General features: G+C 63.2%; 52 protein-coding genes and 1 pseudogene (1 of these 53 cut by a window edge). 24 read left to right on the top strand and 29 right to left on the bottom strand.

What is annotated here, in order from left to right:
* From rpoN to lptC, 4 genes are all read right to left on the bottom strand, one after another.
* Positions 1-1,233: the 5' portion of an RNA polymerase factor sigma-54 gene (gene rpoN, locus NKK47_RS14925; RefSeq protein ID WP_352568225.1), read on the bottom strand. 294 nt of this gene lie to the left of the window's left edge; the window shows 1,233 of its 1,527 coding nt (coding positions 1-1,233); its start codon is at positions 1,231-1,233; its stop codon lies beyond the left edge, outside the window.
* Positions 1,234-1,430: 197 nt separating this feature from the next.
* Positions 1,431-2,249 carry an LPS export ABC transporter ATP-binding protein gene (gene lptB / locus NKK47_RS14920; protein ID WP_023675265.1) on the bottom strand — a complete coding sequence of 273 codons (819 nt, stop codon included), beginning with the start codon at positions 2,247-2,249 and terminating at the stop codon, positions 1,431-1,433.
* Positions 2,249-2,848 carry an LptA/OstA family protein gene (locus tag NKK47_RS14915; protein ID WP_023675264.1) on the bottom strand — a complete coding sequence of 200 codons (600 nt, stop codon included), beginning with the start codon at positions 2,846-2,848 and terminating at the stop codon, positions 2,249-2,251. The genes lptB and NKK47_RS14915 overlap by 1 nt, the downstream gene beginning before the upstream one ends.
* Complete coding sequence (gene lptC / locus NKK47_RS14910) at positions 2,835-3,548, bottom strand: LPS export ABC transporter periplasmic protein LptC (protein ID WP_352568226.1); 714 nt, start codon at positions 3,546-3,548, stop codon at positions 2,835-2,837. The genes NKK47_RS14915 and lptC overlap by 14 nt, the downstream gene beginning before the upstream one ends.
* Before the next feature lie 308 nt (positions 3,549-3,856).
* Between lptC and sppA the strand changes: the two genes are divergently transcribed.
* The 4 genes from sppA (at position 3,857) to lhpI (ending at position 6,580) form a co-directional block, all read left to right on the top strand.
* Entirely contained in the window at positions 3,857-4,813 is a 957-nt protein-coding gene (gene sppA / locus NKK47_RS14905) for a signal peptide peptidase SppA (RefSeq protein WP_352568227.1), read from the top strand.
* A gap of 81 nt (positions 4,814-4,894) precedes the next feature.
* A complete protein-coding gene (locus NKK47_RS14900; RefSeq protein ID WP_023675261.1) occupies positions 4,895-5,179 on the top strand; it encodes an integration host factor subunit beta in 285 nt (94 codons plus the stop codon).
* A 47-nt stretch (positions 5,180-5,226) separates the two neighbouring features.
* Positions 5,227-5,559, top strand: a complete 333-nt coding sequence (locus NKK47_RS14895) for a LapA family protein (RefSeq protein ID WP_023675260.1) — start codon at positions 5,227-5,229, stop codon at positions 5,557-5,559.
* 52 nt (positions 5,560-5,611) lie between these two features.
* Positions 5,612-6,580, top strand: a complete 969-nt coding sequence (gene lhpI / locus NKK47_RS14890) for a bifunctional Delta(1)-pyrroline-2-carboxylate/Delta(1)-piperideine-2-carboxylate reductase (protein ID WP_352568228.1) — start codon at positions 5,612-5,614, stop codon at positions 6,578-6,580.
* Between the two features lie 82 nt (positions 6,581-6,662).
* Here the strand turns inward: lhpI and NKK47_RS14885 are convergent, their stop codons facing one another.
* Together NKK47_RS14885 and NKK47_RS14880 are read right to left on the bottom strand one after the other, a co-directional pair.
* Complete coding sequence (locus NKK47_RS14885; protein ID WP_352568229.1) at positions 6,663-7,031, bottom strand: VOC family protein; 369 nt, start codon at positions 7,029-7,031, stop codon at positions 6,663-6,665.
* An 86-nt stretch (positions 7,032-7,117) separates the two neighbouring features.
* Positions 7,118-7,800: pseudogene (locus NKK47_RS14880) on the bottom strand (helix-turn-helix transcriptional regulator).
* Between the two features lie 106 nt (positions 7,801-7,906).
* Here NKK47_RS14880 and NKK47_RS14875 point away from each other — a divergent pair.
* From NKK47_RS14875 to olsB, 7 genes are all read left to right on the top strand, one after another.
* Positions 7,907-8,392 (top strand): DUF1772 domain-containing protein, encoded by a 486-nt coding sequence (locus NKK47_RS14875; protein ID WP_352577451.1) that lies wholly within the window; start codon positions 7,907-7,909, stop codon positions 8,390-8,392.
* 88 nt (positions 8,393-8,480) lie between these two features.
* Entirely contained in the window at positions 8,481-9,542 is a 1,062-nt protein-coding gene (locus NKK47_RS14870) for an RsmD family RNA methyltransferase (RefSeq protein WP_352453977.1), read from the top strand.
* Positions 9,543-10,406, top strand: a complete 864-nt coding sequence (locus tag NKK47_RS14865) for a TrmH family RNA methyltransferase (protein ID WP_023675255.1) — start codon at positions 9,543-9,545, stop codon at positions 10,404-10,406.
* Positions 10,407-10,432: 26 nt separating this feature from the next.
* The gene (gene lspA, locus NKK47_RS14860; RefSeq protein WP_352577458.1) at positions 10,433-10,909 is read left to right on the top strand and encodes a signal peptidase II; all 477 of its coding nucleotides are present in this window, start codon (positions 10,433-10,435) and stop codon (positions 10,907-10,909) included.
* 51 nt (positions 10,910-10,960) lie between these two features.
* Positions 10,961-11,950, top strand: coding sequence for an acrylyl-CoA reductase (NADPH) (acuI, locus tag NKK47_RS14855; protein WP_352577450.1), 990 nt, complete (start codon positions 10,961-10,963; stop codon positions 11,948-11,950).
* Between the two features lie 88 nt (positions 11,951-12,038).
* Positions 12,039-14,327, top strand: a complete 2,289-nt coding sequence (locus tag NKK47_RS14850; protein WP_352577449.1) for a PAS domain-containing hybrid sensor histidine kinase/response regulator — start codon at positions 12,039-12,041, stop codon at positions 14,325-14,327.
* Positions 14,328-14,477: 150 nt separating this feature from the next.
* Positions 14,478-15,353: a l-ornithine N(alpha)-acyltransferase gene (gene olsB / locus NKK47_RS14845; protein WP_352568317.1), complete on the top strand. Its 876-nt coding sequence runs from the start codon at positions 14,478-14,480 to the stop codon at positions 15,351-15,353.
* A gap of 96 nt (positions 15,354-15,449) precedes the next feature.
* Here the strand turns inward: olsB and grpE are convergent, their stop codons facing one another.
* Positions 15,450-16,085, bottom strand: a complete 636-nt coding sequence (gene grpE, locus NKK47_RS14840) for a nucleotide exchange factor GrpE (RefSeq protein ID WP_023675250.1) — start codon at positions 16,083-16,085, stop codon at positions 15,450-15,452.
* 236 nt (positions 16,086-16,321) lie between these two features.
* Between grpE and NKK47_RS14835 the strand changes: the two genes are divergently transcribed.
* Together NKK47_RS14835 and NKK47_RS14830 are read left to right on the top strand one after the other, a co-directional pair.
* Positions 16,322-16,525 carry a hypothetical protein gene (locus tag NKK47_RS14835; protein ID WP_023675249.1) on the top strand — a complete coding sequence of 68 codons (204 nt, stop codon included), beginning with the start codon at positions 16,322-16,324 and terminating at the stop codon, positions 16,523-16,525.
* 115 nt (positions 16,526-16,640) lie between these two features.
* Entirely contained in the window at positions 16,641-17,663 is a 1,023-nt protein-coding gene (locus NKK47_RS14830; protein ID WP_352577457.1) for a fatty acid desaturase, read from the top strand.
* Between the two features lie 147 nt (positions 17,664-17,810).
* Here NKK47_RS14830 and NKK47_RS14825 read toward each other — a convergent pair whose 3' ends face one another.
* The 6 genes from NKK47_RS14825 to cysG form a co-directional block, all read right to left on the bottom strand.
* A complete protein-coding gene (locus tag NKK47_RS14825) occupies positions 17,811-18,431 on the bottom strand; it encodes a DJ-1/PfpI family protein (RefSeq protein ID WP_352577448.1) in 621 nt (206 codons plus the stop codon).
* A 137-nt stretch (positions 18,432-18,568) separates the two neighbouring features.
* Positions 18,569-19,105: a DUF934 domain-containing protein gene (locus NKK47_RS14820; protein ID WP_352577447.1), complete on the bottom strand. Its 537-nt coding sequence runs from the start codon at positions 19,103-19,105 to the stop codon at positions 18,569-18,571.
* A 208-nt stretch (positions 19,106-19,313) separates the two neighbouring features.
* Positions 19,314-20,078 carry a phosphoadenylyl-sulfate reductase gene (locus tag NKK47_RS14815; protein ID WP_352448339.1) on the bottom strand — a complete coding sequence of 255 codons (765 nt, stop codon included), beginning with the start codon at positions 20,076-20,078 and terminating at the stop codon, positions 19,314-19,316.
* The gene (locus tag NKK47_RS14810) at positions 20,053-21,723 is read right to left on the bottom strand and encodes a nitrite/sulfite reductase (RefSeq protein ID WP_352577446.1); all 1,671 of its coding nucleotides are present in this window, start codon (positions 21,721-21,723) and stop codon (positions 20,053-20,055) included. The genes NKK47_RS14815 and NKK47_RS14810 overlap by 26 nt, the downstream gene beginning before the upstream one ends.
* A 73-nt stretch (positions 21,724-21,796) precedes the next feature.
* Positions 21,797-22,102, bottom strand: a complete 306-nt coding sequence (locus NKK47_RS14805) for a DUF2849 domain-containing protein (RefSeq protein ID WP_352453967.1) — start codon at positions 22,100-22,102, stop codon at positions 21,797-21,799.
* A complete protein-coding gene (gene cysG, locus NKK47_RS14800) occupies positions 22,099-23,550 on the bottom strand; it encodes a siroheme synthase CysG (protein ID WP_352577445.1) in 1,452 nt (483 codons plus the stop codon). The genes NKK47_RS14805 and cysG overlap by 4 nt, the downstream gene beginning before the upstream one ends.
* Before the next feature lie 439 nt (positions 23,551-23,989).
* Here cysG and NKK47_RS14795 point away from each other — a divergent pair, with 439 nt between their 5' ends.
* Positions 23,990-24,439 carry a baeRF12 domain-containing protein gene (locus NKK47_RS14795; RefSeq protein ID WP_352448343.1) on the top strand — a complete coding sequence of 150 codons (450 nt, stop codon included), beginning with the start codon at positions 23,990-23,992 and terminating at the stop codon, positions 24,437-24,439.
* A 91-nt stretch (positions 24,440-24,530) separates the two neighbouring features.
* On the opposite strand, the gene NKK47_RS14790 is transcribed toward NKK47_RS14795, so the two are convergent.
* The 5 genes from NKK47_RS14790 to NKK47_RS14770 all read right to left on the bottom strand — a co-directional run bounded on the left by NKK47_RS14790 (position 24,531) and on the right by NKK47_RS14770 (position 30,293).
* Positions 24,531-25,283, bottom strand: coding sequence for an SDR family NAD(P)-dependent oxidoreductase (locus NKK47_RS14790; RefSeq protein WP_023675240.1), 753 nt, complete (start codon positions 25,281-25,283; stop codon positions 24,531-24,533).
* A 61-nt stretch (positions 25,284-25,344) separates the two neighbouring features.
* Positions 25,345-27,597 carry a transglycosylase domain-containing protein gene (locus NKK47_RS14785; RefSeq protein WP_352577444.1) on the bottom strand — a complete coding sequence of 751 codons (2,253 nt, stop codon included), beginning with the start codon at positions 27,595-27,597 and terminating at the stop codon, positions 25,345-25,347.
* 291 nt (positions 27,598-27,888) lie between these two features.
* The gene (locus tag NKK47_RS14780) at positions 27,889-28,140 is read right to left on the bottom strand and encodes a hypothetical protein (RefSeq protein WP_352577443.1); all 252 of its coding nucleotides are present in this window, start codon (positions 28,138-28,140) and stop codon (positions 27,889-27,891) included.
* Between the two features lie 43 nt (positions 28,141-28,183).
* Positions 28,184-28,804, bottom strand: coding sequence for a ribonuclease D (locus NKK47_RS14775; protein WP_254816792.1), 621 nt, complete (start codon positions 28,802-28,804; stop codon positions 28,184-28,186).
* A 103-nt stretch (positions 28,805-28,907) separates the two neighbouring features.
* Positions 28,908-30,293 carry a M20/M25/M40 family metallo-hydrolase gene (locus tag NKK47_RS14770; protein WP_352577442.1) on the bottom strand — a complete coding sequence of 462 codons (1,386 nt, stop codon included), beginning with the start codon at positions 30,291-30,293 and terminating at the stop codon, positions 28,908-28,910.
* 448 nt (positions 30,294-30,741) lie between these two features.
* On the opposite strand from NKK47_RS14770, the gene polA reads away from it, so the two are divergent.
* The 3 genes from polA to NKK47_RS14755 all read left to right on the top strand — a co-directional run bounded on the left by polA (position 30,742) and on the right by NKK47_RS14755 (position 34,876).
* Positions 30,742-33,690: a DNA polymerase I gene (polA, locus tag NKK47_RS14765; RefSeq protein ID WP_352577456.1), complete on the top strand. Its 2,949-nt coding sequence runs from the start codon at positions 30,742-30,744 to the stop codon at positions 33,688-33,690.
* Between the two features lie 360 nt (positions 33,691-34,050).
* Positions 34,051-34,329, top strand: coding sequence for a type II toxin-antitoxin system RelE/ParE family toxin (locus NKK47_RS14760; RefSeq protein ID WP_352577441.1), 279 nt, complete (start codon positions 34,051-34,053; stop codon positions 34,327-34,329).
* 94 nt (positions 34,330-34,423) lie between these two features.
* Complete coding sequence (locus tag NKK47_RS14755) at positions 34,424-34,876, top strand: hypothetical protein (protein WP_352568251.1); 453 nt, start codon at positions 34,424-34,426, stop codon at positions 34,874-34,876.
* Between the two features lie 141 nt (positions 34,877-35,017).
* On the opposite strand, the gene NKK47_RS14750 is transcribed toward NKK47_RS14755, so the two are convergent.
* The gene (locus tag NKK47_RS14750) at positions 35,018-35,422 is read right to left on the bottom strand and encodes a Fur family transcriptional regulator (protein ID WP_023675234.1); all 405 of its coding nucleotides are present in this window, start codon (positions 35,420-35,422) and stop codon (positions 35,018-35,020) included.
* Positions 35,423-35,633: 211 nt separating this feature from the next.
* On the opposite strand from NKK47_RS14750, the gene NKK47_RS14745 reads away from it, so the two are divergent.
* The 3 genes from NKK47_RS14745 (at position 35,634) to NKK47_RS14735 (ending at position 39,019) form a co-directional block, all read left to right on the top strand.
* Positions 35,634-37,835 carry a caspase family protein gene (locus tag NKK47_RS14745; RefSeq protein WP_352577440.1) on the top strand — a complete coding sequence of 734 codons (2,202 nt, stop codon included), beginning with the start codon at positions 35,634-35,636 and terminating at the stop codon, positions 37,833-37,835.
* A 102-nt stretch (positions 37,836-37,937) separates the two neighbouring features.
* The gene (locus NKK47_RS14740; protein WP_352577439.1) at positions 37,938-38,318 is read left to right on the top strand and encodes a hypothetical protein; all 381 of its coding nucleotides are present in this window, start codon (positions 37,938-37,940) and stop codon (positions 38,316-38,318) included.
* Positions 38,315-39,019, top strand: coding sequence for a DUF4760 domain-containing protein (locus NKK47_RS14735; protein WP_352577438.1), 705 nt, complete (start codon positions 38,315-38,317; stop codon positions 39,017-39,019). Before NKK47_RS14740 ends, NKK47_RS14735 begins: the two co-directional genes overlap by 4 nt.
* Before the next feature lie 84 nt (positions 39,020-39,103).
* Here NKK47_RS14735 and NKK47_RS14730 read toward each other — a convergent pair whose 3' ends face one another.
* The gene (locus tag NKK47_RS14730) at positions 39,104-40,186 is read right to left on the bottom strand and encodes a trypsin-like serine peptidase (protein ID WP_352577437.1); all 1,083 of its coding nucleotides are present in this window, start codon (positions 40,184-40,186) and stop codon (positions 39,104-39,106) included.
* Positions 40,187-40,577: 391 nt separating this feature from the next.
* Between NKK47_RS14730 and NKK47_RS14725 the strand changes: the two genes are divergently transcribed.
* Positions 40,578-41,666 (top strand): S1 family serine peptidase, encoded by a 1,089-nt coding sequence (locus NKK47_RS14725; protein WP_352568255.1) that lies wholly within the window; start codon positions 40,578-40,580, stop codon positions 41,664-41,666.
* Between the two features lie 67 nt (positions 41,667-41,733).
* On the opposite strand, the gene NKK47_RS14720 is transcribed toward NKK47_RS14725, so the two are convergent.
* On the bottom strand, positions 41,734-42,084 hold the full coding sequence (locus NKK47_RS14720) for a hypothetical protein (protein ID WP_023675228.1): 351 nt from the start codon (positions 42,082-42,084) through the stop codon (positions 41,734-41,736).
* A 190-nt stretch (positions 42,085-42,274) separates the two neighbouring features.
* Here NKK47_RS14720 and NKK47_RS14715 point away from each other — a divergent pair, with 190 nt between their 5' ends.
* Positions 42,275-42,604: a DUF2934 domain-containing protein gene (locus NKK47_RS14715; RefSeq protein WP_352577436.1), complete on the top strand. Its 330-nt coding sequence runs from the start codon at positions 42,275-42,277 to the stop codon at positions 42,602-42,604.
* 47 nt (positions 42,605-42,651) lie between these two features.
* Here the strand turns inward: NKK47_RS14715 and NKK47_RS14710 are convergent, their stop codons facing one another.
* The 8 genes from NKK47_RS14710 to NKK47_RS14675 all read right to left on the bottom strand — a co-directional run bounded on the left by NKK47_RS14710 (position 42,652) and on the right by NKK47_RS14675 (position 50,920).
* The gene (locus tag NKK47_RS14710; protein ID WP_352577435.1) at positions 42,652-43,344 is read right to left on the bottom strand and encodes a molybdate ABC transporter substrate-binding protein; all 693 of its coding nucleotides are present in this window, start codon (positions 43,342-43,344) and stop codon (positions 42,652-42,654) included.
* A gap of 117 nt (positions 43,345-43,461) precedes the next feature.
* A complete protein-coding gene (mgrA, locus tag NKK47_RS14705) occupies positions 43,462-44,508 on the bottom strand; it encodes an L-glyceraldehyde 3-phosphate reductase (protein ID WP_352577434.1) in 1,047 nt (348 codons plus the stop codon).
* Between the two features lie 138 nt (positions 44,509-44,646).
* Positions 44,647-45,795 carry a Gfo/Idh/MocA family protein gene (locus tag NKK47_RS14700; protein ID WP_352577433.1) on the bottom strand — a complete coding sequence of 383 codons (1,149 nt, stop codon included), beginning with the start codon at positions 45,793-45,795 and terminating at the stop codon, positions 44,647-44,649.
* A 12-nt stretch (positions 45,796-45,807) separates the two neighbouring features.
* Positions 45,808-46,554 carry a sugar phosphate isomerase/epimerase family protein gene (locus NKK47_RS14695; RefSeq protein WP_352577432.1) on the bottom strand — a complete coding sequence of 249 codons (747 nt, stop codon included), beginning with the start codon at positions 46,552-46,554 and terminating at the stop codon, positions 45,808-45,810.
* Positions 46,555-46,640: 86 nt separating this feature from the next.
* On the bottom strand, positions 46,641-47,753 hold the full coding sequence (locus tag NKK47_RS14690) for an ABC transporter ATP-binding protein (RefSeq protein WP_352448362.1): 1,113 nt from the start codon (positions 47,751-47,753) through the stop codon (positions 46,641-46,643).
* A 5-nt stretch (positions 47,754-47,758) separates the two neighbouring features.
* The gene (locus NKK47_RS14685) at positions 47,759-48,688 is read right to left on the bottom strand and encodes a carbohydrate ABC transporter permease (protein ID WP_023675222.1); all 930 of its coding nucleotides are present in this window, start codon (positions 48,686-48,688) and stop codon (positions 47,759-47,761) included.
* Positions 48,681-49,574, bottom strand: a complete 894-nt coding sequence (locus NKK47_RS14680; protein WP_352577431.1) for a carbohydrate ABC transporter permease — start codon at positions 49,572-49,574, stop codon at positions 48,681-48,683. The genes NKK47_RS14685 and NKK47_RS14680 overlap by 8 nt, the downstream gene beginning before the upstream one ends.
* A gap of 107 nt (positions 49,575-49,681) precedes the next feature.
* Entirely contained in the window at positions 49,682-50,920 is a 1,239-nt protein-coding gene (locus tag NKK47_RS14675; RefSeq protein WP_352577430.1) for an ABC transporter substrate-binding protein, read from the bottom strand.
* Between the two features lie 393 nt (positions 50,921-51,313).
* Between NKK47_RS14675 and NKK47_RS14670 the strand changes: the two genes are divergently transcribed.
* The gene (locus NKK47_RS14670; RefSeq protein WP_254816774.1) at positions 51,314-52,363 is read left to right on the top strand and encodes a LacI family transcriptional regulator; all 1,050 of its coding nucleotides are present in this window, start codon (positions 51,314-51,316) and stop codon (positions 52,361-52,363) included.
* A gap of 399 nt (positions 52,364-52,762) precedes the next feature.
* Positions 52,763-56,098 carry an AAA family ATPase gene (locus NKK47_RS14665; protein ID WP_352577429.1) on the top strand — a complete coding sequence of 1,112 codons (3,336 nt, stop codon included), beginning with the start codon at positions 52,763-52,765 and terminating at the stop codon, positions 56,096-56,098.
* Positions 56,099-56,268: the final 170 nt, after the last annotated feature.

Raw genomic sequence — 56,268 nt, 5'->3', positions numbered from 1 at the left:
GTATTTGTTTGCCGTGACCCGGCTGACCGTTGATTCGTGCATGCCGATGGCGTCCGCCACCGTGCGCAGGTTGAGCGGCTTCAGGTGCCGCACGCCGTGGACGAGAAAAGCGTCCTGCTGGCGCACGATCTCAGAGGCCACCTTGAGAATGGTCTTCGCCCGCTGGTCGAGGCTGCGCGTGAGCCAGTTGGCGTTCTGCAGGCATTCGGCAAGGAAATCCTTTTCCGCCTGGTTTTTCGCATGTGGCGTGACCTGGGCGAAATAGATGTGATCGACCAGCACGCGCGGCAGCGTCTCGGCATTGAGCTCGACCGTCCAGCTGCCGTCATTGGCTGCACGCACCTCGACGTCGGCCACGATCGCATCGCTGGCACCGCGCGAAAACGCCATTCCAGGCCGCGGGTCGAGCGCCCGGATCTCGGCCAGCATGTCGAGCAGATCCTCCTCGTCGACGCCGCAAATCCGCTTCAGCGTCTGGAAATCGCGCCGTGCCAGGAGTTCGAGATTGGCGATCAGCACCTTCATCGCCGGATCGAGCCGGTCGCGCACGGCCAGCTGCAGCAACAGGCATTCGGCGAGGTCGCGGGCGAATATGCCGGCTGGCTCAAATGTCTGGCAGACCGCCAGGACCGGTGCCATCGCCGTGGCGTCCGTGCCGAGGCGGGCGGCGATCTCGGCCATGTCGGCACGCATGTAGCCGGCCTCGTCGAGGCCGTCGGCAAGCTCGCCGGCGATCAGGCACGCCGCCGGATCAGCAAAGGCGAGCGCCACCTGCTCGCCGACATGGTCGCGCAGCGTGATGGCCGCCGCCGCCATATCCGCGACGTCGAAGCCGTCGGAGGAAGAGGTGGAACCGTTGCCGGACGCCGATTTCCATTGTGCCGTCAGGTCGGGCCCGAGCCGCTCGCTCGTACCAGGATCGTCAGGAAACAGGTTTTCCAGCGACGTATCGAGCTTTTCCGAGATCGCCTCGGCGCTCCACGCCGTTTCCGCCTCGAACCAGTCGCCGTCGGCAGCCGGTTCCGATGCGGCGTCGCCCTTCTGCGCCTGGTCGCTGGCGGCGTCCTCCTGCGGTTCGGCGCGTTCCAGCAGGGGATTGCGTTCGATCTCGTCGTCGATGAAGCGTTCCAGCTCGAGATGGGTGAACTGCAGCAGGCGGATCGACTGCATCAGCTGCGGCGTCATCACCAGCGACTGCGACTGTCGTAGCTGTAGTTTTGCCGCCAACGCCATGGTTCGGTTTCAAACGCTCCGTCTACGCACCCGCACTGCTGGAAGGAATTTTCCAGGCCAGCATAGAAACTGGCCCGGCTTTTGCTTGTCAAGGCGAGGAGCGGTAAAACTCGCCTGTCGGAGCGTTTTCAGGCAGAAAATTGAAGAAAAAGCTGCTGGACTACGCCGGAAATCCCGCTCGAGCCGGAATTTCGCACTTAGAGCGTAAATCCCTCGCCGAGATAAAGCCGCCGCACATCGGCATTTGCGACCACTTCGTCGGCTCGACCATGGGTCAGCACCTGGCCGGCATGGATGATGTAGGCGCGGTCGATCAGGCCAAGTGTCTCGCGGACATTGTGGTCGGTGATCAGAACGCCGATGCCACGTGCCGTCAAGTGGCGCACGAGCTGCTGGATGTCGGCGACGGCGATCGGATCGATGCCGGCGAAAGGTTCGTCGAGCAACATGTAGGCGGGGCGGGTTGCCAAGGCGCGGGCAATTTCGAGGCGTCGCCGCTCACCGCCGGAGAGCGACAGCGACGGAGCCTTGCGCAGATGGCTGATGTGAAATTCCTCGAGCAATTCGTCGAGCAGGCGCTCACGCTCCTTGCGGCTCTTTTCGACCACTTCGAGCACGGCCCGGATGTTTTGCTCGACATTCAGGCCGCGAAAAATCGAGGCTTCCTGCGGCAGATAGCCGATGCCGAGACGGGCGCGGCGATACATCGGCATCGACGTGACGTCGAAACCGTCGATTTCGATCGTGCCTTCATCGACCGGCACCAGGCCGGTTACCATGTAGAAACAGGTCGTCTTGCCGGCGCCGTTGGGGCCGAGCAGCCCAACCGCCTCGCCGGCGCGCACGCCCAGCGTCACGCCGCTGACGACTTTGCGGCCCTTGTAGCTTTTGGTCAGCCCCTTGGCGATCAAGGTTCCCTTGAACTTTGCCGCTTCGACGGTGACCCTGGCCGGTGCCGCAAGTTGGCTGGCGGCGCGCCCTGGAAGACGCGCCAGCAGCGACGATATGCCGGTCATCAGGGTTTCGCTGCTCCAGACTTCGCCGGCGGCGTGATCGACATCATGACGCGGCCGCCGCAGGCGTCGACCTGGGCAAGGCCGCTCTTCATCTGCACAGTGAGCTTGCAGCCGACAAGCACGTTGTCGCCTTGCGAGAGCACGACCTTGCTGCCCGAAAGCACCAGCACTTCGGTCTTCATGTCGAAAGTGCCGCGGTCGCCGGTGGCAACCTGATTGTCCGATTTGATGTAGACCTTATCGTCGACCTCGAGATGGTCGATGTTGGCGGATCCGGTCATTGCCGCGGCACCCGCCGGCTGGGCGCTTTTGGCGGCGCCTGCATCCCTGACGTAATAGACCGTCATTTTGCCGGCCTTGAGCACAGTTGGACCCTGGACGACGTTGACGTTGCCGGTGAAGACGGCAACGCTTTCCGCTTGGCGCACCTCGAGCTTGTCGCTTTCGATCTGGATCGGCTTGTCGCCCGACAGCCTGAGGCCGGACATTTGGCTGGTGGCCTTGGACTGCGCCAGCGACGGCGCCGTCCCCAAGGTCAGCCCCAAGGTTAGCAACGCCGAAATCGCGGCGAGGCGCCGTGCCGAACTACTGAACCGCATTGGTCTCTCCGCTCTTTGCCTCTGCCGCCTTCAAACTGGCGGGATCGATGTCGACGCGCACCTTGTTCTCGAAAACCAGGACCTTGCCATTGTCCTGGACCGACATCGAATCCGCCCTGATCCGCGACCCGCCGCGGCTGACATCGACGGGCTCGCTTGTCTTCATAGTGCCTTCGCCCATGTCGAGATAGACTGATTTGAATTTTGCCACCACACCATCCGTCGTCGACACGGTCACATCGCTGGTCAGGCTGAGCGTGTTGCCGTCGCGATCGTAGGTGCCGTGCGTGGCGTTGATGGCGGCCGTGTTGTCGGCCGCAATCGGCAGCTTGGCCTTGATGCCTTCCAGATCGATGATGCCCTGTTTGCTGACGTCCTGTATGGCGCGCAGGGCCGTCATCGAATAGGGCAGGTCCTGCTTGGTGAAGCCGTTGAGCTTGGGATTGGCCATCACCAGCTTGCCATCGGCAAAGGCGCCGCCGTCGGCCTGCACCTCGATTGCAGCGGGAGCCATGAGATAGGAATAGACCGGAAACGCGACCGCAATCACGGCAGCGACCAGCGGCACGGCCAGCTTGAGGATACGGACCCGGCGCGAATGACGCTGCGCAACGTCAAACGCGTCGACCCGCGCCCGGCCTGCGGCCTTGGGAGCCAACTCCGTCTCGGTGTTGGTCGGTTCGATTGGTCCCGCTAACATGACTGCTTCTTCTAAACCCCTGCCCGCCAGGCCGCCCTATAGGTGGGGTGCCGGCGCCCTCAAGCAAGCACAAGCCGAGGAAAACCGCAAAAATGTGACAGCCGCCCCTGTACAATGAAAATGGCCCCAGCGCAGCCTGTACCTCATACCAGATATGGGCGCACAGTGTTAGAGCCTGTAGAACGTGACAGGTTGAGGCTTGCCGCGAATGCCTAAGACGGCCTTTGGCGCAAGGCCGTCAGGAAACGGTAGCCGGGCGCGAATGGTTGCTTTAAAAGCATCTGCTCCCACCGACTACGAGGCTGACCATGGCATTGAGAGCCGACGACCTGATCGACCGCCGCCGCTTGCGCCGCAAGCTGACATTCTGGCGTGTTGCGGCGATTATCGTCGCAGCAGCCGGACTGATCGCCTTCTCGGCATGGATCTATGGTGACGACTTCACCGGCGCGGCTGTCGACCACATCGCCAAGGTCAAGATCGAAGGTACCATCACCGAAGACGAAGAACTGATCAAGCGGCTGGAGGCAATCCGTCAGTCGCCGCGCGTCAAGGCTGTGATCCTGTCGATCGATTCACCCGGCGGCACCACCGTCGGTGGCGAGTCGATCTATGAGGCAGTGCGCAAGCTCGCCGCCGACAAGCCGGTGGTGGCCGAGGTCGGCACGCTCGCGGCTTCGGCGGGCTATATGATCGCCACCGCGGCCGACCATATTGTCGCACGCAAATCCTCGATCGTCGGCTCGATCGGCGTGCTGATCCAGTACCCGGACGTCAGCGGCCTCATGGACAAGCTCGGAGTCAAGCTGGAGGAGGTGAAATCCTCGCCCTTGAAGGCCTCGCCTTCTCCCTTCAAGCCGACCAATGACGATGAGCGCGCCATGGTCCGCAAGCTCATCCTCGACAGCTACGACTGGTTCGTCGGCATCGTCGCCGAGCGCCGCAACATGACCAAGCCGGAGGCGCTGGCGCTCGCAGACGGGTCGATCTTCACCGGCCGGCAGGCGGTCACCAACAGATTGATCGACGCGGTCGGCGGCGAGGCCGAAGCAATCGACTGGCTTGCAGGCAAGGGTGTCGATGCCAAGCTCAAGGTGGTGGAATGGAAGGACACGGAAAAACGTGGTGGTTTCCTGTTCTCCAAGGCGATGGCGCAGACCGTCGGTGCTGCGCTTGGCCTGCCCGGCCATGGCGGCGACGTCCTTCACGAAATTGGAGCGGACCGCTTGTTTCTTGACGGTCTCGTTTCCGTCTGGCACCCTTGAGGAACCGCTTGGGACGAGTGAAAAACCAAATAAAATCATTCTGATAATTTCGGCGGCACTGCTTTTACGGGGAGCCTTTTCATGATCAAATCCGAACTTGTGCAGATCATCGCCACGCGTAATCCGCATCTTTTCCTGCGCGACGTCGAAAACATTGTCAGCGCCATCTTCGATGAAATCACCGACGCGCTTGCCGAGGGCAACCGGGTCGAGTTGCGCGGCTTCGGCGCGTTTTCGGTGAAAAACCGCCCTGCCCGTACCGGCCGCAACCCGCGCACCGGCGAATCCGTAGAGGTCGAGGAGAAATGGGTACCGTTCTTCAAGACCGGCAAGGAATTGCGTGAAAGGCTGAACGGAGGCAAATAGGCGCGGCGCCCGCCACCGCTCCCGCCTTTTCTTCCGAACGGAAAAACATGTTCAATCGCTTTCTCCTCATCGTGGTTTTCGTGCCGCTGGCCGTCATCCTGATTGCGTTGGCCGTCGCCAACCGCGAACCGGTCGCCTTCACGCTCGATCCGTTCAACCCCGGCAATCCGGCGCTGACGCTGACCATGCCGCTCTTCATTTTCCTATTCCTGGCGCTGGCCATCGGCATGATCGTCGGCAGCCTGGCGACCTGGACCAAGCAGGGCCGCTACCGCAAGCTGGCGCGCCAGCGCGGCGCCGAGGCAGAGAACCTGCGCCAGGCGGTCAGCCGCGCGCCCACCGCGTCGCAGGGCCCAGCCTTGCCGAAGCCGACGAACTGAGCCGCGGCTCGGGCCTGAAGCACAACCGGCCTAGTTCTCCACGGAGCCTTTCATGCTGACCATTTCCGCCGCCGAGGTCGACCGCGCGCTGACCTTTTCCGGGCTGGTCGAGACGTTGCGCGCCGCTTTTCGCGATGGCGCCGTGCAGCCGGTCAGGCACCATCACACGGTTGAGCGGCCCGATGGCGCCGCCTCGACGCTGCTTTTGATGCCGGCCTGGACCGACTTCAACGCAGCCGGCACCTCGGCCGATGGCCATATCGGCGTCAAGATCGTCACCGTGTCGCCCGACAACAATGCCGTCGGCAAGCCCGCGGTGATGGGGCTTTACCTGTTGCTCGACGGCGCCACCGGCGAGCCTCAGGCCTTGATCGATGGCCAGCGGCTGACACAGTGGCGCACGGCCTGTGCGTCGGCGCTGGCCGCCTCCTATCTGGCCCGCGCGGACGCATCGCGGCTGCTGATAGTGGGCGCCGGCGCGCTGTCGCCGTTCCTTGCAAAGGCGCATTCGGCGGTACGTCCGATCAAGAACATCCGCATCTGGAACCGCACGCCGGCCAACGCCGAAAAGGTCGCGGCAAGATTGCGTGCCGAGGGTTTTGCGGCCGAAGCAGCAGGCGATCTCGACGCCGAACTCGGAAAGGCCGATATCGTGTCGTCGGCGACCATCACCACCATGCCACTGATCAAGGGCGCACTCTTGAATCCCGGCGCCCATGTCGATCTGGTTGGCGGCTTCACGCCGGCGATGCGCGAAAGCGACGACGACGCGATTGCACGCGCCCGGGTCTATGTCGACACCCGCGCCGGCGCCACCAAGGAGGCAGGCGATATCGTCCAGCCGCTGGCCTCCGGCGTTCTGAAGCCGGAAGCCATCGTCGCCGATCTCTATGAACTGGCGCGCGGCCAGAAAAAAGGCCGGCAGAACGACGATGACATCACGCTGTTCAAGTCGGTCGGCGCGGCCCTCGAGGACCTCGCCGCCGGCATTGCCGTGTATCGGGCAAGTGTAGGGCAGTAGGGCAGTAGGGCAGTAGGAAACCGTGCTAATCGTGCGGCGCCGCGCCTAGTGCTACTTTGCTCTCGCCTACTGCCCTACTGCCCTACTGCCTTTGCCAATAAACCCGCAGCCGGTGGCTGTCGGGATCAAGCGCGACGAAGGTGCGGCCGAAATCCATGTCGGTCGGCGTCTGCAGAATTTTCAGCCCGCGGCCGGCCCACTCGGCATGGGTGGCGTCGACGGCACCCGGCGTGTCCAGCGCAAAGACGATCTCGGCGCCACCGCCTGCTGCCGCGGCGGCCGGTTCCACGGTGTGACGCGACCAGAGGCCGAGCTTGAAGCCGTTGTCGAGCACGAACAGCACGAAGGTCGGCGAGGTCTCGACCGGCTGCCGCCCAAGCAGCGCGCTGTAGAAGGCGCCGCTTTGCTCAGGCTTGTCGACAAAGAGGATGACGAAATTGGGCGGTGTCATGAATTGCTCTCCAGATGGTTTCGACTGGAGGAGCATACCGTACGCCACTGCCAGATTCTGGCAGCAGTCTCAACTGAGCAGCAGCCTTAGCTTGGCGTGTCGAGCGTCGCCCGCCATTCTTTGAGCAGCACCTGACGGCGACGCGGATAGCGCATCTCGGTGGCATTGAGGCCGGATATCCGGTCGGCGCGAAAGTGCCTGAAATCCTGGCGCATCTCGCACCAGGCCGCGACGACGCGCACCTTGTCGAAGAAGCCGAGTGCGAACGGCCAGACGGTGCGCTCGGAGGCAGCGCCGCCGGCGTCGCGATAGACAAAGCTCAGCTTGCGCTCCTCGCGGATGGCCTGCCGCACCACGCCGAGATCGATGCCTTCGGTGACCTCGGTGCGCGACCCGACCAACAGCGTCGAGGCGTCGAGCTCTTCGCGCAAATCGTCCGGCAGCACCGCGGCGATCTTGGCCAGCGCGTCGGTGGCGGCGTTCGCAAGCCGCCAGTCCGGCTGCTTGGCCACCCAGCGCGAACCGAGCACGATCGCCTCGATCTCCTCATCGGTGAACATCAAGGGCGGCAGCATGAAACCGGGCCTGAGCACGTAACCCAACCCCGCCTCGCCCTCGATCGGCGCGCCCTGCCCCTGCAGCGTGGCGATATCGCGATAGAGCGTGCGGATCGACACACCCATTTCGCCCGCAAGGCTCGGCCGCTGACCGGCCGGCGATGCCGGCGCAGGATCTGGATCAGGTCGAGCAGGCGTTCAGCACGGGACATGAATCATGACCTAGTTTCAATCACGATAGAGCCCCAGCACTTTCGGCGGCAAGCGACATGGTGGCGGACGGGAACGTCTGCGCCCTGACGCCGTTGTCTGGCCATTATGGATATACGCGGGTTGCTGTTGTTCTGGTCGGTTTTGACCGCCATCGTCGCTGCGCTCAGCCTCGGACCATCCTTCGCCCATGTGCTGGAATCGGTGCCGCGGCTGACCAGTTGGCCGCCTTCGCTCTGGCGTGAAACCACTGTCTTCAACGCTCAGTTCCAATTCTTCGCGATTGTCGGCGCACCGCTGGACGTGGCCGCGATCGCCTGTCCGGGGCTTCTCGCCTGGATGCTGCGCAGCGACCGCCCGGCATTCTGGTGGATTTTGGCCGCCATCGTGCTTTATCTGATGGCCCTCGTGGCGTGGTTTACCCTGGTCAAACCGGCAAACGATGTCCTGGCCACCTGGGTGCCTGGACCGATCCCGGACAATTTCGAAAGTATCCGGAGCAGCTGGGAAACCGGCCATATGGTCGTCACCGGCTTCAAGGCCGTTGGTTTCATAACGCTCGCAGTCGGCCTGCTGTCGATCAGGCGCGGCTGATCCGGTTGCACACGTCGGCAGCCCTTTTGTTGCGCCGGTCAATGTGCTGTGGCAGAAGCGGCGAGCCGCCGTCCGGAGATGCGCCTTCTTGAAACCTTTTCGCGACAAACGCCGCGACAGCCGCCCGCCCGCGAAGGGCGGGGCGGAGCAGCCGCGACGGCGCGACGCCGGCCTGACCGCCGGTTCGGAGCCTAAACTGCAGGACCGGTCCGAGCCGAAAGCCGCGCCGCGCCCTCTATCCCGCCGCGATGGCGCGCTGCCTGCCGAACATCTGCCGCTGATCCTCGAGGTCGGCCCCAATCAGGACTACGCGCTGCTCGACAGCGGCGCCGGAGAAAAACTCGAGCAATACGGCCCCTACCGCATCGTTCGGCCGGAGGGCCAGGCGATCTGGCAAAAGGCTTTGCCGGCCAGGGACTGGGAGCGCGCCGACGCCATTTTCACCGGCGATACCGACGAGGAAGGCATCGGCCGCTGGCGCTTCCCCAAGACGCCGCTCGGCGAGACCTGGCCGATGAAGCATGACGGCATAGATTATCTCGGCCGCTTCACTTCGTTTCGCCATGTCGGCGTCTTTCCCGAGCAGGCCTCGCACTGGGACCACATGGCCGGACTGATCGCGGCGGCAAAACGGCCGGTGAAGGTGTTGAACCTGTTCGGTTACACCGGCCTTGCCTCCTTGGTGGCGGCGCGCGCCGGCGCCGAGGTCACCCACGTCGATGCTTCCAAGAAGGCGATCGGCTGGGCGCGCGAAAACCAAGAAATGGCGGGCTTGTCGCAAAAGCCGATCCGCTGGATCGTCGACGATGCCGTGAAATTCGCCGAACGCGAGGAGCGCCGCGGCAGCCGCTACGACATCATCCTGTTCGACCCGCCCGCCTATGGCCGCGGACCGAAAGGCGAGGTCTGGCAGCTGTTCGAGGACCTGCCGGCGCTGACCGATATCTGCCGCGCGATCCTGACGCCGAAGCCGCTCGCCGTGGTACTGACCGCCTATTCGATCCGCGCCTCTTTTTTCGCCATCCATGCCCTGATGCGCGACACCTTCGCCGGCATGGGCGGCACGGTCGAGTCGGGTGAATTGATCATCCGCGAGAAATCTGCCGGTCGGGCGCTTTCGACCTCGCTGTTCTCACGCTGGGTGGCCTGAATGAGTGCGTACGAACGGCACGCGGGCGCGCCAGGGCAGGTGAAGGAAGTCACCAGCCTCGCCAACCCGCTGGTCAAGGACATCAAGGCGCTCGCGCTGAAGAAATTCCGTGACCAGCAGAATGCCTTCATGGCCGAAGGCCTGAAGCTGGTCATCGACGCGCTCGATCTCGGCTGGTCGATCAGGACATTGGTCTTCGCCAAGGCCGGACGTGGCAATACGGCGGTTGAAAAGATCGCGGCGCGCACGGTCGCTGCCGGCGGCACCGTCCTTGAAGTTTCGGAAAAAGTGCTGGTCGCCATCACCCGCCGCGACAATCCGCAAATGGTCGTCGGCGTGTTCTCGCAGAAATTCCTGCCGTTGAAGGACATCCGCGCCCGTGACGGCGACGTCTGGGTGGCGCTCGACCGCGTCCGCGACCCCGGCAATCTCGGCACCGTCATCCGCACGGTCGACGCTGTCGGGGCCAGGGGCGTCATCTTGGTCGGCGAGACCACCGATCCCTTTTCGGTCGAAACGGTGCGCGCCACCATGGGCTCGATTTTCGCCGTGCCGGTCGCCAAGGCGTCGCCCGAAGCTTTTCTCGCCTGGCGAACGAGCTTTCCCGGCCTCGTCGCCGGCACCCATCTGAAGGGTGCGGTCGACTACCGCTCGGTCGATTTTTCAAAAGGCCCGGTGCTTTTGATGATGGGTAACGAGCAGCAAGGCCTGCCTGACGAGCTTGCCGCAAGCTGCGATAAACTGCTGCGGATACCGCAGGCCGGCCGCGCCGATTCGCTCAACCTTGCGGTGGCCACCGGCGTCATGCTGTTCGAGATCCGGCGCGGCGCGCTGAAGCTCGGCCCGGAGGACGCCAGATCGTGACATCTCAAACCGTGAAACTGCAAACCATGAAGTCCTGGAGGCCGTATGCTCTTCTGGTCGTCGCCGCGATAGCGCTCGACCAGTGGGTGAAATACCTAGTCGAAACCGGTCTTGCCTTTCAGGAACGGCTCGACCTGCTTCCGTTCCTGGCGCTGTACCGCACCTACAACACCGGCATCGCGTTCTCGCTGTTTTCGTCCTTCGGCGACACCGGCCTGGTGGTCGTCGCGGTTCTGGTGGTCGCTTTCGTGCTCTATCTTGCGGCCCGCACGCCGCCCGGCCACCTGCTTGCCCGCATCGGCTTCGCACTGATCGTCGGCGGCGCGCTCGGCAACCTGATCGATCGCGCAATCTACGGTCATGTCATCGACTATGTCCTGTTCCATACGCCGGTCTGGTCCTTCGCCGTCTTCAACCTCGCCGACGCCTTCATTTCGGTTGGTGCGGTGCTGGTCGTCTTCGACGAACTCATTGGCTGGCGGCGCGGAGCGTCGAGCGATTGACCTCACTCGCCTGGCGCCGCACATTCTGATCTGCAAGCCCGAGGAGAAAAAATGCCCGAAACCTTCAAAGCCATCCTCGTTTCGCGTGACGCCGAGAAAAACCAGTCAGTCGCGGTGACCGAGCTTACCGAGGCAGACCTGATGGAGGGCGACGTCACCGTCGCGGTCGAGGCGACGACGGTGAACTACAAGGACGGTCTTGCAATTACCGGCAAGGCGCCGATAATCCGCCGCTGGCCGCTGGTGCCGGGCATCGATTTCGCCGGCACCGTCATCTCGTCTTCCAATCCCGACTGGCGCGAAGGTGACAAGGTCATATTGAACGGCTGGGGCGTCGGTGAGACGCATTTCGGCGCCTTTGCAGGGCGCGCCCGCGTCAAGGGCGACTGGCTGGTGCCGTTGCCGGACGGCATGAGCCCGCATGATGCGATGGCGGTCGGCACCGCCGGCTACACCGCCATGCTTTGCGTCATCGCGCTGGAGCGCCACGGCATCGTGCCCGATCGCGGCCCGGTGGTGGTGACCGGCGCTGCCGGTGGCGTCGGCTCGGTCGCGGTCTCGATCCTGTCCAGCCTCGGCTATCACGTCATCGCCTCGACCGGCCGCGCTGCCGAAAGCCCCTATCTGATCGACCTCGGCGCCGCGGAAGTGATTTCACGCGACGAGCTCACCCAGCCGGCAAAACCGCTCGCCAAGGAACGCTGGGCCGGCGGCGTCGATGCGGTCGGCAGTCACACGCTAGCCAACGTTCTGTCGATGACCTCCTATGGCGGCGCCGTCGCCGCTTGCGGCCTCGCCGGCGGCATGGACCTGCCGGCAAGCGTCGCCCCCTTCATCCTGCGCGGCGTCTCGCTGCTCGGCATCGATTCGGTGATGGCGCCGAAGGCGGTCCGCCTCGAGGCCTGGCGCCGCATCGGCGCCGATCTTGACCACGCAAAGCTTGCCAGCCTGTCGACGAGCATCGGCTTCGACGGCATCATCGGCGCCGCGCATGACATCGTCGAGGGTAAGATCCGCGGCCGCGTGGTGGTGGATATGTGAGCCCCCAAGGGATAAAAAAGAGCGCGACCGCTAAAATTCGAGCGATCAACCACAACCTTCGATAAGCTCTGTCTGGCAGGATTTCCGTATGATTGCGGAACCCGGCATCAGAGAGGCGGAACCAGCCGAACGGGCCGACGGGACGGCCCCCGCGGCGCCAGGACGGCAGCTTGTCGCCGCGCCACCGCTGGCGCCGGAACTGCCGGCCTCCAACCGCGAAGGCCTGCCCTTCCTGACGCTCGTCGCCATCGTCGTGCTGGCAGGCTTTTCGCATCTGACCGGGGCGCCGATCTTCATCACCATCGGCCTTTTGGCGACAGCCATCGCCGGGCTCGCCATGCATCTGCGCAACAGGCGCACCGAGCGCCGCGCGGTGGCCCTGCTCGATGCCACGACCGCCCGCAGCCGCGCCGAAATCGAGACGCTGGCCGACCGCATGTGGGAGATGCAGGAGAGCGAGGAGCGCTTTCGCGGGCTGATCGATGCACTCGGCGATCTCGTCGTCCATCGTGACCGCGACGGCCACATTGTCTACGCCAACAAGGTTTTCGCCGACCTTGTCGAAACCGACCAGCGCGAGCTTGCCGGCAAGACCCTGGCCGAACTAGGCATCGATGTCGGCATCGTCCCCGACGCCGCGTTTTCCGACCATGAATGCCTGAGTTCCACCGACGTCGCCATTCGCACGCCGGACGGCCCACGCTGGTTCTCTTGGATCGAGCTGTCGGTGCGCGACAAGGACAGCGGCGCCGTTTCGCATCGCGCCATCGCCCGCGACATCACCGCTCGCAAGCGCGCCGAATCCTCGCTGATCACCGCCCGCGAGCGGGCCGAATATGCGAGCCAGGCCAAATCGCGCTTCCTCGCCACCGTCAGCCACGAGATCCGCACGCCGATGAACGGCATCATGGGCATGGCCCGGCTTCTCGCCGACACCAGCCTTTCGCCCGAGCAGCGGACCTATGTCGGCGCCATCTCGACCTCGGCCAGCGCGCTGCTGGCGCTGATCGAGGACCTGCTCGACTACTCCAAGATCGAGGCCGGCCGCTTCGATCCCGAACCGCAGCCGATGTCGGTGCGCGAGATCGCCGACAATGTCATCGAGCTTTTGGCGGCGCGGGCTTTTGCCAAGGATATCGGCCTCGGCTGCCATGTCGAACCCGACGTGCCGCAGCTGATCACCGCCGACCCCGGCAGGGTCAGGCAGGTGCTGCTCAATCTCATCGGCAACGCCGTCAAGTTCACCGACAGCGGCGGCGTCCTGGCAAGCATCGCCCGCGTCCGCACCGAAACCACCGACCGCATCTGCTTCACCATCACCGACACCGGCCCCGGTCTGCGCGAGGAGGACATGGAGCGCATATTCGAGGACTTCGAACAGGCTGACGGCACCTCGACCCGTGCGCATAGCGGTGCCGGCCTCGGTCTCGCCATTTCCAAACGCCTGGTGATCGCCATGGGCGGCACTATCTCTGTGTCGAGCCGGCTTGGCCAGGGGTCCGAATTCGTCTTCGAGATTCCCGCTATTTCCGCCGTCGAGGCGCCGCAGATCCGCCAGGACGCGCTGTCGGGCCGGCATGCGGTGATCGTATCGAAGAACCTGGTCGAGGCCGAAGCCCTCGCCCGCACCATTCGCGCCAATGGCGGCACGGTCGATCTGGCCACCGCCGCCGCCCAGGCCACCGCTTTCGCCGAGGGCTGTGACGTGCTTCTGATCGATGCTGCCATGGAGCAAAGCGACGGCAGGCTGCTCAGGCGCCTGCGCCAGAGCGGATTTGCCGATTGCGAGGCAGTGACGCTGATCGCGCCGACCGACCGCGGCATGCTTGGCGAGTTCCGTGCCAACGGTTACGCCACCTTCCTGGCGAGGCCGGTGCGCGGCGAGACACTGCTGCGCGTGCTTTTGACCAGCCATGCACCGGTCATCGCCGAGCCGCAACTGCAAAGGCGCGGCGCGCAGGCGGGGCACGCCATTGGCGCCCGCCAGCAGGGCCTGTCGGTGCTGATCGCCGAGGACAACGACATCAACGCCATGCTGGCCCGCGCCACGCTGCTGAAGGCCGGGCATCGCGTGAAAGTGGTCGGCAACGGCAAGGCCGCGGTCGAGGCGGTCATCAGCACCGGCCACAAGCACCGCTACGACGTGGTGCTGATGGACTTGCACATGCCTGTCATGGACGGTCTGGACGCCATCGCCGCCATCCGCCGCCATGAGGAGGAGACCGCGGTGCCGCCGGTGCCGATCATGGTGCTGTCGGCCGACAGCCAGGAAAAGACCCGCCACGCCGTGCTCGCTCACGGTGCCAGCGGCTTCGTCACCAAGCCGCTCGACCCCGATGCCCTGGTTCATGCGGTCGAAGGGCAAGCGGCCGCCTGAGGCACAACATAGACGGTTGATAGATTACCCAGCCGACGAAAGTATTGCCCGCAGAGCCGTATCACGGTACTGTCACAATCCTGTTGCACCTACACCGTATCCCCGTGCCAAGAGGGATGGCTCGAAGGAGAATCACTCGTGCATACAGTCATGCCGGAATGTGATGCTCGGCCGAACGCCAGCGGGCCTTTGCTCGTCGGCCGGAACGCCGATGCCGTCATAAAAGGCGCATCGCTCGGCCGCATCGGCAATCTCGAAGTGCGGCTCGCCCGCAACGAGCCCGAGATCGCTGCCGCGCAGGAAGTGCGCTACCGGGTGTTCTACGACGAGCTTGGTGCCAGGAAGGACCTGTTCCAGATGCAGGACCGCCGCGATGCCGACCGCTTCGATCCCCTCTGCGACCATCTGCTGGTCTTCGATACTTCGCTTTCCGGCCCCGAGCATCGCCGCATCGTCGGCACCTACCGCCTGCTGCGGCAGGAGATTGCCGCGGCCGCCGGAGGCTTCTATTCCGAAGGTGAATTCGAACTGACCAAGCTGATCGCGCGGCATCCCGGCCAGCGCTTCCTCGAGCTCGGCCGCTCCTGCGTTCTGCCGGAATACCGCTCGAAGCGCACCATCGAGGCGCTGTGGCAAGGCATCTGGGCCTATATCAATCATTACGGCATCGGCGTGATGACCGGCTGCGCGTCGTTCCACGGCACCGTGCCGGCGGCACATGCAGAGGCGCTGACCTATCTTGCCCACCACTGCCGGACGAATTCATCCTGGGACGTGCGTGCCGTCGCCGGGCGCTATTGTTCCATGGATCTGATGCCGATCGAGGCGGTCAATACCAAGGCGGCGATCGCCGCGATGCCGCCACTGGTCAAGGGCTATCTGCGCGTCGGCGCGCGCATTGGCGACGGTTGCGTCATCGACCGTGAATTCTCGACGGTCGACGTGTTCGTGGTGATGCCGGTCAAGGAGATCGGCGCCCGCTACGTCAATTATTATGGCGGAGAAGCGCAGCGGTTTGCGGCCTGAGTAGTGAATAGTGAATAGCACTGACTGCTGGAGCAGCAATTGGCTACTCACTACTCACCATTCACTACTAACCATTCACTATTCACCATTCACCATTCACGCATCTTTCTCAGCCTGCTCGTTGACCGGCCCCGGCTCCACCGGCGCTTCGCTTGCGACATGCTTGGGGCCGCCCTTGGCGACGCCGACCATGGCCGGCCGCAGAACACGCTCGCCGATCGAATAGCCGGGCTGCACGACCTGCACGACCGTGTTGGCCGGTACGTCGGGATTGGGCACCTCGAACATCGCCTGGTGAAAATTCGGATCGAATTTCTCGCCCTCGGGCTCGAGCTTCTTCACGCCGTGGCGTTCCAGCGCCGACAGCATGGCGCGCTCGGTGATCTCGACGCCGTCGATCAGCGCCTTGAAGCCGGCATCGCCCGAAGCCTTGGCCTCCTCCGGGATGGCATCCAGCGCACGGCGCAGATTGTCTGACACCGAAAGCATGTCGCGGGCAAAATTGGCAACCGCATAGGCGCGCGCATCGTGGACGTCGCGGGCGGTGCGGCGACGCAAGTTCTCCATGTCGGCCGCGACGCGCAGCGCGCGATCCTTCAGCTCTTCGTTTTCCTTCAGAAGCCGCACAAGCGCTTCATAGTCGCCGTCGACGCCGCCTTCCCTTGGCTCCGCGGCAGCCTCGGTCTTCTCGGCTTCATCGGGCGCGCGTTCGTCTTTTGCCTGGTCGCTCATCGCCGTTTCCCGTCATTTTCGAATGGTGTGGATTTGCGCCCGATATCGAGGTTTAGCGGCCAAAAATCAAGGGGCAAGCGCTACTGCAGCCGCTGCCGCGGCTTGATGGCGGACGGCGCAGACCTTTCGATTTTAATTCAAACTTTACCGTACCCGACGGCTTTGCTTGCCAGCATACTACAATGCGGGAACCATTCCTCCCTTGGAAGAGTTTCGAAGCCGACACAGGATTTTGGATGATGCCCCGCAGGAATGGCGAAAAACGCGACGGGCTCGCCGCCGATATCCGGCGCCAGCTCGGCACCGAGGCGACCAAGCGCTTTCTGCGCACCTTGCCGGCCTTCCGCACGGAGTCCGATATTCCCGACCGTCTGAAGGAATTGCTCGACCGCCTGGACGGCGTAGAAGCCAAGGTGGTCGCAGGCGGGCGCCGTCGGTAGGCGCCGTTGCCGGCGACTGCGGCCACCAATTCCTCGCCATCGCGCGACATTTACCCGCAGTAACTTTGCGTGATCGCCGCCTTGCGGCAGCGCCCTGCTCCGCCTATGTTTCATGATGAACATGATTTCCCCCGAAGCTGTGGCAAACAGCAAGCGCGCCTGGTTGAAAATCCTGTCGCGCTATAAAAAGCCCGACAGGCGTCGCAGCGCCGTCGAACTCGCCATCACCCTCATTCCTTTCGCCACGCTGTGGGGATTGTCCTCGGCCGCTTATGCCTATGGCCATTGGTGGGGTCTGGTCCTCATCCTTCCGGCCGCCGGCTTTCTGGTGCGGATCTTCATGATCCAGCACGATTGCGGCCACGGCTCCTTCTTTGCCAATCGCTATGCCGACGACTGGATCGGCCGCGTGCTTGGCGTGCTGACGCTGACGCCCTACGATTGCTGGCGCCGCGCCCACGCAACCCATCACGCCAGCGCCGGCAACCTCGACGAGCGCGGCACTGGCGACATCAAGACACTGACCGTCGCCGAATACCGGCAACTGTCATGGCGGGGCCGGCTCGCCTATCGCCTCTATCGCCATCCGCTGGTGATGTTTGGCCTTGGCCCGATATGGATCTTCATTTTCGAGCAGAGACTGCCCTTGGGCATGATGCGGGGCGGCCTCACCCCCTGGGTGTCGTCGATGTCCACCAACCTAGCCATCACGGTCATAGCCGCTCTGCTCATCTGGTTCGTTGGCCCCGGCGCGTTTCTGGTCGTGCATTTGCCGATCGTCTTCCTCGCCGGATCGGCCGGCATCTGGCTGTTCTATGTCCAGCATCAGTTCGAAGAGACGGAGTGGACAAAGGACTCCGAGTGGGAATTCCAGCACGCTGCCCTGCACGGTTCGTCCTATTACGACCTGCCGCCGGTGCTGAACTGGATCACCGGCAATATCGGCGTCCACCACGTGCACCACCTCTCGGCCAAGGTGCCATGCTACCGGCTTCCGGAAGTGCTGAGGGACTATCCGGAGCTGCGTGAGATCGGCCGCGTCACACTCCTCGACAGCCTGCGCTGCGTCAAGCTGGCGCTGTGGGACGAGAGCCGCAGCAAGCTGGTATCGTTCCGCGAAGCGCGGATGGCCGTGTAGACGCACCGCCGCATCTAAAGCGCGTCGCGCTCGACCGGCCTCATGCGACGCGCTTTAGGTTGTTGTTTACGCATGCCGTTATCGCAAAACCGCTGAACACTTTTGCGCGACATGCGTTAGGGGTGCGGCGGGCTCCACATTCCGAGCTTAAGCCGCCTGGCGCTGGTCGCGCATCAGGATCTCGCCCTGGCGGATCTCGGTGCCCAGCACTGTCAGGCATTCGCGCATGAACGCGGCAAGGCCCGGCCAGCCCTTGGCCGACACCAGATTGCCGTCGACATGGGCGCCGGTCGGCGCAACATCGATATAGATGCCGCCGGCCAGCGTGACTTCCGGCTCGCAATATTGCAGCGCCGCGACTTCGCGGCCGCGCACCACGCCGTCGACCGCGATCAGGATCTGCACGCCGTGGCAGATGGTGAAGATCGGTTTTCCCGTCTCATGGAAATGCCGCACCAGCGCCTGCACGCGCTTGTCGATGCGGATATATTCCGGCCCGCGCCCGCCCGCCGCGTAGACGGCATCGTAGTCGGCCGGATTGACCTCGGAAAACGTCTTGTTGAGGATGTAGTCGTGGCCGAGCTTTTCCGTATAGGTCTGGTGGCCCTCGAAGTCGTGCAGCGAGGTCTTCAGGATATCGCCGGCCTTCTTGTCGGGGCAAACGACATGGACGGTGTGGCCCACCGCATGCATGGCCTGTTCAAAGACGAAAATCTCGTACTCCTCGCTGAACTCGCCAACGAGCATCAATATCTTCTTGCCAGCCATACCCGGTTCCTCCCTTGTGGCCACATTTATTCGGATCGCGAAATAATGGGCCTATCCTAAGGCGGAGAGGCGCAAAATAAAAGGCTGAATCGGGAATGTGGTCCGACCAGATAGGGCTTCTGGTCCCCTGGAGCAGATCAGCCGGCGCGCACCCGCCGCCACGAATATTTCGGGCCTTTGGCCTCCGGCTTCACCGCCGGCTGGTAGGACAGCGGCAGTCCGCCGGTACGACCTTCCTCGAGCCGCTTCAGCAGCACCGGGTGCGAGATCTCGAATTCGTCGAAGCCGAGGCGCAGCATATGCGGCAGCTGATCAATCAGCACCTGCCCGGTGGCGCGCATAGCGCCTGCAAAATGATAACGGCTGCGCAGCAATTCGCCCTTGGAGAACGAGCGGCCGTCATTGAACGCCGGAAACGCCAGCGCCACCAGCGACAGCTGATCGAGCAGGCCTGCGATCTTTTCGAGCTGATCGCCGGGCTGCAGCAGCACACCGATGCGCTCCTTCGCCGACCGCCGCACCTCCGGATCGAGGCCGAGAAACGCCTGCAACGGCAGGATGAAACGGCCATTGCCGACCAGCGCCTCGGCGCTTTCGGCATGAACCCACTCGTCCTCGCGGAACCCATCCGGTGTCCACAGCCGCATGGCGTTTTCGGCTATCAAGTCGCTCATCAAGAAAATTCCCAAGTCCACAATATTCTCAAATTCAAAACACCCCAGGGTGTGTCGAGATTCAGTCAGGCCGAGCCGAAGCCGACGGCGGGCGCGAAGCGACCAAACTGGGTGGCTTCCGACAACCGGAGCGGAGCGTACTTTGGGTACGTGAGCGCCGGAAGCGCAGGAAGCCGCCGTTTGCAGGCCGGCTGAATATCAACATACCCTAAAGCGAGGCGTCGGTCAGCGACCTTTCCAGCCCCGACAAGTGGATGCCGCATTCGGTCTTGGCGTGCCCGGCCCAGCGGCCGCTGCGCGCGTCGTCGCCCGGCTGCACCGGCTGCGTGCATGGGAAGCAGCCGATCGACAGATAGCCATAGGCGACCAGCGGGTTTTCACGCAGCGCATGTGCGCGCATGTAGCCGGCCTGGTCCGATGTCGTCCAGTGCGCCAGCGGATTGATGCGGATGCGCGAGCCGACCGCCTCGAACACCGGCAGCGCTGCCCGGGTCGCCGCCTGGAAGCGCTTGCGGCCGGTGAACCAGGCGCGGAACGGCTCGACGCCGCGCGCCAGCGGCTCGACCTTGCGCACGTCGCAGCAGGCGTCGGTATCGGTCTCGTTCAGATTGCCGGTCGGGTCGATCCTTGCCAGCGCCGCATCGTCGGGCCTGATCACCCGGATATCGCTCAGCCCGAAATCGGCGGCCAGCGCGTCACGATAGCCGAGCGTCTCCTCGAAATGCTTGCCGGTGTCGAGAAAGATCACCGGCAGCGTCCGGTCGATCTCGGCGATCATGTGCAGCAGCACCGCCGAATCCGCGCCGAAGGACGAGACGGCGGCGATTTCGCCGTGAAAGAACTCCCGGGTCGACCGCTCGATGATCTCCAGCGGCTTCAGATGGCCGTAGAGCGCGTCGAGACCCGCCGCTTGGGCGGCGATGCCGGCCTCGACGTCGACGATCCGGTCAAGCGGCCTTGGCTTCGCCAGCATAGAGCGCCTCCTTGAACGGCGCGGGACCGACACGGCGGTAGGCGTCGATGAATCTTTCGTTTCTGTCCAGCCGAAGCCCGAGATAGGTCTCGACGATCTGCTCGATGGCGTCGGTGATCTCTTCCGAGCTGAAGCCGCGGCCGATGATCTCGCCGACCGAGGTGTTCTCGTCGGCCGAGCCGCCGAGCGTCACCTGGTAGAGTTCGGCGCCTTTCTTCTCGACGCCGAGGATGCCGATATGGCCGACGTGGTGATGGCCGCAGGCATTGATGCAGCCGGAAATCTTCAGCTTCAATTCGCCGATCTCGCGCTGGCGCTCCAGTGAGGCGAAGCGCCGCGAGATTTCCTGCGCCACGGGAATGGAACGCGCCGTTGCCAGCGCGCAATAGTCGAGGCCGGGGCAGGAGATGATGTCGCTGATCAGGTTGGAATTGGCCGTCGCCAGCCCGATATCGACAAGCGCGTCATAGACCGCCTTGAGGTCGGCCCGCGCGACATGCGGCAGGATCAGGTTCTGCTCGTGACTGACGCGCAGCTCGTCGAATGAATATTTTTCGGCAATGTCGGCGACCGCTTCCATCTGGCTGTCGGAGGCATCGCCCGGCGTCTCGCCGATGCCCTTGAGCGAGATGGTCACCGCCGCGTAGTCGGGATGGCGATGGGTGACCACATTCTGGTCCAGCCATTCGGAAAAGCTCTTGGAGTCGAGGCGGGCAAGCTTGACCGCCTCATCGCCTTCCGGCCGGTCGACAAGCGCCGGCGGCGCGAAGTAGGCGTCGATGGCGCGGATGTCTTCTTCCGGCAGCCTCAGCTCGGCGTCCTTCAACTCCTGCCATTCGGCCTCGACCTGGCGGGTGATCTCCTCGACGCCGGTCTCATGGACCAGGATCTTGATGCGCGCCTTGAACTTGTTGTCGCGACGGCCGTAGAGGTTGTAAACGCGCAGGATCGCCGTGCAGTAGGACAACAGATCCGCTTCGGGCAGGAAGTCGCGGATCTTCTTGGCCACCATTGGCGTGCGGCCCTGGCCGCCGCCGACATAGACGGCGAAACCAAGCTCGCCGGCGGCGTTCTTCTTCAGGTGCAGGCCGATGTCGTGCGTCTGGATGGCGGCGCGGTCGCGCTCGGCGCCGGTCACCGCGATCTTGAATTTTCGCGGCAGGAACAAGAACTCCGGATGCACCGAGGACCATTGCCGCAGGATTTCGGCATAGGGGCGCGGATCGGCAACCTCGTCAGCGGCGGCGCCGGCGAAGTGGTCGGCGGTGACGTTGCGGATGCAGTTGCCGCTGGTCTGGATGGCGTGCATCTCGACGCTTGCCAGATCGGCCAGGATCGCCGGGATGTCCGACAGCGCCGGCCAGTTGAACTGGATGTTCTGGCGCGTCGTGAAATGGCCGTAACCCTTGTCGTATTTGCGGGCGATGTGGCCAAGCATACGCAGCTGCTTGCTGTTCAGCGTGCCGTAGGGCACCGCGATGCGCAGCATATAGGCATGCAGTTGCAGATAGACGCCGTTCATCAGCCGCAGCGGCCGGAACTGGTCCTCGGTGATCTCGCCGGCAAGGCGCCGAGCGACCTGGTCGCTGAACTCGGCGACGCGGGCCTTGACGAAATCGTGGTCAAACTCATCGTAACGGTACATATTCAGGTCTTTCCGGGCGCGTCCGCCCGTTATTTTCTTCGTTCGAGCATGATCGGGATCATGCTTGGGTCATCTATGCCGCGCGTGCGGCTTGCGGACGGGCCTGCTTGCCCAGGTCGTTGCGGGTGGTCGGGCCGGCGGCACGGATCTTTTCACGCAGCCGGACCGCTTCGACCGTGCCGTTGGCCACGGTCACGTCTATCAGGTTGACGTCGACCACTTCGTTGTTGGCGGAGGCCTTGGCGCCGATCGCCTCCAGCCGGTCCTCGGCCGCCTTGTCATGGGCGATGTCGGCATGGTCGATAGTCTCGGCCCAGCCGCCATTGGCGTACCAGACGGCTATGCCGTCGGCGAGGCGGTTCGCGGTCAGGACTTTCATTGGTTCACTCCTTGCGCGGCAGCACGGGCCACGCTTTCCTGCCTGTGTGCCGCCAGTGGCTCGGACCGTTCGAAATTGGCGCCGGCGACCGCGTCGCCGATGATGGTCATCACCGGGCCGCTGAGGTCGGCACGCGCCTCCAGCGATGGCAGGTCGGCGAGCGTGCCGTGGAAACGGCGGCGGTTGGCAAGGCTGGCATTCTCGACCACGGCGACGGCCGTATCCGGCGACAGGCCGGCTTCGATCAGCCGGCCGGCGACCTCTGCAGCGACCGAGCGGCCCATATAGACGGCGACCGTCGCGCCGGAAATAGCGAGCTTTGCCCAATCTGGCAGCGAATTTCCCTTGAGGTCGTGGCCGGTGGTGAACACCATCGACGACGACACGCCGCGCAGCGTCAGCGGCAGTTCGAAATCGGCGGCGGCGGCGAAGGCCGCGGTGACGCCCGGAACCACTTCGTAGGCGACGCCGGCATCGCGAAGTGCCGCCATCTCCTCGCCGGCCCGGCCGAACACCAGCGGGTCGCCGGACTTCAGCCGCACGACCCGCTTGCCGGCGCGGCCAAGCTCGACCAGCAGCGCATTGATCTCGGCCTGGCTCTTGGAATGGCAGCCCTTGCGCTTGCCGACCGGCAGGCGCTCGGCGTCGCGACGGCCCATGGCGACGATCGCCTCCGGCACCAGCGCGTCATGGACGATCACGTCGGCTTCCATCAGCAGGCGATGGGCGCGCAGCGTCAAAAGGTCCTCGGCGCCCGGACCGGCGCCGACAAGCGCGATATGGCCCGATGCCGGTTCTTTCGAAAGCAGCAGGCCGACGGCCGCATCATGCGCCTGCGAAAGCTCGCCGGCCTCGACAGCGCGGGCCGGTGCACCGCCAAAGAAATCGCTCCAGAAGCGGCGGCGGGCATTGCCCTTCGGCAGCAGTCTTTCGGCGGTGTCGCGAAACGATGCGGCGAGAGTTGCGAGCGGACCGAGCGAGGGCGACAGCATGCGGTCGATGCGGCTGCGCAGCATCTGCGCCAGCACCGGGCCGGCACCTTCCGTGCCGATGGCAATGGCGACCGGCGCGCGGTTGACCAGTGCCGGCGTGAAGAAATCGCATAGCTCCGGCCGGTCGACGGCATTGACCGGAATGCCCAGCCGGCGCGCATCCCCGGCAACGCGGCGATCGAGCGCCTCGTCGCCGCTGGCGGCAAACACCATCACCGCACCATTGAGATGTGCTGCATCATAGGCCTCGGCGATGTGGGCGGCCCCCGTCTCGGCGATAAAGGCCAGCAGCTCCGGGCTTGTTTCATCGCTGACGATGCGCAGCACAGCGCTCGACTGCGCGAGCAGCCGCGCCTTGGCCAGCGCTTCCTCTGCGCCGCCGACGATGGCTATGGCTTCGCCCTCGACCCGCATGAAGACGGGAAAGGCATTGAGCTTGGGCGTGGCTTGCGGCATGACGAGCGGAATCCTGGAACCGTTTGTCAGTTCTACGCGGGGGCGCGAAAAACCAGAAGGCACCCACTCGCGCATCGCTTCGTAGCAGGCAATCTCTTTTCTGCAAGCATGAAGGCCAAGAGAAAAATATTCCACATTCAAATGCGGAGCAGATTGAAGCTGCTGTTGCAGCCCTTGATCCGCTGCCTTTCTAGCGGCTGGAGGAGCTAACCACAAAACAGATTTTTCTAAATTCTATCAATTTAGTAGATTAAGCCGCCGGATGCTGACCGAGCGATCGACGGCAGCCCCGCGCTCTCGCCGGCCCTTGTCGGAATACCGGGTCCGAGTACCGGAACATTCCCGCCTCGGCACGCGTTTGCACTAGGGCCCAAGCCCGGTCATGCCCCTACGGCAAAGGCTTGGCGATGGGCTTGAAAAATCAAAAAAGGAGCGCCCCATGAGCAACGTCAGACTGAAACGCGGACTGTGGATCGTGGTGGCAGATGGCGAAAAGGCGCTGTTTCTCGAGAACCGTGGAGACGTCCAATATCCCGACCTTCAGGTCGTGCACGAGATGGAGCAGGAAAATCCGGCAACCCGAGAACAGGGCACCGACCGCCCCGGCCGCTACAGCGACGGCCCTTCCGTCCACCGCAGTGCGGTCGAGGACACCGACTGGCACCGTCTCGGCAAGGAGCGTTTTGCCGAAGAGATTGCCGACAGGCTCTACAAGCTCGCGCATCGCGGCAGCTTCAAGGAGATCGTGCTGATCGCGCCGCCGCCGGTGCTGGGCGACATGCGCAGGAAACTGCACAAGGAGGTTACCGACAAGATAACGGCCGAAATTCCAAAGACGCTGACCAACCACAGCATACCCGATATCGAGAGCCTGCTGCAGGCGACCTGATCGGGCATCGGCGGTGTCAACCGCCGCCAGACTTGAACACGCCGCCCGCGATGCAGGCAAATCCTGCCGGCTCGCCCGCCTGGAAAGCCTTCTACACGTGCTGGCCGCCATTGATGTGGATTTCGGACCCCGTCACGTAGGACGCCTGCTGCGAGCACAGGAAGAAGATGATGTCGGCGACTTCCGCCGTGGTGCCCAGCCGTCTCAGCGGAATCGTCTCGACGATCTTTTCCGTGCCCGGCGACAGGATCGCTGTGTCGATCTCGCCCGGCGCAATGGCATTGACGCGAATGCCGTGCGGGCCGAAATCATGCGCCATCTCGCGGGTCAGCGAACCGAGTGCCGCCTTCGACGTTGCATAGGCGGTGCCGGCGAAGGGGTGCACCCGGGTGCCGGCGATCGAGGTGACGTTGACGATCGAGCCCTTGGCCGATGCCAATTCCTTGAACAGTCCGCGCGCCAGCATGATCGGGGCGAAGAAATTCACCTGGAAGACGTCGCGCCAGACGTGCATCGGCGTGTCGATCGAGTTCATGCGGCTGTTGCCGTCCTTGAGCTTCGGCGAGATGCCGGCATTGTTGACCAGCGCATGCAACTGCCCGCCATGCGCCTCCAGCCGGTGGCGGATTTCCGAGATTGCGATGCCGACATCCTCCTGGTCGGCGAGGTCGACCTTGATGTGGTCTTCAGGTCCGGCCGGCCACGGGCAGTCCTCGGCAAAGGCCTGGCGCGAGCAGGTGATGACGCGCCAACCTTCGCGTGAAAAGCGCTTGACAGTGGCATGGCCGATGCCACGGCTGGCGCCGGTCAGCACAATGGTCTTTCTGGTGTCGGTCTCTGCCATTCGCGGTCTCCAAACGGGAGATGTAGCGGAACGCGGCAGCGGTGGCGAGGGGGCCTGTTGTTCAGCCGCCTGTCAGGATGTCCAGGATCGACGTCTGCCGCTTCTTGACCGGGCCGCCGACATTGCCGGGCGGCACCGGGTGCTTGATCGATCCGGTGGTGCCGTCGACGCCCGGCATGGCCAGGCCGCCGGCATCGACCGTCTCGGCAGGACGCACGGGACGCGAAGCCGACTGGGTAGCTGCCGCAGGCGGCGCCGATTGGCCGACGGAAGCGACCGGCGCCGGCGGCGCCGTGTCGGACGGTATGTCGTCCGGGACGATGGTGTCGGGCGGCGTCGACTTCCAGGTTCCGGGCAGCGGCCGCACCGGCACGCCCTCATGCGCGGCGACCATGAATTCGTGCCAGGCCTGCGCCGGCAGCGCGCCGCCGGTGACCTTCTTCATCGCGCTGCCGTCATCGTTGCCGAACCAGACGCCGGTGGTCAGGTTGGCGGTATAGCCGATGAACCAGGCGTCGCGCGAGTTCTGGCTGGTGCCGGTCTTGCCGGCCGCCGGCCAGGCGAACGCCGCCTTCCTGGCCGTGCCGATCTCGACCGTGCCGGTCATCATCGAGTTCATCATGCCGACGACATCGGGCTTGACGACGCGCGGCGCACCGCCGCCATTGTTTTCGTAGAGCACCTTGCCGTCGCTCGTCGTGACCCGGCGGATGAAATGGATGTCCGGCTTATAACCGCCATTGGCGAAGGGAACATAGGCCGAGGTCAGTTCCAGCGGCGTCACTTCCGAGGTGCCGAGCGCGATCGATGTGTTGGCCGTCAGCTCGGACTGGATGCCCATGCGGTGCGCCGCCTCGACCACCGCATTCGGCCCGACTTCCATGGTCAGCTGCGCGGCAACCGAGTTCAGCGATTTTGCCAGCGCCGTCGCCAGCGTCACCTTGCCGAAATACTTGCCGCCGTAATTGTCGGGCGTCCAGTTGCCGATCTTGATCGGCGCGTCGTTGCGCACGCTGTCGGGCGTGCGGCCGGATTCCAGCGCCGCCATATAGACGAACGGCTTGAACGCCGAGCCCGGCTGGCGGCGCGCTTCCGAGGCGCGGTCGAACTGGCTGGTCGAATAGTCGTAACCGCCGACCATCGCGCGCACCGCGCCGGAATTGTCGATCGACACCAGCGCGCCCTGGCTGACATTGAGTTTTTTGCCGCTCTGGTCGATCAGCCGGCGGATCGATTGCTCGGCGAGCTTCTGCAGCGTCAGGTCGACAGTCGTGTCGACGACGATATCGCGGCGCACGTCGCCGATCAGGTCGGGCAGTTCTTCCATGATCGTATCGGCGACATAGTTTTCCGAGCCGGTCCAGTAGGACAGCGCGCGTGTCGCCGGCGCGCTCATCGCCGTGGTCTGCTCCTTGGCGCTGATCTTGCCCTCGTCGCGCATCGCGGCGAGCACCAGCTGCGAACGCTGTTCGGCGGCCTTCGGGTCGCGCGCCGGCGACAGCCGCGACGGCGCCTTGAGCAGGCCGGCGAGAAGTGCCGCCTCCGACAGCGTGACGTCGCGCGCGCTCTTGCCGAAATAGCGGCGCGAGGCCGCTTCGACGCCATAGGCGCCCGAGCCGAAATAGACCCGGTTGAGATACATTTCGAGGATCTGGTCCTTCGTATGCTTGTGCTCCAGCCACAGCGCCAAAAGCACTTCCTGCACCTTGCGTTCCAGCGTGCGGTCCGGCGTCAGGAACAGGTTCTTGGCCAGTTGCTGGGTCAGCGTCGAGCCGCCCTGCGAAAAATGCCCGCCCAGCACATTGGTCACCATGGCCCGGGAAAGGCCGATCGGATCGATGCCGAAATGCGAATAGAAGCGGCGGTCTTCGATGGCGATGACGGCTTCGGGAATGTAGGGCGACATTTCGTGCAGGCCGACGGCCTCGCCGCCGCTCATGCCGCGATTGCCAAGCAGCTGGCCGTCGACCGAGACGATCTTGATGTTGGGGGCGCGGTCGGGAATGGCCCAGGTGGTGGCCGCCGGCATTTTCGCGCCGTAATAGACGACGATGCCGGCAGTGGCGATGCCGCCCCAGATGGCCAGCACGAAGCACCAGTAGAACAGCCGGGCAAGCACGCCGAACACGCCGCGCCGGCTTTTGCCGCGCCCGCCGCGCGGCGGCTTGACCTTGGACGATTTGCGCTTTGCAGCGGCTTTTCGGTTGCTCGGCACGACGCGGTCCTCCTCGCTTACCGAAAAACCGGCCGAGGATCTCGCCCCCGGCGATGCCTCGAAGCTGGGCTCGATGCGGCTGTCTTTCCGGTTCGCCATGCGCTGTGCTGTCTTCCCCATGCCTATGGCGTTGGGGTTGAAGACTAGATGCGGCGGTTTAAAGGCGGGTTAAGTCGGGAAAAATCGAGATAAACTGTATTCAGTCGCTTGCCGAACGGCTGCGGCCCGCGACAGCGCCAAAGCCGGAAATGAAAAACCCGCCTCGGCGGGCGGGTCGTTGGAGCCAATGAGCACCATAGCGAAATTAGTAGCATAGCTGCCGGCACAAAGCAAGAACAAAATGCGCGTTGCCTTAGAATAATCACTTCAGTTCGGCGGTTGCGACAACCCTCAGTCGTCCGCGTCCGGATCGTCGGAGGCCGGCCGCCAGCTGATCGGTTCGATCTTCCTTTGCGTATGGCCGTCCGTATAGGCCCACCAGCCGGCATCGCTTTCGTCCCAGTCGCCGCCGGCCGCCTTCAGCCGGTCGAGCGAACGGTATTGCGCGATGCTCTCGTTCATCACGCCGTCGCTATCCTGCCAGTAGACGGTGACCTTGGAACCGTCCTTGGGTGCCGTTTCGATTGATTTTCGCGCAGCCATTTCAATTCCTCCCGGCCGACGGCGTTAAAGTGCCAGAAGGCCATCAGCTGTGGGCGAAGATGTCCTCTTCATCCCAGCCCATCAGGTCGAGTTTCGCACGCGTCGGCAGGAAGCGGAAGCAGGCATCGGCCTCCCTGGTCCGGTTGTCGCGCGCCAGACGCGCGCTCAGTACGTCGCGCAGCCGGTGCAGGTAGAGCACGTCGGAGGCGGCATATTCGAGCTGCTCAGGCGACAGCGTCTCGGCGGCCCAGTCGGATGATTGCTGCGCTTTCGACAGGCCGATCCCGAGAAGCTCGAAGCAGATGTCCTTCAGCCCGTGCCGGTCGGTGTAGGTGCGCGTCAGCCGCGACGCGATCTTGGTGCAGAACACCGGCTCCGGCATGACGCCGAAGGCATTGTAGAGCACGGCAAGGTCGAAGCGGCCGTAATGGAAGAGCTTGGTGATGCTGCGGTTCTTGAGCAGGCTGACGAGGTTCGGCGCCTTCTTCTGGCCGGGCGCGATCTGGATGACGTCGGCCGAGCCGTCGCCCGGCGAGATCTGCACGACGCAGAGCCGGTCGCGATGCGGGTTCAGCCCCAGCGTCTCGGTGTCGATGGCGACCGCCCCGACATCGTAATGCAGCAGGCCGGGCAGATCGTTTTTGTGGAAACGTATGTCGCTCATCGTCTTCTCCGGTCGCGGCCCCGTGCAGCGATGCGCGACGGACCGTGCCCGTCCTTGCCGCGATCCGGCGAAAAATCAACAAAAACTTGAGTCTGGCGCAATTTCAGCGTGTCAGCGCCTCGAGAATGCGCGCCCAGGAGCGCTGGCCCTTGTGGAAGGAGCTCATCTCGTACTTCTCGTTCGGCGAGTGGATGCGGTCGTCGTCAAGACCGAAACCGACCAGCAGCGATTCCATGCCGAGATAGGTCTGGAAATCGCCGACCACCGGGATCGAGCCGCCGCTGCCGGTCACCACCGCTGGCTTCGGCCATTCGTCGGACAGCGCCTGCTTGGCCTTGGCGAGGAAGGGCGAGTCGTAGGAAAGCTGGATTGCCGGCGAGCCGCCATGCGGATGAAATTCGACCGAGCAGTCCGCTGGCACGCGCTGCCTGGCAAATGCCTGGAAGGCGGCGCGGATTTTTTCCGGATCCTGTTTGTGGACGAGGCGGAAGGAGACTTTTGCCGAGGCTTGCGCGGCGATCACCGTCTTGAAGCCCTTGCCGGTATAGCCGCCGATAATGCCGTTGAACTCGGCCGTCGGTCGCGCCCAGGTCAGTTCGAGCACCGAGCGGCCCTTCTCGCCGGACGGGATCGACAGGCCAATCGGACCGAGGAAGGTCTCGGCCGTCTCGCCGAGCGACAGCCACGACTGCAATATCTGCGACGGCGTTTCCTCGACGCCGTCATAAAAACCTGGAATGGTGACGTGACCATCCGCATCGTGGATGTCGGCCAGGATCTTTGCCAGGATGCGGATCGGATTGGCGGCCGCACCGCCATAGAGCCCGGAATGCAGGTCGCGGTCGGCGGCAGTCACCGTGATCTCCTCGCCGACCAGCCCGCGCAGCGAGACGCAGATCGACGGCGTATCGCGGTCCCACATGCCGGTGTCGCAGACCAGCGCGAAATCGGCCCTGAGCTCATCCGCATTCGCCTCGAGAAACGGTTTCAGCGACGGCGATCCGGACTCCTCCTCGCCCTCGAACAGGATTGTGATTCGGCACGGCAATCCGCCATGCACCTGCTTCCACGCGCGGCAGGCCTCGACGAAGGTCATCAGCTGGCCCTTGTCGTCGGCCGCGCCGCGGCCGGTGATCACCTTGTGGCCGGGCTCGATCTCCTTAACCGCCGGCGCGAACGGGTCGCTTTCCCACAGCTCGATCGGATCGACCGGCTGGACGTCGTAATGGCCGTAAAACAGCAGATGCGGCGCGCCCGCCGGCCCATCGTGATGCGCGACCACCATCGGATGCCCCGGCGTGTCGCGCACGCTGGCGTCGAAGCCGATCAGCTTGAGCTCGGCGACCAGCCATTCGGCGGCCTTGCGGCAGTCGGCGGCGTAGTCCGGATCGGTGGAGATCGACTTGATGCCGAGCAGGCCGAACAGGCGTTCCAGGCTCTGGTCGAAGTTCTTGTCGAGGCGGTCGAGAACAGGGGAAACTGCGGACATCTGGCGGGCCTTTCGATTCTGGCGGCGAATCTAGAGCCCATACGGCGAAACGGAAAGCCCGCGACCGTTAGGCCACAAGGCAGGATCTTGTCGAAAGGCAAAAAAATGCCGCCGTGGTGGAGGGGGAACCACGGCGGCCTTACTCGAAACGATGCGGCAGCCCGGAGAGGGGGGATAGGCTGCCGCAAGTGTCCGGGATAGGCGGGGGACGGGCCTTGCTCCGGACTTCGGCGAAAACTGCCGATGGCGTTTATCTGTGTCTGCGAACGTGGCGATTCAAGGGCACAAAAATTACACTTTTGTAACATAGGCGTGAGCGAACAAAGCTCCGGCCACGCCGGCAGGGCCGGCCAAGCTCGCACGCCATTTGTCAGGGTGTTGCCGGAACCCTTGGCGGAAGCCGCCTTTGGCATGGACCGCGGCGCTGCGCCGCGCTATCCCTCGTGCCATGAAAAAAGGCGATCATCTCTTCCTTGTCGACGGCTCCGGTTACATCTTCCGTGCCTATCACGCGCTCCCGCCGCTGTCCCGCAAGTCCGACGGGCTGCCGACCAGTGCCGTGCTCGGCTTCTGCAACATGGTCTGGAAGCTGACGCAGGACGCCCGCAACACCGATGTCGGCATCGTGCCGACGCATTTCGCCGTGATTTTCGACTATTCGTCGAAGACCTTCCGCAACGACCTCTACCCCGAATACAAGGCCAACCGCTCGGCGCCGCCGGAAGATTTGATCCCGCAATTCGGCCTGATCCGCCAGGCGACCAGGGCCTTCAACCTGCCATGCCTTGAGACGGAAGGCTACGAGGCCGACGATTTGATCGCCACCTATTGCCGGCTTGCCTGCGAAGCCAGCGCCGACACCACCATCATCTCTTCCGACAAGGACTTGATGCAACTGGTCGGCCCAACGGTTGCCATGTACGACCCGATGAAGGACCGCCAGATCGGCGTTCCCGAGGTGATCGAGAAATGGGGCGTGCCGCCACAGAAAATGATCGACCTGCAGGCGCTGACCGGCGATTCGGTCGACAATGTGCCGGGCGTGCCCGGCATCGGGCCGAAGACGGCGGCGCAATTGCTCGAACAGTTCGGCGACCTCGACACGCTGCTCGTCCGCGCCGGCGAGATCAAGCAGGACAAGCGGCGCGAATCGATCATCGCCAATGCCGACAAGGCGCGCATCTCGCGTGACCTGGTGACGCTGAAGAACGACGTGCCGGTGACCGAGGGGCTCGACGAGTTCGTGTTGCACGCGCCGGACGGCCCAAGGCTGATCGGCTTTCTCAAGACCATGGAATTCTCGACGCTGACCCGCCGCGTGGCCGAAGCGACCGGAACCGACGCGGGCGACGTTCCAGCCACCCCCGTCACCATAGAGCGTGCCGATACCGCGCATGGCCCCGATATGGGTTTTGGCGCGCCCGCGGCCGCCGAGAGCGCACCGCCGTCGGACAAAGCGGCACTCGAAGCCCCGGCCGCAGCCAAGCAAGGCGACACCCCATCCCTGCTTTCGGCGCTTCGCCTGGAGGCTGCCACCGCCCGCAAGATCGACACCAGCGCCTACGCCTGCATCCGCGACGCCGCGACGCTGAAGGTCTGGATCGCCGAGGCGATGGAGAGAGGCATCGTCGCCTTCGACGTTAAGACCTCCTCGCCCGATCCGATGCGGGCCGAACTGATCGGCCTTGCCATGGCCGTCGCGCCCGGCCACGCCGCCTACGTGCCGCTTGCCCACAAAAACGGCAATGGCGACCTGCTCGGCGGCGGCGCGGTCGAAAACCAGATCCCGATCCGCGACGCGCTGGCGTTGCTCAAGCCGCTGCTCGAGGACAAATCCGTCCTCAAGATCGTGCACGACATGAAATACCGCCTTGTCGTCATGAGCCGTCACGGCATCGAGATCGGCCCCTATGACGACACCATGCTGATCTCCTACGTGCTTGAGGCCGGCACTCATGGTGGCCATGGCCTGGAGGCGCTGGCCGATAAATGGCTCGGCCACGCGACCATTCCGCTGAAGGAACTGGCCGGTTCGGGAAGAAGCTTCGTCGGCCTCGATCAGGCCGACCTCGGCAAGGCGACGGCTTACGGGGCCGAGCACGCCGACGTCGCGCTCAGGCTCTGGCAGGTGCTGAAGCCACGGCTTGCCGCCAAGGGCCTGGTCTCGGTCTATGAACGGCTGGAACGGCCGCTGGTGCCGGTCCTGGCACGGATGGAGCAGCGCGGCATCTCCGTCGACCGGCAGATCCTGTCGCGGCTCTCCGGCGAACTGGCACAGGGTGCCGCACGGCTCGAGGACGAGATCTACCAGCTGGTCGGCGAACGCATCAACATCGGCTCGCCAAAACAGCTCGGCGACATCCTGTTCGGCAGGATGGGTCTGCCCGGCGGTTCAAAAACCAAGACCGGCCAGTGGTCGACCTCGGCGCAGCTTCTCGAAGACCTCGCCGCCGAAGGCCACGAATTGCCGCGTAAGATCGTCGACTGGCGCCAGCTGACCAAGCTGAAATCGACCTATACCGATGCGCTGCCCGGCTTCATCCATCCCGACACCAAGCGCGTCCACACCTCCTACGCGCTTGCCGCGACGACGACCGGACGGCTGTCGTCCTCGGATCCCAATCTGCAGAACATTCCGGTACGCACCGTCGAGGGGCGAAAGATCAGGACGGCCTTCATTGCCGACAAGGGCAACAAGCTGGTTTCCGCCGACTACAGCCAGATCGAATTGCGCGTGCTGGCCCACGTCGCCGAAATCCCGCAGCTCAAGCAGGCCTTCGCCGACGGCGCCGACATCCACGCCATCACCGCGTCCGAAATGTTCAACGTGCCGGTCGAGGGCATGCCTTCGGAAGTGCGCCGCCGTGCCAAGGCGATCAATTTCGGCATCATCTACGGCATTTCGGCCTTTGGCCTCGCCAACCAGCTGTCGATCGCGCGCGAGGAAGCCGGCGACTACATCAAGAAATATTTCGAGCGCTTCCCCGGCATCCGCGACTATATCGATGCGACCAAGGCCTATGCCCGCGAGCACGGCTTCGTCGAGACCATTTTCGGCCGCCGCATCCACTATCCGGAAATCAGATCGTCAAATCCTTCGGTCCGTGCCTTCAACGAGCGCGCCTCGATCAACGCCCGCCTGCAGGGCACCGCGGCCGACATCATCCGCCGCGCCATGATCCGTATGGACGATGCCCTGGAAAAAGCCAGGCTTTCCGCCCGCATGCTGCTGCAGGTGCATGACGAGCTGGTCTTCGAGACCATCGAAGCCGAGGTCGAGGCGACGATCCCGGTCGTGTGCCACGTCATGGAGAACGCGGCCATGCCGGCGGTGTCGATGTCGGTGCCGCTGCACGTCGACGCCCGCGCCGCCAACAACTGGGAAGAGGCGCATTAGGGCGGGGACGGATATCGACTTCCTGTTGAGGAGCCCCAATATTCTGATGTGGCCTACCTTCATCAGCCTACGCGCCCGTTGAGCCATCTTTTCTCAAGGTTCACGAAAAGCAGCGGTGTGGTATACTGCCCCCATGATCACGAAGACACTCGAGAACCTGGTAAAGCACGCGGAAGCTTGGCCTCGCGAAGACCAGGAGGAGCTTGCCGACTATGCCCGCGTCATCGAGGCGCGCCGAACCGGAGTGTATGCCACGTCGGAATCAGAGCGCAGCGCCATCACAACGGGACTCGCAGAAGCCGACCACGGCACTTTCGTAGATGAGGATACGGTTCGCGCGGCAGACACCCGCCGCAGACTATGAAGGTCCGATTTACGCGGCAGGCCTTTGCCGAACGCGAGGCGATTTTCAACTACCTCGACGAGCGGGCGCCCCAGGGCGCCCTTTCAGTTGTTTCTCGGATCCAAGCTGGGATTTCGCGACTTGCCGAATTTCCAGAAAGTGGCCACGCGACCGATATTCCTGGCGTTCGCGTTCTCTTCATAGGTCGCTACCCCTACAAGGTTTTCTATCGTGCCCGTTCCGATGCAATCGAAATCCTGCACATCCGGCATACCTCAAAGAAGCCGGTTGGCTAGGCCGTAAACTAGGTGGAAAGCGGACTTGGGATTTGTGGAAAGCACTCATGGCGTATGTCATGCTAGAACCGCAGTCATCAAGAATGATTCATGCATGAATTGGGAACAGATAGCATCGGATTTCGCTTGGGACGGCTCATGGCGAGACATCTACGTTCTGAACACGTCTGAGGCAGATTGGCAGGGCGTCTGGAACATCCTCCTGGAATGGACCCCGCCTGCTAGTTTCAGTGTCTCCGGCAAGATCGAGTCGATGCCATTGGGCGTCGAAGCGGCCCTGGAAAGCGAAACAGGCAGCTTACTGTCTTTTTACGTCGGGCCAATTCAGCTTGCATGTCACTTCTTCACCGTTATCGAAATTGAGTTCGACTTCGATCCAAGGCAAGTCAGCGGAAAAACCGAGGTTGAGCACCTTGACCGCTTTATGCGATTGCTCGGTGACGCTACTGGGAAGCAGATAATTCTCACGCAGGAAAATGATCAACAGGCTATCATCGCACGCTACTCTCCCGATCTTGAGAGGGTAGTTTGGACTGCACTTTCATAGCCGAATGTCTGCAACGGGTCGTTTGTTGACTGGCGGCTTCCGCCTCATGGAGGCTATCGCCAAACCATAGGAACCATCGTGAGCCCACCAGCGAGGCGTGAATACTGCCCCGCCGCCTTCGAAGTGTTGCCTTCGGGCTTGCTAAGCCGCTTCAGCCAAACACTTCGCACATGTCCCACGAAACTCGATCACCGCCTTCTTGGCGGCGAAGCCGGTCGAACGCACCCATTCGTCGAGCCGGTGTCCGACATCGTGGTCGGAGAACTCGGTCACCTGGCCGCAGGTGTCGCAGATGGCAAACGCCGTCATCGAATGGCTGTGGTCGTGCGGCTCGGCACAGGCGACGAAGGAATTGAGGCTTTCGAGCCTGTGCACGAAGCCGGATTTCACCAGCGTGTCGAGCGCCCGGTAGACCTGCAGCGGCGCGCGAAAACCGCGCTCGCGCAGTTGGTCGAGCAACGTATAGGCGCTGAGCGGGCCGCTGGCGGCCTCGAGCTTCTCGAGAACGCAAAGCTGGTTCTTCGTCAGTACATCCCTTGCCGCCATGATCCTGTTCCAAGCCGCTCCGTGCCGATCGCTGCCATTTCGCAAGCAGTCGGACCTCTTCCACTGAGATAGCGACGAACTGCCATTTTTGCTACTGTTTCTATTCGCAGCCGGTGGTCGGCTGGCCGGCGGCGCCATATTCAAAATACTGACAAAATCCTCGGCCAGGCTGGCCGTGCTTGGAAATTCGATCGGGCTTGGGGAAGCAATCATGATCAAAGTGACGCGGCGGACGCTGCTTGCCGGCACGTCCGCGCTGGTCGCTGCCGGCCTGGTGCCGTTTCGGGCATTCGCAGCGGCGCGCACCTACCATGCGCTGCTTGTTGCCTGCACCGATTACCCGAACCTGCCGAAGAAAAACTGGCTGATCGGACCGAAAAACGATGCCGGCTTGGTGCGCGATTACCTCCTGGGGAACACGCCCGCGCCGGTAAAATTCCTGGCCGAAAACGTCACGCTGCTCGCCAAGGATGTCGAAGGCGCCAACGGACCGCCGACACATGCGGCGATCAAGGCGGCGTTGGCCGATCTTGCCGCCAAGGTCCAGCGCGACGATTTCGTCTACCTGCATTTGTCCGGTCACGGCGCGCAGCAGCCGGCAGCGAACAAGGGCGACGAGACGGACGGCCTCGACGAGATTTTCTTGCCGTCCGACATCGACAAATGGGTGAACCGCGAAAAGGGCGTGCCCAATGCGCTGGTCGACAACGAGATCGGCACCGCGCTCGACGCTATTCGCGACAAGGGCGCCTTTATCTGGGCCGTGTTCGACTGCTGCCATTCCGGCACTGCGACGCGCGCCGCCGAGGTCGACGACGAGTTGGAACGCAAGGTCGAGTTCGCCGATCTGGTCGGCGGCGACGACGCTGCCAGGGCGGCTGCGGTGAAAGCCTATGACGAGATTGCGTCGGCCGCGCCGCGCGGCTTTGACGAGGACGGGCAGCGCAAGCCGGCCTTCAAGCTGACGCCGACCGGCGCCGAGCCGACCACCAAGGGCAAATTGGTCGCCTTCTACGCGGCGCAGACGGTGGAGACGACGCCCGAGATGCCGCTGCCCAAGGGCACGGCCGATGCACCGCGTTTCGGGCTGTTCACCTTCACCATCCTGTCGAAACTGGCCGAGAACCCCAACATCACCTACCGCCAGCTCGGCCAGGCCGTGCTGCAGCAATATTCGGCGGACGGCCGCACCCGGCCGACGCCGCTGTTCGAAGGGGAACTCGACGCCCGCGTCTTCGGCACCGACAAGACCGACGCGGTCATGCAATGGCCGATCGTCATCGAGAACGACAAAGCCACGATCGGCGCCGGACTGCTGCATCGCCTCACCCCGGGCAGCAGGCTCGCAATATTGCCGTCGGCGCTGTCGCCGCTGTCCGAGGCGCTTGGCTATCTCCAGGTGCAGTCGGCGAAAAACCTGGAAAGCCGGGTCAAGCCGGTCGAGTTCGGCGGCAAGCCGGCGCTCAAGCTGGCCGACATCCCCGCCAATGCCTATGCGCGGCTGGCCGAGCTCGCCGTCGACTACAAGCTCGTGGTCGCGCGGCCGGCAGCGGCCAAAGGCCTCGAGAAAGAGGCCGCGCTGGCGAACTCGGTTCTCGACGAACTGGCGGCCAGGGAGAGCTCAGGGTTCCACATCGCGCTGGTCGAGCCGGGCAGGAGCGCAGATCTGCGTCTCGCAGTGCTGCGCGAGAACGCCATTGCCGGCGCCGCAGAAGATGCCACCGACGCGCCGGCGCTGTGGTTCCTGCCGGCTTCGGGCGACATGACGCTCAAGGGCGGCAGCAAGCCGCCGTTGATCGTCATTCATCCGGACGGCCGCGAAAAATTGATCGAGGCCGCCGCAGGGAATCTGACGAAAATCTTCCGCGCCATCGGACTGTCGAGGCTGGCCGCCGCTTCCGATTATCGGCCGGAAGAGGTCAGCGTCGAGTTCCGGATCAAGCGTTTTGACAGCGACACGCTGCAGCCGATCGAACCGTCGACGGTGCCGCGTGTTTCGCCCGACGATCAGGTCCACGTGCTGGCCAGGAACGGTTCGACCAACCTGGTCGACATCAACGTGCTCTATGTCGGCTCCGACTATTCCATCCAGCATTTTCTTGCCGAGCGCCTGACCGAAGGCGCCGTGCTCGAGGAAGGCCTGTTCAAATTCACCGACACCAGCTTCGGCATGGAGCGGATGATCGCCGTCTTGACCGAAGCACCGCCGCAGAGCGAGAAGCAGGATCTGAGTTTCCTGGCGCAAGAGGGGGTTGTCTCGGTAACGCGCGGACTGGGACAGCCAAGCTTCGCCGACATGCTGGCCGATATCGGCATGGCGCCGGCGACGCGGTCGGCCATGCGGCTGACCGACGACAAGGGGTCGAAGGGCGCCGTGATGATCTTCCCGATGGAGACGGTGCCGCGCGCCTGAGGCGGGGTCAGGTGCCCGGCCGGGCCTCTTGCCTAATCGGCTGATAATGAACATTCTTCGACCGCCGCTGTCGGCGGCCGAACGGAACGGATGAGGGCGTTCGTGAACAGGATCGTATTTTCTTGGCGCGCAACAACCGCCGGCCTTGTCGCCGGGCTGTTGCTGGCCGCGAATGCTTCGGCGGACGAGGCTTGCGGCCTCTGCGCCAAGGAGGTCGTCATCAATTCCGAACTGGCGAGTTGCTTTCTCGACCAGTACGACCAGATCGCCAAAACCGGCAACGCCGCCGTTGTCGTCGATCTCAGCAGTTGCACCTCACGCGGCGTGGTCGAACCATTGCCGTCGCCGAGCAAGGCGCAGGTGGCGCCTGACGTGCAGTTCATCGTTTCGCGGGCGCAGCTGGATTGCCTGAAGAAGAAGCTGGAGGCGCCGGGCATCGTGCTCGACCCGTCCGCCACCATAGAACTGGACAGCTGCGGATGACGAAAGCGGGGGGCAACGCAACGCAGCAGGTAGTGACGGCGCCGGTACCGCAAAAGAAGCCGGTGTCGCTGCCGGAAACCGTCGAAGGCCTGCCGTGGGTGAGCAATCACGAGGTCAAGAAGGAGGCGAACCCGTTCACCGATCGCGACTGGCGCATGCTCGTCTATGCCTGGTCCGGATTGCTGGTGCGCCTGGCGATCATCTTCACCTTGATCTTTTCGGTCTACCAGTTCCTAGCGAACCAGGAGCAGAAGCGCGTCGAGCAGACGATGTCGCTGGTCGAGCTCTGGGAAAGCAAGGACTACCAGCAGGCGCAACGGGCCCTCAAGCAACGCCTGGCGGCGCTCAACGCCAAATACGGCAATCTGCTCAGTGCCAATCCGACGCCGACCGAGGAACAGGTGTTCAGGCAGCGCATCGGCATCGAAGCGATGAGCGCAACCGGCGGCGACATGCCGCTTGCCGAGTTCAGCGACAATTTCGACCGCATCGTCTATTTCCTCAACCGCCTTTCCTTCTGCGTCGAAGGCAGGCTGTGCTCGCGTGAGGTCGCCGACTCCTATTTCCGCGACTATGCCGCTTCGTTCTGGAGCTATTTTGCCGGCTATATCGACAAGGAACGCAAGGCCGGTTCACCGACTTTCGCCCAGCCGATCGAGAACTATGTCCGCCAGGCGCCACCCTCGGCCCAGTCCAGATAATTCCCGAAAATGCGAAAGCCGGCGACGGAAATGCTCCGCCGCCGGCCGGTTTTCCGCGACGATCGCGGCGGAAACTCTGCAGGCCTATTTGTACAGGCTGTTGATCCACTGGACGTTGATGGCGTTCAGACGCACGGCTGTGTTGGCATCCGGGCTCTCGGCCACGTTCACGCCGGTGATGACGCGCTGCTTGGAGCCATTGTCGTAGGCATAGACCGAGCTGCCGCTCGATCCTGGATACGTGTCGCAGTCGTACTGGAAATACTCGGTGGCGATGTGTTCGGCGAGCACTTCGCAGGTCGCCTTCCACATCGTGCCCATTGGCTTGTCGCCGGGATAGCCGACGATGTTGGCGGTGAAATCGCCGAGATCCACATAATTGGCATAGCCCAGCCAGCCGAGGTTGGTGCCGACATCCTGCTTCAAGGTGACGATGCCGAGATCCCATGGCACGACCGAGCCGTAAAAGCCCTGGTAATTGTCGATGAAGCCCTGGATGATATAGGCGCTTTCATAGGTGAAGGCGCCGAACGGTGCGTCGTCGGCAGTCTTGCCGTTGAGAGCCGGCACGAACAGGATGTCGTCGAGCCAGGCCTTGTCCTCGTGGCTGTAGAGGCAGTGCGCCGCGGTGAGCACCGTGCGCGGGCCGATCAGTGTTGCCGAACAGCTGCCATAGCTGCCGCTTTTCGATTTGCCTTCGAGGTAGCCGATCGCGGTGAACGGGTAGGTTTTGGTATTCTTGATCTGCTCCCGGTCGTCCGTCCCGAACACCTGGCGGCCGGCCTCTTCGCCTCCGCTCAGCCCGGAATTCTCGGACTTCTGTCCCTCGGCGGGCGCGTTCATTTCCTTGATGACAAGGTCCTTCAGCGTCTCGTTCGGATCGATCTTGATGTCCTTGCCATCGGCGGAGCGGCCGACGATGCCATAGGATTTGACGGCCGTTGCTTCGTCGGTGAGCGGCGCGGCGCGGTTGGCCTCGTCCTCGGTCAGTTTCGGCAGGGCGATCGGTTTCGCCCGGCCGGGCTTGTAATCGCCCGATGTCACATCCCGCATGCTTTCGCCGTTGCCGGCATTGGCGGAACCTGGATCGGCTGCCAAGGCAGGAACCGCCCACATTGCGGTGGAAAGCAACGCGGACGCAATAATGCTATATGTCAGTTTTGTCATGGTGAGACTCTCCCAAAAGTCAGCAAGGACTGGATCAAGATACAGAAATATTGTCGAGATCGTGGTGGCGCAGAAAAATGAAATTGGTTACCGGTGCCTTTACCGGGCCATTATTCAGTGCAGCCAGTTTAGGTCCCCGCCAAAAATGCCTGCAACGGTATACTGCCTAAAATAATCCAACATTGGCAACGACAAATTGCTTCCACATAGCCCGTGGGGGGCTATAGGATTTTGGGCGGGTTTGGCTCGACAGCACGACTAGCAGAAATGGTGCTCGGCTTTGTGACGGATCATGCTTCGCCGTGGAGCATGATCTCACCGGCCGGTTCCATTTCAGTGGATCATGCGTCGGCGACTGACCTGTCGGGAACATCGTCTCAGGGGGTTCGAGGTGAAGATCATCCATAGGTTCAGACCGATTGCCGCCGCCGCACTGCTCGGCATCGCGGCGGCCTTGCCGGCCGTCAATTCCGTTCATGCCACGGACGCGGCCGCGCGGCCGGAGGCGGCGATCTCGCCGATGAAACGCGTGGCCGAGGCCAGGGCCAAGGCCAAGGCGGAGAACCCCGACGGCGCCGATCGCGTCTACGGCGGCAAAGAGGCCGAGAAGGGCGCTTACCCGTTCCAGGTGGCATTGTTGACCACCAACAGACTGGACAAAAGCCCGGCCTCGCAGGCGAATGCGCAGTTCTGCGGCGGCAGCCTGATCGCGCCGCAATGGGTGCTGACGGCGGCGCACTGCCTCAATGACGACGGCGAGCCGATTTCGCCTGATATGGTCACCGTGCTCACCGGCGCCACCGATCTCAGCGAGGGCAAGCGCTACAAGGCGGCGGAGATCATCGTCAACGAGGGCTATAGCGAGCAGACGCTGGACAACGATCTCGGCTTGATCCGGCTGGCCGAGCCGGCCGATGCTCCGACCATCAAAATTGCCCGTGAGCCGACACCGGACACCGGTAAGACGACGGTCACCGGTTGGGGCAAGATGCAGGACGGAGCGTTTCCCACCGCGCTGATGGTCGCCGACCTGGACCTCCAGCCGAACGCAACCTGCAACAGCGGCATCAAGGCGATTTATGCGCATGATTTGAAGGCAGCGCTCGGCGAGCTCGCCCGCCGCATGCGTTACTCGGAAAGGGGCATCGAGGCGGCCGCCAACGCGATTGCAGCTGACATGGCCGATCCGCTGACCGGCAACATGATCTGCGCCGGCACCGCAAGCGGCGAGCGCGACGCCTGCAACGGCGACAGCGGCGGACCGCTATTCATGACCGGCGCCGATGGCCCGGTGCAGGTCGGCGTCGTCAGCTGGGGCGAAGGTCCGGCCGACGGCAGCACCGCCTGCGGCCACAAGAACGCCTACGGCATCTACACGCGGCTGGCCAATTACACCGGCTGGATCGAAGAGAAGATGAAGACGGCAGCGCCGGCAGCGCCCAAAGCCCTCGGCACGGCGCAGAAGCCCGCCACGCCCTGACCGGTGTCATTTGCTGAATGACGGCGGGAGCAATCCCGCCGTTTCTGCCCGGAACCTTAGGTTGGGACTAGAACCAGCGATCGCGGCGCTGGTCTGTGGCGGCCAAGGCGAGGCCCAGTAGCGCCCCTACGGCCGCTCCGAGTATGAAGGCGGACGATATTGTGCCGGGATTCTCCTGGACAACCCCGGACACTGTCTGCGCCCTGTTGCGCAGGGCTTGTGCCGTCCGCGAGGCGCGCTCAGCAGCGTTGCCATACCAATCGCCGGCGTCCTCAATCGCCTCTTCCGCGCGTTCGGCCAAGGTTCGGTTGATCTTGTTGATCTCGCGCCTCAGCTGCGCGACCTGCTTCTCCAGGGCTTCCTGAGCTTCACGTTGAGTCATCTTCGGTGCTGCGGATTCGTTCGGTTCGTCGGCCATTGTAATCTCCTTTGCTCAGGCTCGGCTCAACGGCCGGCCCACTGTGCAGGTTCCTCCGCAAAACGCGTATGTCCGGTGTTTGTTCGGTGAGAAACCGGCTTTTGTCCGGCATGTCTGCGAATTCGGCATCAACATCGGATCGTTCCGGCGCTCCCCGCGTTGGTGAAAACGCCACAAGGGAGGAACCGCCATGGACGACGATCGGCATGAAAAAATTCGGCAGCGAGCCTATGAAATCTGGGTGCGCGAGGGCCGCCCGCACGGCGCACATGAGCGTCATTGGCAGCAGGCGAAACATGAGCTTGACCTCGACGACGCGACAACGGTGCCGGCAGATGATGGCGCGGCCGAGCACGGTCCCACTGGAACGATCGCCAGTTCCGACGTTCTGACGGTCGAGGCACTGGCGATGCGCACCGGGATAACCGGTGATCAGGCGCAAGAGCTGATCGACAGGCTTGGCAACGACAGAGCGACGCTCGAGGAAGCCGCGCGGAACCTCAAGGCAGCCGAAGGTTAGAGCGTGTTTGAGAAGGGGATTCCCAGCGCTGCTTATCAAGCACGCTTTTAGCGGCGCTCGACACCCTTTGCCGCCAGGATGTCATCAACGGCTGCCGACATCAGAAATTCCGACAGCTGCTTGGCAGCTTCTGCGTCCGTTGAATCGGCGCTGATGCCAATGGCGAAGTCAACGTAACTCTGGAGTTCTTCCGGAAACCGACCGACAAGCATGACCTCGGGAGCGGCCGCGAGAATCGAAGTCACGGGAACGACCCCCAACTCGGCTTCCCCACGTCCCACGGCCGGCGCTGTCTGCCCTCCTGGTATGGCCACCAGCTTGGGCTTCACCTCATCCGCTATCCCCAAACGTTCCAGCAAACCGGAGAAGTAGCCACTGCTGGTTCCTTCACTGGCGTAGGCGATCGATCTGGCGCTCTTCAACGCCTGTTCGAATGCTTCCACGGACCCGATGTCGAGCGGTCGACTGCCAGCTTTGGCCGCCACCCCCATTGCTATCCGGCCGAACGCTACCTGGCTCCCCGCCTTGACCTTTCCCAAGGCGGCCAGATCCTGAACCAGGTTCGGATTGGTGATGACGAGGTCAAAAGCTTCCCCAGCCTCAATCTGCTTCTTTACTGTCGGATTGAGCTCCCACCTGACCGCAACTGTGAATCCCGTGGCGGTTTCGAACCGGGGTATGAGAGCTAGGATGGCGGGGCGGACCGCAATAGCGCCAAAAAGCCGGATTTCCTGATTCATCGCCTAACCCCGAATCGGACGAAACGACCTTCTTGCAATACCCATCCAGCTGCCCGGCCATTCTATGCTCAGCGTCCCGGAAGCCGTCGCCCTTCGGCCACCGGATGCCGTCATCGCCTACTTCCTCGGCGGCCCCTTGCGCTCGGCCGATGCCGCCCAGAGATTGATGTCCGACTCGCGGGCAAAGGTGTCGATCTCGGCGAGCTCGGCATCGCTGAAGTCGAGCGCCTCAAGCGCGCCGACGCAATCCTCGACCTGTTCCGGCCGGCTGGCGCCGATCAGCGCCGACGTCACCCTGCCCCGGCGAAGCACCCAGGCCAGCGCCATCTGCGCCAGCGTCTGGCCGCGGCGACGGGCGATGACGTTCAGCGCCTCGATATTGGCGACGGACTTGTCGTTGATGAATGCCGGGCGCAGCGACTTGCCCTGGCTGGCGCGGCTGCCATCGGGGATGCCGCCGAGATATTTGTCGGTCAGCATGCCTTGCGCCAGCGGCGAGAACACGATCGAGCCGACACCAAGCCCCTCCAGCGTATCGAGCAGGCCATCATCCTCGACCCAGCGGTTGAGCATCGAATAGCTCGGCTGATGGATCACGCAAGGCGTGCCGAGCTGCTTCAATATGTCGGCGGCCTCGCGTGTTCGCTGGGAATTGTAGGAGGAAATGCCGGCATAGAGCGCCTTGCCCGAGCGCACCGCATGATCGAGCGCGCCCATCGTCTCCTCCAGCGGGGTGTCAGGGTCGAAGCGGTGCGAATAGAAGATGTCGACATAGTCGAGCCCCATCCGCTTCAGGCTCTGGTCGAGGCTGGCCAGCACATATTTGCGGCCGCCCCATTCTCCATAAGGCCCTGCCCACATTTCGTAGCCGGCCTTGGTCGAGATGATCAGCTCGTCGCGATAGCCGGCAAAGTCCTTCCGCAGGATCTCGCCGAACGCCCGCTCCGCCGAGCCGGGCGGCGGGCCGTAATTGTTGGCGAGGTCGAAATGCGTGATGCCGAGGTCGAAGGCCTTGCGCGTAATCGCCTGCTTGGTTCTATGCGGCGTGTCGTCGCCGAAATTGTGCCACAGCCCAAGCGAGATCGCCGGCAGCTTCAAGCCGGAGCGCCCGCAGCGATTGTAGATCATCTTTTTGTAGCGGTTCTCGGCGGGGACATAGGGCATGGGAAATCCTCATATCTCATATCGAAACGCGCCCGACGGCTGCCGACGCGATGACGGGCAAGTCGGCTCCAGCCTCACCCTTAGCCTCTCCCCGCGCAAACGGGGAGAGGCTGTTGCGGTCCTTGGGAGGTGCGCCGCCTACTTCGTTTTCTTCTTCGCCAGCAGCTCCTTCGCCGCCTTGACGCCGAGTGCCGCGGGCCGCTCGCAGCTGGTCTGCATGGCAACGAACTTTCCGGTCTCGCCCGAGCGCAACAGGCCGGTCATGACGTCGACGGCATGCAGCGCCAGTTCCATCGAGCAGCGGTGCGGCCTGCCTTCGGTAATCGCTATCGCCATGTCGGCAAGGCCGGCGGTGCGGTAGTTGGCCATCATGCCTTGCGAATGCATCTCGTTGGGCACGCCGAACGGATGCGGCCATTTCGGCAGCTTCTTCACCGGTTTGGCGGCTTCGGTGTAGCGCACTTCGCCGCCGAAGAAGTTCGGATCCGGCACGAACACCGTGCCCGCCTCGCCATAGAGTTCCATCGGCGCGTGGCCATGGCTCCAGACATCCCAGCTGGTGTTGAGCGTCACCATGGCGCCGTTCTCGAATTCCAGCACGCCGTGGATCGTCGTCGGCGTGGAGACCGGGATCTTTTCGCCGGCGCGCGGCTTCGAGCTGATGATGCGTTCCGTCATCGGGATCGAAGCGAAGGCGGCGACCTGCTTCACCGGCCCGATCAGCTGGATCAGGTTGGTGATGTAATACGGTCCGATATCGAGCACCGGCCCGGCGCCCGGCTGGAAGAAGAAGTCCGGATTGGGGTGCCAATGCTCCATGCCATGGCTCATCACATGACAGGTGCCGCTGGTGATCCTGCCGAGCCTGCCGGTGTCGATCAGGTCGCGGACAAGCTGGTGCGCGCCGCCGAGGAAGGTGTCGGGGGCCGAACCGATGCGCAGCCCCTTGCTTTCCGCCCGTTTTTTCAGGTCGAGCCCTTCCTTGACCGACAGCACGAAGGGCTTCTCCGAATAGACGTGCTTGCCGGCATCGAGGATCTGCTTCGACACCTCGTAATGCACCGCCGGAATGGTCAGGTTGACGATGATGTCGATATCGTCGGCCTTGAGCAGCCCCTCGACGGTCTCGGCGCGCAGCTTGAACTCTTTTGCCCGCGCTTTCGCCGCTTCCATGTTGATGTCGGCGCAGGCGCGCATCTCGATGCCGCGAAACAGCGGCGCCAGCGAGAAATACGCCTTAGAGATGTTGCCGCAGCCGATGACGCCGATGCCAAGTTTTGTTGCCATGCTGGTGTGCTCCTAATAGGTCTTGGCGGCTGCGATCGAGCGGCGGGCGAAGCGCTCGATATCGTTGGGATTGTCCTGTTCCATGACGTAGTATTTTGCGGCGCTTTTGGCGCGTAGCGCCTTGATCAGGCCGGGCCAGTCGATGGTGCCGTGGCCGACATCCGACCAGCCGTCCTCGTCGAGGCCCTCGCCCGGCTTGGCCAAGTCCTTGACATGGACGGCGACGATGCGCTTGCCGTGCTTCTCGATCCAGGGCAGCGGATCGACGCCGCCGCGCACCACCCAGGCGACGTCCATCTCCCAGCCGATGTCGGGCGCGGAGGACAGGATATGGTCCTGCGGCACCGAGCCGTCGGCAAGCGCCTTGAACTCGAAATCATGGTTGTGCCAGGCAAAGCCATAGCCGGCTTTCCTGGCCGTCTCGCCGACCTTGGCCAGGCGTTCGCCGAAGCCGCGCCAGCCGGCTGTGTCGGCCGGCCTGAACTCGGCGTTCAGGAACGGGCAGATGAGCAGCGTGATGCCGAGCGCCTCGGCCGTCCTGCGCACGCCGTCGAAATCCGTCTCGAGCGCGTCGATCGAGAAATGCCCGGTCGGCATGGCGAGCCCGTTCTTGTCGAGCTCGGCACGGAACGCCTTGGGATCGTCATAGACGCCGCCGAACCCTTCGACTTGGCTGTAACCAAGCTCCCCCAGCATCTTGAGCACGCCCTCCCAGGGCTGGAAATTGCGGGCGCTGTAAAGTTGGAATGACCAGTTCATCGTCTCTGTCCGTTTTCTTGTGGATGGTTAGTTTTGGGGGGATGAGTCTTGGGGGAGTGGAAGAGTCTTGGGAGGCTAATCATGCTCTAGAGGCGGTTACCTGTGGCGGCGTCGAAAAGCGAGGCGCGCATCGGGTCAAAACCGATGCCGACCGCCTCGGCGTTGTTTGGCGTGCGCTCGGCTGTCACCCGCACCGTGAAATTCTGGCCGGCGAGCTTCAGCCAGACCAGCGTGTCGGAACCCATGGGCTCGACGACCTCGACATTTGCCGTGGCTGCGAACGGCCATCCCGTGCCGCTGTTGAACGCCACGTGCTCGGGGCGGATGCCGAACACGGCCGGCCCTGGCACCGGGTCCTTCTCGAAAGCATAGGTGGCAAGCGGTATCCGCACATCCTCGGCGACGAAGTGCCAGTCGCCTGCCGCTTGCTCCAGTCTGCCGTCGAGGAAGTTCATTGCCGGCGAGCCGAGGAAGCCGGCGACAAACCGGTTGACCGGCCGGTTATAGATGGTCTGCGGCGCATCGAGCTGCTGGATGACGCCGCCCTTCATCACGGCGATACGGTCGGCCAGCGTCATCGCCTCGATCTGGTCGTGGGTGACGTAGATCATGGTGTTCTCGAGCTTGCGATGCAGCAGCTTGATTTCGACGCGCAATTCCGCGCGCAGCTTGGCGTCGAGATTGGAGAGCGGCTCGTCGAACAGAAAGACATCGACGTCACGCACAAGTGCGCGCCCGATCGCCACGCGCTGGCGCTGGCCGCCGGACAGCGCCGCCGGCTTGCGATGCAAAAGCGGTTCGATCTGCAGGATCTCGGCGGCCCGGGCGATGCGCTTGGCGATCTCGTCCTTGGCGAGGCCGGCAACGCGCAGCCCGAACGACAGGTTCTTCTCCACCGTCATCTGCGGATAGAGCGCGTAGGACTGGAACACCATGCCGATGCCGCGATCCTTGGGCTCTTCCCAGGTGACGTTCTTGCCCTTGATGAAGATGCGGCCTTCGGAAACGTCGAGCAGCCCGGCGATGCAGTTGAGCAAGGTCGACTTGCCGCAGCCGGACGGGCCGAGCAGCACGATGAACTCGCCTTCGGCGACATCGAGGTTGAGCGTCTGCAGCACCGATATTGCACCGAAATTCAGCGACAGGTTCTGGATCGAGACGCTGGTGCCGTTTGCCGCAATGCTGCCGTTTGCGTTCATCGCCATCATCCTTTCACCGCGCCGGCGGCGATGCCGCGCACAAACAATTTTCCGGACAGGAAATAGACGATCAGCGGCACCAGGCCGGTCAGGATGGTGGCTGCCATGTTGACGTTGTATTCCTTCACGCCTTGCACCGAGTTGACGATGTTGTTGAGCTGCACCGTCATCGGATAGGTGTCGGGGCGGGTGTAGACGACGCCGAACAGGAAGTCGTTCCAGATGCCGGTCACCTGCAGGATGATGGCGACGACAAAGATCGGCAGCGACATCGGCAGCATGATGCGGAAATAAATGCCCCAGAAGCCGGCGCCATCGACACGCGCTGCCCGGAACAGCTCCTCCGGCATGGAGGTAAAGTAGTTGCGGAACAACAGTGTGAGGATCGGCATGCCGAAGATGGAATGGACGATCACCAGGCCGCTGAGGCTGCCGTAAAGGCCGACTTCGCGCAGGATGATGACGATCGGATAGATCATCACCTGATAGGGGATGAAGGCGCCGACGATCAGGATGATGAAGAAGGTGTCGGCACCTTTGAAGCGCCAGTTGGCAAGCGCATAGCCGTTCACCGAGGCGAGCGCGATCGACAGGATCACCGACGGGATCGTGATGCGCACCGAATTCCAGAAGCCACGCGACAGCCCGTCGCAGTTGAGCCCGGTGCAGGCGCTCGACCAGGCCTTGACCCACGGCTCGAAGGTGATCTCCATCGGCGGCGAGAAGATGTTGCCGAGGCGTATCTCGGGCATGCCTTTGAGCGATGTCACCACCATCACATAGAGCGGCAAAAGATAGTAGAGCGCCACCACGATGAGCGTGCCGTAGAGGAAGATGTTGCGGCGCGAGAACATATGCCGCGGCTTCGGCCCGCTCGGCCCGTACGCTTCGAGCGTGCCGGGGCCGGCCGGCAAGGAAACGGTATGGTCAGACACGCTTCTTGCCTCCAAACTCAAGATAGGCCCACGGCACGATGACGATGATCACCGACAGCAGCATCATGGTCGAGGCGGCGAACCCCTGACCGAGGTTCTGGGCGAAGAACATGTAGTCATAGACATATTTGGCCGGGACTTCGGAGGCGATGCCGGGCCCGCCGCTGGTCTGGGCGACAACCAGGTCATAGATCTTGACTATACCGGCAGCGATGATGACGAGCGTGGTGATGAAGACCGGCCGCATCATCGGTATGATGATGAACAGATAGGTCTTCCAGGTCGGTATCCCGTCGACCCGCGCTGCCTTCCAGATATCCTCGTCGATCCCGCGCAGGCCGGCCAGCATCAGGCACATGATGAGCCCGGTGCCCTGCCAGAGAGCGGCGATCAATATGCCGTAGATGACGATGCTGGAATCATAGAGCGGATTGAAGCTGAAGCTCGTCCAGCCGAGGCTGCGCACCACTGCCTGGATCCCGAACTCGGGGTTGAGCAACCACTGCCAGACGAGGCCGGTGACGATGAAGGAGAGGGCGAAGGGATAGAGGAAAATGGTCCGGAACGTGTCCTCGAACCGGATCTTCTGGTCGAGCAGGGCGGCAAGCAGGAAGCCGATCACCAGCGAGAACAGCAGCGACAGCACGCCGTAGATCAGCAGGTTCTCGATCGAGACCAGCCAGCGCGGCACCGACCACAGCCGGTAGTACTGGTCGAGCCCGACGAAATTCAGCCGTGGCAGGAGCTTCGAACTGGTGAAGGAATAAAGCACCGTCCACGCGCTGCCGCCGACAAAGATCACCAGCGCGGTGAGGATCATTGGGATCGAGGCGATCTTCGCATTGAGGTTGCGAAAGAGTTGGCTAGGGCGTTCGCTCTTGCTCATCTGCACAGCCGCGCTGGATCGGGTAAGGGCCGGAGGGTCAAGAGGCCTTGACCCGAGCTCCCGACCCTGCGTTTGCAGGGGCGGGAGTGAGGCGGTCGGTCGATCGCTCAATCGGCCGAACCGACAATGGCGGCGAAGCGCTTCTGCGCATCTTCCACGGTCATGTCCTGCTTGGCGAAGAACTCGGAGAAAAGATCCTCCTTCTGCTTCTGCGTATCCTGCGAAAGCAGCTGGTCGGTCCACGGCATGACATTGCCCTTGGCGAGAATTTCGAGCCCCTTCTTCATGCAGTCGTTCGCCGCCTTGAGGTCGACGTCGCCGCGCACCGGCAGCGAGCCTTTCTTGAGATTGAAGGCGACCTGCGTCTTGGGATCGAGCAGCGTGTGGGCCAGCACTTCCTGTGCCTTCGATCTTTCGGGATCCTTCAGCAGCGGGAAGTAGAAAGCGTCGCCGCCGGTGGCGATGACCTCGTTGAGACCGAGGCCCGGAAGGCAAGTATAGTCCTTGCCGGCGGTCTGGCCGGCAACCTGGAACTCGCCCTGCGCCCAGTCACCCATGATCTGGCCGCCCGCCTTGCCGGTGATGACCAGATTGGTGGCCTGGTTCCAGTCCTGCACATTGGTGTTCTTGGCCATCTTGCGGGCATCGTCCGCGGCCTTGAAGACCTTGGCGACCTCGGGCCCGGCGGCGAATTCCGCGTCCTTGTCCTTGTAGACCTTGAGGAAGGCGTCGGTGCCGCCGACCGCCGCAAGCAGCACGTCGAAAGCGCCGGAGGCCTGCCAGGGCTGGCCGCCGACCGCTAGCGGCTGGATGCCTGCCTTTTCAAGCGCGGGCGCCGCAGCGACATATTCATTCCAGTTCTTCGGCACCGGCACGCCGGCTTTTTCGAAGGCCGCGTTCGACAGCCACAGCCACTGCCAGGAGTGGATGTTGACCGGCACGCAATAGATCTTGCCGTCGAGGGTACAGCCGTCGAGCAGGCTCTTCGGCTGCACGATTTCCGTCCACTTTTCCTTGGTGGCGAGATCGGTGAGGTCGCGCATCAGCCCGGCCTGCACCAATTCTTCCGCCTGCCGGCCGTGATTGAACTGGGTCGCGCCCATCGGGTCGCCGCCGGTGATGCGGCTGATCATGATCGGCCGCGCCGTGCCGCCGGAGCCGGCGATGGCGCCGTCAACCCAGTGATTGCCGGTTGCGTCGAAAGCCTTGGCGAGTTCGGCGACCGCTGCCGCCTCGCCGCCGGAGGTCCACCAATGGGTGACTTCCAGATCCGTCGCGGCCGCCGGGCCGGCAAATTGCAGCGCGACCGTCGCAGCCAGCGCAGCAGTCATGAGTTGGTATCGCATTTCGTTCCTCCCAGAATCTGAAACGTTACAGATTTTCGATACGGCAATTGCTTGAGGCGCGCAACCCCTCAGGCGAAGGTGGCATCAAGTTTTTTCGAAGCGCGAATAAAATCGCGCGGCTCGTCGGCCTACCGCATCGCAACAAGAGGGGTTGCACTGCAAAATGGAATGCTGCGACGCCAAAAAATCGGAAAAGCCCGTTCCAATCACGGTTTTGCACCGACTGCAGCACCGCTCGTTCTGCATCTGTCACCAGTGATATGGCGATGGTCGTGACAATCTGTAACGTTTCAGTATATAGCGGTTTCATTCGGTGAGGGCCCGCGGCGAACCCGCGGCCGGCCGATTGCCGGCCTGTCCGGCAACTGTTATGCGCCTGACGGGGCGGGATGAATGAACAGGCATCAAAAAGAGAAGGCCGACGAAGCGTCGGGCCAGGGCCGGCCGACACTGAAGACGCTCGCCTTCATGACCGGGCTGGGCGTCACCACCGTGTCGCGCGCGCTGAAGGATGCGCCCGAGATCGGCGCCGAGACCAGGCGGCGCGTCCAGCTTGTCGCCAAGCAGATCGGTTATCGGCCCAACCGTGCCGGCGTCCGCCTGCGCACCGGCAAGACCAATGTCATCAGCCTGGTGCTCAACACCGAGCACGAGATTATGAGCTTTGTCTCGGATATCATCTACGGCGTTTCCGAAGTCATTGCCGACACGCCCTACCATTTGATCGTGACACCCTACTCGCGCTCGCAGGATCCGCTCGACCCGATCCGCTACCTCGTGGAAACCGGTTCAGCCGACGGCGTCATCATTTCGCGCACGCAGCCGAACGATCCGAGGGCCCGTTATATGCTGGAGCGCGGCATCCCCTTTGCCACGCATGGCCGCACCGATATGGGGCTGATCCATCCCTACCATGATTTCGACAATTACGCTTTCGCAGCCGAGGCAGTGCGCCATCTGGCCGGCCTCGGCCGCCGCCGCCTGGCTCTGTTGGCGCCGCCGGTCGAGCTGACCTATCACGGCCACACGCTCGCCGGCTTTGCCGATGCGCTGAGCGAGGTCGGCGCCAGCGAGATTCCGTTCAACACCGTTTCGATCGATCATTCGATCGAGCAGATCAGAATGCGGACCGCGCAGCTGATGCGCCGCGAAAGCCGCCCGGACGGTTTCATCAGCAGCGCCGCCGCCGCGACGCTCGCCATCGTCGCCGGCATCGAAGACGCCGGCCTCAAGCTTGGCCGCGATGTCGATGTGGTGTCCAAACAATCGTCGGAGCTTCTGCACCTGTTTCGCAGCGAATTGCTGGTCGTCAACGAGAACTTCCGACTGGCCGGCGCCGAACTCGCCCGCTCGGTGCTGGGCTGGATCGGCGGCGCCGCACCCGGCACCCTGCAAAGCCTGAGCGAGCCGGGCGAAGTGCAGGCCTATCGCCGTCCCGACTAGAGCGGGATACGTTCAAATTGAACTGGGCTCCATCTATTTGTCTTAGCCGCATTTGTGCGACGCCAAGTGATTCCACTTGGCTGCAAAATGCGCGCTGCTGACTGGCAGCCTTGGGGGCCGGAAGCGGACTGGCGGCCTCGAGGCTGGGATACAAGAGAGCCGACATTCAGGTCGTCGCGAACATCGTCGTGACCTGACCCGAGGCGGATGCTTGATCACTAGGAGCGTATCGTCCGCTTTGCCGCCAAAGCCATCACCGCCTCGGCAACCATGTCGGGCTCCAAGCCCCAATTCTTCGAGAGGGACCTCCAGCTTCGACATAAATCCGAGTCTACAGCATTTCCCTGGCATCTGAGTTAATATCGCGGCTGAGGGAACCGAATTCTTAGGAGAGCTGGTGTGGACGTTGCCGCTTGGTTGCGAGGCCTCGGCCTCCAGCAATACGAGCAGGCATTTCGCGACAACGCGATTGACGCGGAAGTCCTGCCGGAGCTGACCGATGCCGACCTTGAGAAGCTCGGTATGCTCCTCGGTCATCGCAAGCGATTCCGCAAGGCGGTAGCGGGGCTGGGGCCGTCGTCAAGCCATCGCGACGCGAGCACCGATGACATTGCGGCTCAGAGCCGCACCCGGGAGCCAAGCGCGGAGCGTCGACAGCTGACCGTAATGTTCGTGGACCTCGTCGGCTCGACGGCGCTGGCGACGCGTCTGGATCCCGAAGACCTGCGTGAGACCATCGGAGCGTATCACCGCTGTGTCGCCGATACGGTCACCAACTTCGGCGGCTTTGTCGCCAAGTATATGGGCGACGGAGTTTTGGTGTATTTCGGCTACCCGCAGGCGCACGAGAACGCCGCCGAGCAGGCGGTGCGCGCGGGCCTTGCTCTCGTTAATGCCGTTAGGCGACTGCCAGAGCCCGAGCCATTGCGGGTTCGTATCGGCATCGGCACCGGACAGGTTATCGTAGGCGATCTGATCACCGCTGGCGAAGGTCAAGAGCGCGGCGTCGTGGGCGAGACCCCGAACCTCGCCGCCCGCCTACAAGCTCTTGCCGAACCCGGCACGGTCGTGATCGGGCCGCAAACGCGGCAACTGGTCGGCGATCTTTTCGAATATCGCGATCTTGGCGCCGTCGAGGTGAAAGGCTTTCCGGAGCCGATCCATCCCTATCGAGTGTTTCGTGAGAGCGCTGTCGAAAGCCGGTTCGAGGCGCTGCATGGGACGACGCCCACGCCGCTGGTCGGGCGTGAGGAGGAGGTCGACCTGCTGCAGCGCCACTGGCATCGTGCGAAGAGTGGTGAAGGTCGTGTGGTGCTGCTCTCAGGCGAGCCCGGCATCGGAAAGTCGCGCCTCACCGTCACCTTGCAGGAGCGGATCCAGAATGAGCCACACACCCGCTTGCGCTATTTCTGTTCGCCGCACCGTCAAGACAGCGCGCTCCACCCGACCATTGCGCAGCTAGAACGTGCCGCTGGGTTGGAGCGCGACGACCCGCCTGAGAGGAAGCTGGATAAGCTTGCGGCCCTGCTTGCCGCGGCCTCGCCGGAGGACGGGGCGCTGCTGGCCGAGCTGCTGTCGTTGCCGACCGAAGGTCGCTTCCCGCCACTCCAACTGACGCCCCAGCGTAAGAAAGAGAAAACCTTCGATGCACTGCTCCGGCAGCTCGAAGACCTGGCGCGACAAGGTCCGGTGCTGATGCTCTTCGAGGATGTGCACTGGATCGACCCCAGCTCGCGCGAGCTGCTCGACCTTGTAATCGAGCGGGTGCCGCTCCTGCCAGTGCTGCTTCTCCTCACGTTCCGCCCCGAGTTTCGACCGCCGTGGACCGGGCAGGCGCACGTCACGGTTCTTGTCCTCAACCGGCTCGACCGTCGTGAAGGCGCCGCGCTGGTCCAGCGGGTCGTCGGCACAGGGGAGCTGCCAAGCGACGTTGTTGCGGAGATCATCGAGCGCACTGATGGGGTGCCACTGTTCGTCGAGGAACTGACCAAGGCGGTGTTGGAGGGCGGCAACACCAGGACAGTGCTCTCAAGAGCCGCTACGACGGCGTTGAACGTACCCGCCACGCTGCATGCCTCGTTGATGGCGCGGCTCGATCGCCTCGGCTCAGCCGTTATGGAGGTCGCACAGGTCGGCGGGGTTCTCGGTCGGGAGTTCTCCCACGAATTGCTGGCAGCGGTCGCACAGCGAAATGCCGCTGAGCTAAATGGCGCACTGGATCAGCTCGTCGGCGCCGGTCTGGTGTTTTGCCGCGGGACGCGGCCACTGGCCACTTACCTCTTCAAGCATGCGCTGGTTCAGGACGCAGCGTATGGCACGCTGCTGCGCGCCAAGCGCCAGGAGATACATAAGCGTGTCGCAGATGTGTTGGAGGAAAAGTGGACCGAAATCACTGAAGCGCAACCCGAGCTCCTCGCGCACCACCTTCAGGAAGGTGGGGATTGGGCGGGCGCGCTCGATCACTGGCAAAAGGCGGGAAGGGCCGCCGTGGCCAGAGCTGCCACTAGAGAAGCCGTGTCGCACTTTACCAGTGCTATTGACTGCAGCAGGAGACTTGGCGATGTGTTCGGCGGCTCCGAACGGATGACACGTCTCCACCTTGCGATGGCCAATGCCTTGATGCAGGCTGAAGGGTATCATTCTGAGCGCCTTGGGAAGACGCTTGAAGATGCACGTCTCGCCGCTGCGAACACTGCATTGGTCGAATTGCAATGTGACGTTGCGCTTTCACTCGCTCCATTTTTTTATGCCACTGGGCGCAATCAGGATTACCTGACCCTGGCCGAAGAGCAGCTCGCAAACGATGCCAATCTTGTTCCAGCGGCCTATTTGAGTGCACTTTGGGCGGCAAAGGGGATTGCTCACTACAACCGGGGAGAACAACCGCTGGCAGCGGAGGCCCTACGCAAGGCCTTAGCTCTGATTGAACGTGTTGAAGCAAGTCGTCGTATCTTGTTCGCTGGTGCGGATCAACGTCTCTCTGCCCAAGAGTATCTTAGCGGTTCGCTGATCATATTGGGCTTCTTTGACCATGCCGTCGAACAAAAAGAGCAACTGATTCGAACTGCCGGTCAGCTCGAGAAACCCTTCGACCTCGCCTGGTATCTTCTCGCTCAGTGTGAATTTTTTGCTATATTCGGTCAATACGAGGAACTACTTGAGACCGCTACGAAGATCGTCGAGATTTGCGATCGGCATGGCTACGCGGCGCGTCGAAGCAGCGGCATTAGGTGGCGTGGCCATGCCCGCTCGCATTTAGGTGAACTGGATGCCGGCATCGATGACGTCCGGGAGAGTGTGGTTCTTTGGCGTGGGCGGGGCGTCGTATTTCATACCCCTGAGAAAACATGCGAACTTTGTGATCTTCTCCTGCGGGCCGGTCGCATCGAAAATGCATCGCAAATGCTTGATGATGTCGATACCCTCGTTTTCGATACGGACGAGGCGAGCTACCTAGCAGAATGCATTCGCCTTCGTGGCCAGATCGCCGCAGGCAGAGGTGACCTGACGGGCGCCGCGCACCTATTCGAAACAGCAATTGCTACTGCCCGTCGGCAGCAAGCGACACTCTTCGAGCTTCGCGCCGCAACGCAACTAGCACCAGTTCTGGCACTTCAAGGTCGTGTCCATGAGGCCGCGACGCGCCTACGATCCGTGATCGACGCACTTGAAACCAGATATCCGGTCGTCGACCTGATCGCAGCGCAAAGGGCGCTGGACACGCTGGGCCAATGAGTTTCGCCGCCTTGCGTGGGGCTCCAACGACTGGTTAGCGTCGACTGGATACAATCTGCTTGGCTCATTGCGCACCCAAGGGCACCTTCGTCCGTCTGGACCGGAATGTAACGGGAATGGTTTAGATGAGACGTTTACGCTTGTCCCCCCGTAGGTCCGCTACGGCGCGA

The sequence above is a fragment of the Mesorhizobium sp. M0019 genome (assembly GCF_040323975.1).
In the GTDB taxonomy this organism is placed as follows: domain Bacteria; phylum Pseudomonadota; class Alphaproteobacteria; order Rhizobiales; family Rhizobiaceae; genus Mesorhizobium.
This window is presented reverse-complemented; position numbering and strand designations above follow the sequence as displayed.

What these genes read in the sequence shown, in the direction of transcription:
- NKK47_RS14790 (WP_023675240.1), bottom strand. Translation starts at nt 25,283, where the DNA reads ATGGCAGAGACCGACACCAGAAAGACCATTGTGCTGACCGGCGCCAGC.
- NKK47_RS14865 (WP_023675255.1), top strand. Translation starts at nt 9,543, where the DNA reads ATGAGTGCGTACGAACGGCACGCGGGCGCGCCAGGGCAGGTGAAGGAA.
- NKK47_RS14770 (WP_352577442.1), bottom strand. Translation starts at nt 30,293, where the DNA reads ATGTCCGCAGTTTCCCCTGTTCTCGACCGCCTCGACAAGAACTTCGAC.
- lptC (WP_352568226.1), bottom strand. Translation starts at nt 3,548, where the DNA reads ATGTTAGCGGGACCAATCGAACCGACCAACACCGAGACGGAGTTGGCT.
- NKK47_RS14805 (WP_352453967.1), bottom strand. Translation starts at nt 22,102, where the DNA reads ATGAAAGTCCTGACCGCGAACCGCCTCGCCGACGGCATAGCCGTCTGG.
- NKK47_RS14830 (WP_352577457.1), top strand. Translation starts at nt 16,641, where the DNA reads ATGAACATGATTTCCCCCGAAGCTGTGGCAAACAGCAAGCGCGCCTGG.
- NKK47_RS14885 (WP_352568229.1), bottom strand. Translation starts at nt 7,031, where the DNA reads ATGACACCGCCCAATTTCGTCATCCTCTTTGTCGACAAGCCTGAGCAA.
- NKK47_RS14815 (WP_352448339.1), bottom strand. Translation starts at nt 20,078, where the DNA reads ATGCTGGCGAAGCCAAGGCCGCTTGACCGGATCGTCGACGTCGAGGCC.
- NKK47_RS14820 (WP_352577447.1), bottom strand. Translation starts at nt 19,105, where the DNA reads ATGAGCGACTTGATAGCCGAAAACGCCATGCGGCTGTGGACACCGGAT.
- NKK47_RS14730 (WP_352577437.1), bottom strand. Translation starts at nt 40,186, where the DNA reads ATGACAAAACTGACATATAGCATTATTGCGTCCGCGTTGCTTTCCACC.
- lhpI (WP_352568228.1), top strand. Translation starts at nt 5,612, where the DNA reads ATGCTGACCATTTCCGCCGCCGAGGTCGACCGCGCGCTGACCTTTTCC.
- NKK47_RS14745 (WP_352577440.1), top strand. Translation starts at nt 35,634, where the DNA reads ATGATCAAAGTGACGCGGCGGACGCTGCTTGCCGGCACGTCCGCGCTG.
- acuI (WP_352577450.1), top strand. Translation starts at nt 10,961, where the DNA reads ATGCCCGAAACCTTCAAAGCCATCCTCGTTTCGCGTGACGCCGAGAAA.
- NKK47_RS14795 (WP_352448343.1), top strand. Translation starts at nt 23,990, where the DNA reads ATGAGCAACGTCAGACTGAAACGCGGACTGTGGATCGTGGTGGCAGAT.
- NKK47_RS14810 (WP_352577446.1), bottom strand. Translation starts at nt 21,723, where the DNA reads ATGTACCGTTACGATGAGTTTGACCACGATTTCGTCAAGGCCCGCGTC.
- NKK47_RS14835 (WP_023675249.1), top strand. Translation starts at nt 16,322, where the DNA reads ATGATGCCCCGCAGGAATGGCGAAAAACGCGACGGGCTCGCCGCCGAT.
- NKK47_RS14750 (WP_023675234.1), bottom strand. Translation starts at nt 35,422, where the DNA reads ATGGCGGCAAGGGATGTACTGACGAAGAACCAGCTTTGCGTTCTCGAG.
- NKK47_RS14695 (WP_352577432.1), bottom strand. Translation starts at nt 46,554, where the DNA reads ATGAACTGGTCATTCCAACTTTACAGCGCCCGCAATTTCCAGCCCTGG.
- NKK47_RS14675 (WP_352577430.1), bottom strand. Translation starts at nt 50,920, where the DNA reads ATGCGATACCAACTCATGACTGCTGCGCTGGCTGCGACGGTCGCGCTG.
- NKK47_RS14720 (WP_023675228.1), bottom strand. Translation starts at nt 42,084, where the DNA reads ATGGCCGACGAACCGAACGAATCCGCAGCACCGAAGATGACTCAACGT.
- NKK47_RS14700 (WP_352577433.1), bottom strand. Translation starts at nt 45,795, where the DNA reads ATGGCAACAAAACTTGGCATCGGCGTCATCGGCTGCGGCAACATCTCT.
- sppA (WP_352568227.1), top strand. Translation starts at nt 3,857, where the DNA reads ATGGCATTGAGAGCCGACGACCTGATCGACCGCCGCCGCTTGCGCCGC.
- cysG (WP_352577445.1), bottom strand. Translation starts at nt 23,550, where the DNA reads ATGCCGCAAGCCACGCCCAAGCTCAATGCCTTTCCCGTCTTCATGCGG.
- olsB (WP_352568317.1), top strand. Translation starts at nt 14,478, where the DNA reads ATGCCGGAATGTGATGCTCGGCCGAACGCCAGCGGGCCTTTGCTCGTC.
- NKK47_RS14895 (WP_023675260.1), top strand. Translation starts at nt 5,227, where the DNA reads ATGTTCAATCGCTTTCTCCTCATCGTGGTTTTCGTGCCGCTGGCCGTC.
- NKK47_RS14850 (WP_352577449.1), top strand. Translation starts at nt 12,039, where the DNA reads ATGATTGCGGAACCCGGCATCAGAGAGGCGGAACCAGCCGAACGGGCC.
- NKK47_RS14715 (WP_352577436.1), top strand. Translation starts at nt 42,275, where the DNA reads ATGGACGACGATCGGCATGAAAAAATTCGGCAGCGAGCCTATGAAATC.
- NKK47_RS14755 (WP_352568251.1), top strand. Translation starts at nt 34,424, where the DNA reads ATGAATTGGGAACAGATAGCATCGGATTTCGCTTGGGACGGCTCATGG.
- polA (WP_352577456.1), top strand. Translation starts at nt 30,742, where the DNA reads ATGAAAAAAGGCGATCATCTCTTCCTTGTCGACGGCTCCGGTTACATC.
- NKK47_RS14775 (WP_254816792.1), bottom strand. Translation starts at nt 28,804, where the DNA reads ATGAGCGACATACGTTTCCACAAAAACGATCTGCCCGGCCTGCTGCAT.
- NKK47_RS14900 (WP_023675261.1), top strand. Translation starts at nt 4,895, where the DNA reads ATGATCAAATCCGAACTTGTGCAGATCATCGCCACGCGTAATCCGCAT.
- NKK47_RS14690 (WP_352448362.1), bottom strand. Translation starts at nt 47,753, where the DNA reads ATGAACGCAAACGGCAGCATTGCGGCAAACGGCACCAGCGTCTCGATC.
- NKK47_RS14785 (WP_352577444.1), bottom strand. Translation starts at nt 27,597, where the DNA reads ATGGCGAACCGGAAAGACAGCCGCATCGAGCCCAGCTTCGAGGCATCG.
- NKK47_RS14760 (WP_352577441.1), top strand. Translation starts at nt 34,051, where the DNA reads ATGAAGGTCCGATTTACGCGGCAGGCCTTTGCCGAACGCGAGGCGATT.
- NKK47_RS14670 (WP_254816774.1), top strand. Translation starts at nt 51,314, where the DNA reads ATGAACAGGCATCAAAAAGAGAAGGCCGACGAAGCGTCGGGCCAGGGC.
- NKK47_RS14735 (WP_352577438.1), top strand. Translation starts at nt 38,315, where the DNA reads ATGACGAAAGCGGGGGGCAACGCAACGCAGCAGGTAGTGACGGCGCCG.
- NKK47_RS14825 (WP_352577448.1), bottom strand. Translation starts at nt 18,431, where the DNA reads ATGGCTGGCAAGAAGATATTGATGCTCGTTGGCGAGTTCAGCGAGGAG.
- lspA (WP_352577458.1), top strand. Translation starts at nt 10,433, where the DNA reads ATGAAGTCCTGGAGGCCGTATGCTCTTCTGGTCGTCGCCGCGATAGCG.
- NKK47_RS14780 (WP_352577443.1), bottom strand. Translation starts at nt 28,140, where the DNA reads ATGGCTGCGCGAAAATCAATCGAAACGGCACCCAAGGACGGTTCCAAG.
- NKK47_RS14680 (WP_352577431.1), bottom strand. Translation starts at nt 49,574, where the DNA reads ATGAGCAAGAGCGAACGCCCTAGCCAACTCTTTCGCAACCTCAATGCG.
- grpE (WP_023675250.1), bottom strand. Translation starts at nt 16,085, where the DNA reads ATGAGCGACCAGGCAAAAGACGAACGCGCGCCCGATGAAGCCGAGAAG.
- NKK47_RS14710 (WP_352577435.1), bottom strand. Translation starts at nt 43,344, where the DNA reads ATGAATCAGGAAATCCGGCTTTTTGGCGCTATTGCGGTCCGCCCCGCC.
- lptB (WP_023675265.1), bottom strand. Translation starts at nt 2,249, where the DNA reads ATGACCGGCATATCGTCGCTGCTGGCGCGTCTTCCAGGGCGCGCCGCC.
- NKK47_RS14915 (WP_023675264.1), bottom strand. Translation starts at nt 2,848, where the DNA reads ATGCGGTTCAGTAGTTCGGCACGGCGCCTCGCCGCGATTTCGGCGTTG.
- mgrA (WP_352577434.1), bottom strand. Translation starts at nt 44,508, where the DNA reads ATGCCCTATGTCCCCGCCGAGAACCGCTACAAAAAGATGATCTACAAT.
- NKK47_RS14875 (WP_352577451.1), top strand. Translation starts at nt 7,907, where the DNA reads ATGGATATACGCGGGTTGCTGTTGTTCTGGTCGGTTTTGACCGCCATC.